Below are 57671 nucleotides of genomic sequence, written 5' to 3' on the forward strand. Positions count from 1 at the left end.
CATGCCGTGCATCATCGATACCAATTACAAGCACAAGACCAACTGGATGTTCCTTGAGAACGGGGAGCGGTTTTCCGTTCCTGTTAAAGGCCCGATGCATGTGAACAGTGCAAAGACAGCCGTTGCTGCTGCTCTGGCCGGTCTGGGCGTCGTTCGGTTGCCGATCTTTTATGTGCTGGAAGAATTGATGTCAGGTCAGCTGATTCCGGCGTTGGAAGACTGTGAAGTGCCGGGACCTGCGATGTATGCGGTTTACCCGCATCGCCGCCATCTTTCCGCGAAAGTGCGTGCGTTTGTTGACTACATGGTCAACTGGCACAAGCAACTGGAGCAGCATGGTGACTGCCCCAAAATGCTTGATGGGCCTGTTCCCAAAGAGAGCTGAGTTAAGCCGGATTATGATGGTGCTGGAAGCGCTCTTCTGCCAATTCATCTGCGATGATGTTGGTTGGGCGTTTCTCTGCGTCTGCTCTGTCGAAGATCTGAGAGAGTGTGCCGCCGATGGCGAGGGTCTTCTGACGTACGATTGTGTCTGATGCGCCAGGTTCTCCCAATGCAACAGAGATCACGCCGCCTGCGTTGATGGCATAGTCTGGTGCATAGAGGATGCCGCGCTTCATGAGAGCCGCGCCGTCTTCCGGAGTTTCCAGCTGGTTGTTTGCAGCGCCTGCGACGACGGCCACTTTCAGCTGAGGAATGGTGTCAGCGTTCAAACCGCCCCCCAGAGCGCATGGAGCGAAGATGTCCGCTTCTACGAGGTGTGCGTCATCCGGAGACACACTGGAGGCGCCGAGTTCTTCAATTGCGCGCTGGACTGCCGGGTCGTAGATGTCGGAGACAATGAGGCGCGCGCCTGCTTCGTGGAGCTGGCGGGCAACATCATAACCCACATGCCCCAGACCCTTAAGGGAAACGGTGAGGCCGGTGAGATCTTCAGAACCGAACTTGTGCTTGGCGGCGGCTTTGATGCCGACGAAGGTGCCGAGCGCGGTGTAAGGAGACGGGTCACCGAAGCCGGTTGCTTCTGTGCCGCGTGCGAACTGGGTCTGGCTGCCGATGATTTCCATATCGTCGGAGCTGATGCCCACGTCTTCTGCGGTGATGTAGCTGCCGGAAAGGCGGTTAATGTGTCTGCCGAACGCTCTGAGTAGCTCGGGGGTTTTGTCAGTGCGCGGGTTCGCGATGATGACTGACTTTCCTCCTCCCAAAGCAAGGTCAGCCAACGCGTTTTTGTAGGTCATGCCTTTGGAAAGGCGGAGAACATCAGTCAGTGCTTCATTTGCGCTTGCATAGTTCCACATGCGGCAGCCGCCCAGACCAGGACCGCGATTGGTGTTGTGAACCGCGATAATTGCTTTCAGCCCTGTTTCGTTGTCTGTTGCAAATACGATTTGCTCGTGGCCAGCGAACTCTGGATGATCCAATGGGGTCATGTAGGTATCGATCGTTATTTTATTATGCAATGGCACGTTCATTCAGCCCTCCCAAACGAAATTGAACAAGAAGCGTTGCGGGGATATTGGTTTATTCTTAAAGCAATATCCGGTTTATTTCGTAGGTGATGAGCATCAAATTCGGAAGAATTATCCGAATGGTTCTAAATTGCGGGAAAATCGTATCTCAGGATCTTCAATAATTGGGTCTTGAATTTGCCGTTATTTTATTACACTTGTCGTGTCGGGTTCTCATATATTGTTAAGGCGCCATGTCTGATAAGCTTCTACGGTTTTTGACCGCATTTTGCATGCTGTTGGTATTTCTGTTGCCTTCTCAACAGGTTGCCGCTCATCCGCACATGTTTGTGCAAGCGCGTGCCGAACTGGTTTTCGATGATGATGGGTATTTGACTCACATTCGGCACAAGTGGCTGTTCGATGATCTGTACACGGCTTATGCGGTGCAGGGGCTGGATGAGAACCAGAATGGATTTTTCGAAAAAGACGAATTAGCGGAACTGGCCAAGATCAATATTCAGGGGCTGGGCGAATACGGCTACTTCACCTTTGGCGATGACAGTCAAACGGAGATCGATTTTACCGAGCCGTTTGAACCCTCCATGAAAATGATCAAGGTGGCTTTTGATGACTACTGGCTGATCAGTGATGAAGATAAGGCGGCGATCGCTGAGGATATTGCCAGCGGACGCAGTCAGCCGGATACAAGCCCTGTTTCGCTGGTCGAGCTGAGCTTTACGCTTCCTTTGAAGAAAAAGGTCAAAGCGGATAAACCGATTACGCTCGATGTGTATGACCCAACCTACTACATCGATTTCAAATGGCCGAAGTCCGGTCTGGCTGTGACGCTGAGCAATTCTCCAGGCAAATGTTCTGTTGAGCTGGTGCATCCGCCGGAACTGGATGGGCAGATTGCTGCACAGCTGGCGACGATTGGTGCCGACCAGCGGAATGTGCCTGAGGAGCTGCAGAGTTATACGCAGGCGCTGGTCAATCAGGTGATTGTGTCCTGTGATGGCGCGGCTGTGGCTGCTGCCTCTAATGGTGGCAACACCAAGTTTATCTCCGAGATCACCCCTGAACCAGCTGAAAGCGCGCCAGAGACGGCTGCGGACGCTGTTGCCGCGTTGGCGCAGGGCGGTGAGCCAATGGCTCTGTCGACTGCTTCTGAGCGTCTGAGCGCTGATGAGGCGGCTGCGGACGTGCGTGGTCCTGATATGAACATCTTCCAGCAGGGTATGGCGACCATCACACGGCTTCAGAATGAGTTCTATCTGAAGCTGACAAGTGCGCTCAGAAACTTCCGCAGCAATCCGTTTGCTGGCTGGCTGCTGATGTTGATCAGCTTTGCTTATGGTGTGTTCCATGCAGCAGGACCGGGTCACGGTAAGGCGGTTATCTCCTCCTATGTGATTGCGGATGAGCAGACCCTGAAGAAAGGGATCGCTCTGTCCTTTGCTTCTGCCTTTGCGCAGGCTGTTACTGCGATTGCTCTGGTTGGCGGGGCAGGGGTGCTGCTGCATCTGACGAGTACGGCGATCAACTCAACAGCGCGCTGGTTTGAGCTGGGGTCTTATGTGCTGGTCTTCCTGCTTGGTCTCTACCTTGTCTGGCAGCGTGTTCTGAAGCCTTGGTTTGGCAAGAAGCCGGCTTCCAGTTGCGGGCACTCGCATGATCACGACCACCACCATGATCACGACCACCACCATGATCACGGCCACCACCATGATCACGATCATCATCACGACCATGCGCACGAAGGTCATGGAGAAGTTTGCTCCAGTTGTGGGCACGCGCATGCGCCGGATCCGAAACTGGTCCAAAACTCAACAATGACGCTCACCAGTATCTGGTCCATTATTCTGGCTGTTGGCCTGCGTCCATGTACCGGAGCGCTGATCGTGCTGGCCTTTGCCTTCTCGCAGGGCATGATCTGGGCTGGTGTGGCTTCTACGCTCGTGATGGCTCTGGGAACGGGGATTACCGTTTCCATCTTGGCCAGCCTTGCGGTGCTTTCCCGTGATGTTGCTCTGCGCATCTGGGGGGCTGATAGTCAGGCTGGTACGGTCATCCTGCGTGGCTTTGAAGTGGTTGGTGCACTGACCATTCTGCTGATGGGAACGCTGATGCTGATTGCTGGTCTCAATGGTGGCGCAACGGCAGGTCTGTTCTAGAATAAGGCGATTTTTGGAAGAATCGCTCTCGAAATGTCCTTGAAAACTGGTTCGAGGCAATTTCGTAGCGAAGATTTCGAAGAAATTCGCGCTATCGTTAATGCGCGAAGGTGTGAATTTTTACACCTTCGCGGTCTACCCAAATCTCACTCTCCGATCCGCTGGTGTTTCTTAGCTGTCTTTGTTCCACAAAAAGAGGCTGAGTTGAGCCTGATTCCGTGGTTTTGACGTGTGGTGAAGAGTTTGGGTGGTTCAGTGTAGATTTTACGCATTCTAAAGATTAGTTTCATCTAAATTATTGTATTTTAAAGCATCTGCTGGCTGGCTTGCAAAAATGCCCAGAAAAACTGCAGGAAATTCATTGTTGAGAATTAGGTCAAGTCCACTGACTTATTAACATTGAAATAAAAGGCTATGAATTTTGAATTACGAGGTCGATTATTAGTCCTTTAGGGCGGGATTTCCTAAAAATGTTTCGATAGTTACGTTGCGGTTGGTTTCGGTTGAAAACGTATTGATGAGGTACGCTCAGTTGATCCAAGAATAATTAATTTGTCCAATACGATGCAGATTTCCTTGTATTTTCACGTAGTTTTAGGGTTATAAGAAGTTGGTCATGTTGTCGCAGAGATCTCAGAGGACGAGTTTCGTTTCTGCGGAGGCATAAAGAGATTTGATTTAAGAAGCTCTTGGGAGGAGTTTTTATGGACCGCCGTAGTTTTCTGAAAAATGCTGGTTTGGCAGGCGCAACCGCTGGCGCAGCTACTCTTGCAGCTCCTGCGCTCGCATCTGGCAAGCGCGAACTGAAAATGGTCACCACCTGGCCAAAGAACTTCCCGGGTCTTGGTACCGGCGCACAGCGCATCGCTGACCGCATCACTGCTGCAAGTGAAGGTCAGCTGACTGTTAAGCTGTTCGCTGCTGGTGAACTCGTTCCTGCATTTGAGAGCTTCGATGCTGTTTCCAACGGTACAGCTGACATGTACCACGCTGCTGACTACTACTGGCTCGGCAAGCACAAAGCATTCGGCTTCTTCACCGCAGTTCCAATGGGTATGACTGCTGCTGAGCTGGAAGCATGGATGCACTTCGGTGGCGGTCAGGAGCTCTGGGATGAGCTGGCTGGTCAGTTCAACGTTAAGTCCTTCCTGGCAGGTAACACCGGTCTTCAGGCAGGTGGCTGGTTCAACAAAGAGATCAACTCTCTTGAAGACCTCAAAGGCCTGAAAATGCGCATGCCTGGTCTGGGTGGTGAAGTTCTTCGCCGTCTTGGTGCATCTGCTGTTGCACTGCCTGGTTCCGAAATCTTCCCAGCACTGCAGTCTGGCGCGATCGACGCGACCGAGTGGGTTGGTGCATGGAACGACATGGCATTCGGCTTCTACAAAGTTGCTAAGTACTACTACACCAAAGGCTTCCATGAGCCAGGTGCTGGTCTGTCCTTCGGCATGAACAAAGGTGTTTGGGAAAGCTTCACACCTGGTCAGCAGGAGCTGATCCGTTCTGCATGTATGGCAGAGAACAACTACATGTTCGCTGAGTACAACCACAACAACGGTGCTGCTCTGGAAACTCTCCTGACCAAGCACAACGTTCAGGTTCGTGACTTCTCTGACGACGTGTTCGATGCAATCGGCCGTAAAGCTGAAGAAGTTGTTGCGGAAGTGGCTGAGACAGATGACATCTCCAAGCGCATCTACGAAAGCTACGTTAAGTCTCGTAAGGAAACCTCTGCATGGTCCAGCCTTGCTGAGCGTAACTACCTGACTGCTCGCGATCGTATCCTGGGCTAATTTTTCTTAATGCTGCACGAGCTCTCCGCAATCCTTGCGGGGAGCTTTTCTTTCAAAAATTCTATCCTGGCCTTTGGGGCCCAATAATAATCCTAGAGGCTTGGTTTAGACCAAGACGAAGAGGCGGGCATGCGCGCCCTAATGAACCTGATTACCTCAGTCAATGGCGGCATCGGCAAGACCTGCGCCTGGCTGTCTCTGGGCATTGTGCTTGTCCAGTTTACAGTGGTGGTGATGAGATACGTTTTTGGTATCGGCTCCATCTGGATGCAAGAATCCATCACCTACATGCACGGTTTCCTATTCATGTTGGCTGCTGCATATACGCTTAGCGTTGATGGGCATGTGCGCGTTGATATCTTCTATCGAGATGCTCGCCCACGCATCAAAGCAGTGATTGATCTGATCGGTTCGGTCTTCTTCCTGCTGCCGATGTGTGCAGTGATTGCCTACTGGTCATGGGGTTATGTGGCCAGCTCGTGGGCAATCTGGGAAGGCTCTCAGGAAGCCTCCGGTATTCAGGGGCGTTATCTTCTGAAGAGTGCGATCATCGCCTTTGCCGTTCTCGTCTCGCTACAGGGTGTTGCCATTATTATTCGAAGTGTTCTTGCCCTTGGCGGTGACAAGAAGGCACTCGACTCATTCCGTCAGATTCAGGAGTAAACGGAGATGGATGGATTTCTTCATACTCTTGATATTTTGATGTTTGCGGTTGCCTGTATTTGTTTGCTTGCGGGCTTCCCTGTTGCATTTACGCTTGCTGGTGTTGCACTTATCTTCGCTCTGATCGCGTCGTTCTTTGGCGGTAGCGTGACACTTGGTGCGATCCCAAGCCGAATTTTCGGCACCATGTCCAACGAAACCCTGATTGCGGTTCCGCTCTTCATCTTCATGGGTGTGATGCTGGAACGCTCCAAGGTGGCTGAAGAGCTGCTGGAGACTATGGGGCGTCTGTTTGGTCGTATGCCGGGTGGTCTGGGTATCTCCGTGACCATTGTGGGCGCATTGCTTGCAGCTTCCACCGGTATCGTGGGCGCGACTGTTGTGACCATGGGTCTGCTTTCTCTGCCAACAATGCTGCGTAACGGCTATAGCCCGCGCATCGCGTGTGGCTCTATTGCGGCTTCCGGTACTCTGGGACAGATCATTCCACCATCTATCGTGCTTGTGTTCCTGGCTGACCAGCTGTCCAACGGCTATCAGATTGCACAGCGTGAGATGGGCAACTTTGCTCCGGAACCATTCTCTGTTGGTGACCTGTTCGCGGGTGCGCTTATTCCTGGCATGGTGTTGGTTGGTCTGTATCTCTGCTACCAGCTGTTTGTTGCGTTTACACAGCCGCATAAGTCACCACCAATGCGGGATGATGGAACTGACGGACCAACTCTCAGTCAGGTTCTTCATGCGCTTGTTCCGCCAATTGCGCTTATTATTGCGGTGCTTGGTTCTATTCTGGCTGGTATTGCGACCCCAACTGAAGCAGCTGCTGTGGGTGCTGTTGGTGCGTTGTTGCTGGCTGGTTATCGCATGAACGAAGAGAAGCCTTGGCCGGTTTATCTGGCGGTTCTTTCTCTGATCGTGATGCTGGGTCTGACAAGCTTCATGGATCTGCGTGTTGCGCGTAACGAGATCCCAACTGGCGATATGGTTGGTATTTGGGTTGCGAGTGCATCCTGCGCGATTCTTGCTTACGGCCTGTTGGTTTCGCTGTACCGCGTGATGGCCAAGAAGGTTCTGGTTCCGGTGATGCAGTCCACCACACAGATTACCTGTATGGTGTTCGTGATCCTGATCGGTGCGACCTTCTTCTCCCTGATCTTCCGTGATCTGGGTGGTGAAGAGCTGGTGAAGGAAGCGCTGACTGGTCTGCCGGGTGGTGCTCTGGGCGCGATCATCGCTGTTATGCTGGTGATGTTCGTGCTCGGCTTCTTCCTGGACTTCCTGGAAATCGTGTTCGTTGTGGTTCCGCTTGTTGCGCCAATTCTGCTGCAGCTTGAGATGCCTAACGGTGAACCGATGCACCCTGCATGGCTGGGTGTGATGATGGCTGTGAACCTGCAGACATCGTTCCTGACGCCTCCGTTCGGCTTTGCGCTGTTCTACCTGCGCGGTGTGGCTCCGCCGTCCGTGAAGACCACGGATATTTACTTCGGTATCATCCCGTTTGTGCTCATCCAGATCCTGATGCTGGTGATCCTGTGGTACCTGCCAGAACTTGCAACCTGGCTGCCTAAAGTTATCTACGGCTGATAGTAGTAATAGATTAGTATATGTAAGGGGCGCGAGTATTCGCGCCCCTTTTTTGTTGCAGTGCGGATAACCAAAAGTAGTGATTCTTTTTTGACTTAGCCCAATGTTCTACAAAAAGGAATTGAAACTTAATCGAAAGTATTGGCTATTGATTTACCTAGCGTATTTCGCTTATGCGTGACCAATATATTGCATGTATACCTTAGTATAGATATTTTCTAATGTAACTCGTTGAAATATCACAGTTTTGCATTGCACAAGTGCCCCAGGTTGCAATGCGCAACGAATAAAACCAATTAAAAAAGTTTTCGTATCTTGCTAAGACTTAGCTCAGGGAGGAACTCGCAGGTGGAGGACTTGCGAGGCGGGGCTATTAGTCTTTCGTATTTCCTCAGAGTAAACAGGCAGACCAAAGGCACAAGTGTGTGGCCTTTGGCGAGAGGTGATTCAAAGATGCAGGTGCCTCCGTCAGCGGGTATGGATACATTTCCGCAGTTGCTTATTCGGAATGCGCGGGATTGGGGGGATCGCCCCGCGTATCGCGAGAAGGACCTCGGGATCTGGCAGAGCTGGACCTGGCTTGAAGTCCTTGAGGAAGTTCGCAAGCTCTCACTGGGGTTGAAAAGCCTTGGATGTAAAGAGGGCGACAAAGTTGCGGTGATTGGTGCAAACCGTCCGCATCTTTATTGGGTTTTTGCAGCAGTGCAGGCGTTGGGTGGTATTCCGATCCCAGTTTATGCCGACTCTGTGGCTGAAGAGATTGCTTATGTTCTCGGCCACGCTGAAGTGCGTTTTGCAGTTGCTGAAGATCAGGAGCAGGTTGATAAGCTGATCGATATGTCCGAGAAGCTGCCGCTGCTCGAGCACATCATTTACGAAGATCCGAAGGGTCTTCGCGATTACGATCACACTCGCTTGCACCGTTACAAGACAGTTCAGGATGCTGGTCAGGCTCTGCTCGACAATGACGAGAAGCTGGCTGATGAGTGGTTCGAAGCGGTCAAAGGTGGCAAGCGTGAAGACGTTGCTGTGATCCTTTACACCTCTGGTACGACTGGTCGTCCTAAAGGTGTGATGCTGACCTTCAATAACCTGATGGTTTCCGTTCAGAACGCGAACAAGTTCGACAATCTGGACGAGAATGCAGACACCGTTGCTTACCTGCCTATGGCATGGGTTGGTGACCACGTGTTCTCGTATGCCCAGTGTATTACGGCTGGTTATTGCGTGAACTGTCCTGAAGGTCCTGAAACAGTTTCCATCGACCGTAAGGAAATTGCTCCGACTTATATGTTCGCACCACCGCGCGTGTTTGAGGGGATGCTGACGCACATCATGGTTCGCATGGAAGATGCGGGCACCATGAAGAAGAAGCTGTTCGACTACTTCCTCGACTACGCGAACAAGGTTGGCGAGCGCATTCTGAATGGCGAGAGTGTCTCTCTGTTTGAGCGTATGAAGTATGCAGTTGGCGAGTTCTGCGTTTATGGGCCGCTGAAGAACGAGATGGGTTTCTCCCGCGTTCGTGTTGCTTACACCGCTGGTGAAGCGATTGGTCCTGAGATCTTCAAGTTCTACCGTTCCATCGGTCTAAACCTGAAGCAGCTTTATGGTCAGACGGAATCTTCCGTGTTCATCACCTCGCAGCCTGACGGTCAGATTTATGCTGATACCGTTGGTGTGCCTATGCAGGATGTTGAGGTGCGGATCGCTGATAGTGGTGAGGTCATGTACCGTTCACCAGGCGCGTTCCTTGGCTATTACAAGAACGATGACGCGACTAAAGACACCAAGACCGAAGATGGCTGGGTGCACACTGGTGATGCGGGCATGTTCCTTGAGAATGGCCACCTGAAGATCATCGACCGTGCAAAGGACGTGGGCAAGCTGAATGACGGTTCCATGTTCGCGCCGAAGTACATCGAGAACAAGCTGAAGTTCTTCCCGAACATCAAGGAAGCTGTGACCTTTGGCAATGAGCGTGATTACGTTTGTGCCTTCGTGAACATCGATCTTGTTGCGGTTGGTAACTGGGCAGAGCGTAACAACATCGCTTACGCGTCCTATCAGGAACTGGCAGCGCATCCTGAGGTTTACAAGACCATTCAGAGCCATGTGGATCAGGTGAACAAGGATCTTGCCGAAGAGCCAATGATGGCCGGTGCTCAGATCAAGCGCTTCCTGGTTCTGCATAAAGAACTGGATCCGGATGACGGCGAACTGACACGTACCCAGAAGGTCCGTCGTAACTTCGTTGCTGACCGTTATGCGCCGCTGATTGAAGCGTTCTATGCTGGTGAGACCTCCAAACATGTGGTGACCGAAGTGACCTTCGAAGACGGTCGTCAGGGTACGATCGAAGCCACCGTCGAGATCCGTGACATGGAAACTTATAATAGTAAGGCAATGTCCGCGATTGGGGAGGCGGCAGAATGACTGTAATGGATCCAACGCTCGAAGAGGTCAAAAGAAAGGCCGAGGAGCGCGAGGTTCTGCTGGATCTTGAGAACGTTTCTCTCTCCTTTGGCGGTGTTAAAGCAATCACGAATATCTCCTTCAACATCAAGAAGGGGGAAATTCGTGCAATCATTGGTCCTAACGGCGCGGGCAAGACGTCCATGCTCAACGTGATCAATGGTTTCTATCAGCCACAGGAAGGTGTGATCACCTTCAATGGCGAAAAGCGTAAGTCCATGAAGCCGCACCTTGCGGTTAGTCAGGGCATCGCTCGAACCTTCCAGAACGTTGCTTTGTTTAAGGGCATGTCCACGCTGGATAACATCATGGCTGGACGTGCAACGCGGATGAAGCAGAACATGTTCTGGCAGATGCTCTACTGGGGCCCTGCGCAGCGGGAAGAAATTGAGCACCGTAAGAAGGTCGAGGAAATTATCGACTTTCTCGAAATCCAGCATATCCGTCGCACACCTGTGGGGACGCTTCCATACGGCTTGCAAAAGCGTGTTGAGCTTGCCCGTGCGTTGGCGATGGAACCTGAACTGCTGCTGCTCGATGAGCCGATGGCAGGGATGAATCTGGAAGAGAAAGAGGACATGAGCCGCTTCATTCTGGATGTGAATGATCAGCTCGGCACCACGATTGCTCTGATTGAGCATGACATGGGTGTTGTGATGGACCTTTCCGACCGTGTCGTTGTTCTGGACTATGGCCGCAAGATTGCTGATGGCGTGCCGGATGAAGTGCAGAGCAACCAGGAAGTTATTGATGCCTATCTTGGCGTGTCACACTAGGGGGCTCTCGTGGAAACGCTTTACACTGTTTTAATCGACCCGTTTGTTCAGATGGTCGAAGTCCCGGACTTCTTTCTGCAGGTGCTGTGGGAAGGCCTTGTTTCAGGTGTCCTTTATTCTCTGATCGCGCTTGGCTTCGTGCTTATCTTTAAGTCCTCGCGTATCTTCAACTTTGCGCAGGGCATCATGGTGGTGTTTGCGGCGCTGTCACTTGTCGGCCTGCATTCCTTCCTCGTGCCTTACGTTGGCAATGAGTTTGTTGCTGCGGCGATCGCTATGCCGCTCACTCTGGGCATCATGTATGCGCTAGCGATGGGCGTTGAGCGTATGGTGCTGCGTCCGCTTGTTGGTCAGCCAGACATCATCCTGTTCATGGCGACGATCGGTATCACCATGTTCCTCATCGGCTTTGGTGAGTTCGTGTTTGGTGGTGAGAACAAGGTGATGATCACCGAAGCTCTCGGCATTCCAACCGGTGCTATTGAGTTTGAACCGTTCGGCGGCTTCCTGCTTATGGAAGAGAAAGATGTGTTCGCGGTTGTCATGGCGATCATTCTGGTGATCAGCCTGCTGGTGTTCCTGAACAAGTCTGCGATGGGTCGTGCGATCCGTGCGCTGGGTGATGATCACACTGCTGCTCTGTCCGTGGGTATTTCCCTCAGCACGATTTGGGTTCTGGTGTGGTTCATTGCCGGTGTCATTGCTCTTGCGACAGGTATTGTCTGGGGTGCTCGTGCTGGTGTGTCCTTCGCGCTTGAAGTGATTGCCTACAAAGCGCTGCCGGTGCTGATGCTTGGTGGTCTGGAGTCCGTCTCCGGTGCGATCATCGGCGGTATCGCTATCGGTCTTCTTGAAAAAGTCTTTGAAATCTATTGGGGCCAGCCTCTGTTCGGTGGCAACACTGAAACCTGGTTCGCCTTCATCTTTGCTTTGATTGTTCTGCTGTTCCGTCCGCAAGGGCTGTTCGGTGAGAAAATCATCGAGCGCGTGTAAGGGAGGCCTGGCGTGTTTTACAGAACTTCTGGTCAGTTCAAAACAAGTTACGAAAGCGATCAGGCGCTCTTCCCAATCAAACAGGATATGGTCCTGCTGGTTGTGATCCTTGCCACCATGTATGTGATCTTTCCGATGTTCGCATCGGAGTTCACCTACAAGGCTCTGCTGGTGCCGGTGCTGATTTACTCCCTTGCTTCGCTCGGATTGAATATTCTGACGGGGTATGCAGGGCAGCTGTCGCTGGGTACTGCAGGCTTCATGGGTGTTGGCGCTTATGCCTGCTACAAGATCACTACGATCTTCCCTGAAATGAACATTGTGATTGCTCTGTTCCTTTCCGGCTTCTTCTCTGCAGCGGTTGGTGTGGCGTTTGGTTTGCCATCGCTGCGTATTAAAGGCTTCTACCTTGCGATTGCGACGCTTGCTTCGCAGTTCTTCCTGGTGTGGCTCTTTGAGAAGTGGGCTTGGCTTTACAACTACAACGCATCCGGTGCCATTGAAGTGCGCACCATGGACATCTTTGGTCTTGTTGTGACCGGTCCGAATGCGTCGCCGATGGTTCAGTACTACTTCGTTCTTGGCATCGTTTCTGTGGTGACCTTTGCCATGATCAACCTGACACGTGGCCGTTACGGTCGTACGTGGAAGGCTGTTCGTGACATGGACATTGCTGCGGAACTGGTGGGCATCAACCTGATGCGTGCGAAGCTTTCTGCCTTTGCTGTGAGCTCCTACATCGTTGGTATTGCCGGCGCGCTGATGGTGTTCTTCTGGAAAGGTGCTGCTGAGCCGAACCTCTTTGATATTCCAATGAGTTTCCAGATCGTCTTTATCGCGATCATCGGTGGTCTTGGCAGTGTGATGGGCAACTTCCTGGGTGCGATCCTGATTGTGGCGCTGCCAGTTGTGCTGAACCTGTTGCCTGAAATTCTCGGAATTAGCATCGGGTCTGCCACCATGGAACACGTCAACGTTATGGTGGTTGGTTCCCTCATCATCATGTTCTTGATTGTCGAGCCTCACGGTCTTGCGCGGTTCTGGGCGCTTATTCGTGAAAAGCTCATCATTTGGCCATTCCCTCACTAATAAAGAACTGCGTTTTAGCAGCTGGGGAATAGAGGAAGTGGCCCGCGGCATTAGCCGCAAACGCGGAGGAAAATATGAAACACTTTACGAATTTCAGTAAGGCTGTTGCAGCAGGTGCTCTTGCAGTCGCTATGAGCACAGCTGCGATGGCAGCGGATGGTCTTAACTTTCCTAACCTGACATATCGTACGGGCCCATTTGCGGGCACTGGTACTCCGATCATGAACGGTCAGCGTGACTACATGCTTATGCTGAACGAGCGTGATGGCGGTATCGGCGGTGTGCCAATCGACTACATCGAGTGTGAAACCGGCTACAACACCAACAAAGGCGTTGAGTGCTACGAGAAGACAAAGGGAGATGCTCTCGTAACTCAGCCATGGTCCACCGGTATCACTCTGCAGGTTATGCCACGCACCAACGTTGACCGTATTCCAATTCTGGCGCCTGGCTACGGCTTCTCGCCAATGTCAGACGGTAATACATTCGCTTGGGCGTTTAACCCACCAGTGTCCTACTGGGACGGCGCATACATGATCCTCGACTACATTGCTGGTGGTGACATGTCTTCGCTGAAGGGTAAAAAGATTGTTCTTCTTCACCTTGACCACCCATTTGGAAAAGAGCCAATTCCGCTTCTGGAAAAGCTTGCAGAAATGCATGACTTCAAACTGGTTCCGATCCCTGTTGGTCTGAAAGAAATGCAGAACCAGTCTGCTCAGTGGCTTCAGATCCGTCGTGAGCGTCCAGACAACGTCGTCATGTGGGGTTGGGGTGCTATGAACGCCGGTGCGATCACCGAAGCGGTTAAGACCCGTTACCCAATGGAAAACTTCATCGGCATCTGGTGGTCCGGCTCTGATGCTGACCTGCAGAACGTTGGCGCAAAAGCGAAGGGCTACAAGTCTGTCAGCTTCAACGCTCCGGGCAACTTCCCAGTGCTTGATGACATCCGTACGCACGTTGTTTCCAAAGGCAACTCAGAAATCAAATCTGAAGCTGACATGGACACCATCTTCTATCAGCGCGGTATCATCATCTCCATGATCCTGGCAGAAGCAGCGAAAACTGCTCAGGACCACTTTGGTGAGAAGAACATCAATGCTGAACAGCTGCGTTGGGGTCTTGAGAACCTGGACATCACCGAAGCTCGTCTTGAAGAGCTGGGTATGAAGGGCATGACACCACCGCTGAAGATGGCTTGTGACAACCACACTGGTCACTCTGGTGCATGGATGCTTGAGTGGAACGGCGAAGAGTTCGTACAGGCAAGTGACCTGCTGACTCCAAACCGTGAGCTGATCAAGCCGCTTGAACTGGAAAAAGCTGCTGACTACGCGAAGAACAACGCTCCATGGCCAGGTCGTGGCGACCTCGCTTGTAACTAAGCATTGTTTGTTTTGGTCGGGCGCATTGGTGCCCGGCCAACTCTACCCAAGTCAAATAATCGGAATGTTCGCAGGCTAAGGCTGATCTCATGAACGCAATTGCAGAACAGACATCAAATTCCAAGGCACCAGCCGCTAACCTGCAGGTTGCCGAAGACATTTTGTCTATTAACAACATCGAAGTCATCTACGACCACGTGGTGCTGGTTCTCAAAGGGGTGTCTTTGACAGTGCCTAGAGGTGGTATTGTTGCTCTGCTGGGTGCGAACGGTGCCGGTAAGACAACAACCCTGAAAGCTATTTCCAACCTGCTGCAGGCAGAGCGTGGAGAAGTGACAAAGGGCAATATCGAATTTCAAGGAAAGCAGGTTCAGGCGCTTTCTCCGAACGAACTGGTGCGCCGCGGATGTATTCAGGTGATGGAAGGCCGTCGTTGTTTTGGCCACCTTTCCATTGAAGATAACCTGATGACCGGTGCTTACACCCGTACAGATGGCAATGCTGAGATCAAGCGCGATCTGGAGATGGTGTACGATTACTTCCCGCGTCTTCGTGAGCGTCGTGGCTCTCAGGCGGGTTATACCTCAGGTGGCGAGCAGCAGATGTGTGCGGTGGGCCGTGCTCTTATGAGCCGCCCTGACATGATTCTGCTGGACGAGCCAAGCATGGGTCTTGCGCCGCAGCTGCAGGAAGAGATCTTCGAGATCGTGAAGAAGCTGAACAAGAACGAAGGCGTTTCGTTCCTGCTGGCTGAGCAGAACACCAACGTTGCGCTGAAATATGCGACCTACGGGTACATCATGGAAGCAGGCCGTATCGTGCTGGATGGTGATGCTGAATCTCTGCGTGAAAACGAAGACGTGAAAGAGTTCTATCTTGGTGTTGGCGGTGAGGGACGTAAGTCGTTCCGTGATGGCAAGCACTATAAGCGTCGTAAGCGCTGGTTGGCATAATCTGCGCCAATTGAGAGGATAACCCCAAAAAGATGGGGGTGAACTGTCACAGGAAGTCAATGTATCTGGTTTTGAATAATCTGCATGCTGCTTATTGCTGCAAAAGGTATTTTGGAGGACCACATGCATTTTCTTTCTAAGGTTATTGTCGGGGCTGCGCTTTTGGGCGTGGCCTCAGTTGTACCGGCTTCCTCTCAAGTCAAATTAGACGGTTATTTCCTCGCTGAAGAAGCCTGTCCGGCGTTCAAGTCTTTCCGAAAGCAGACCAATCCGGGCAGTGTTCATGTGGAGCGGATGCGTGCCTATGAGTTGCTTGGAAAGAACAAAGCACAGGCCTCGCATTACTTTATCCGAATGAATGGCGTGAACCCGGCAGAGCGCTGGGTGGATGTTTCCTGCGGTCTTCATCTGGTTGAGGCTGAGGGCAGTGGGCAGACGGCTGGCAATGGTTCCGGTGGGTCGGCTGGATCAAAGGTGGTTCGCCCTGCGGTGAAGGGGCCATCGGCTGATGCGGAGTTTTTGCTGGCAGCAAGCTGGCAACCGGCGTTTTGCCAAACTCACCAAGAGATCCCCGAGTGTTCTTCTCAAGTGGAAGGACGGTTTGATGCGAGCCACTTTGCTTTGCATGGTTTGTGGCCCCAGCCGCGTGGGAACTTCTGGTGCGGCGTGACACGTGCAGAAAAACGTCTTGCTGAAGAACGCTCCACACGCGGGCAGCTGCCTCCTGTTGAGTTGGAAGATGCAACACGGGAAGAGCTGGATAAGGTGATGCCGGGCGCTCAATCCCATCTGGACCGTTATGAATGGGTGAAGCATGGTACTTGTTACAGTGACAGCGCTGAAGAGTATTACGCGGAATCTCTTGATCTTATGGAGCAATTGAACGGCTCTGCTGTCCGTGATCTGTTTGCTTCCAATATTGGTGAAGTTTTGACGACTGCGCAGGTTCGTGCGGCGTTTGATGAGTCTTTTGGCGCTGGTGCGGGGAAGCGCGTTGAGGTGCGTTGTAAGGGTGGTTTGATCACTGAGCTCTTTATCAATCTGAAGGGCCAGATTGAGCAGGATACCCCGATGAGTGAGTTACTGCTGGCGGCCAAGCCAGTGCAATCTGATTGTCAGGGCCGGGTTGATCCTGTCGGGTTCAACTGAGGTGCCTGTTCTTATGAGTTGGTAGGAGATTTTTATCTCCTGCCTTTGAGCAGTTTGAGGCCGTGGGAGGGCTTCTATGGAAAACCAATATTTTGATGAGTTGGAGATCCGGTCCCAAGAGGAGCGTGAAGCTGATCTGATGGCGCGTCTGCCGGGCCAGATTGCCATGGCGAAGGCTGAGGCTTCTGGTTGGGCAAAGCATCTGGCTGATATTGATCCTGCTGAGATCACAAGCCGGGAAGCTCTGGCCAAGTTGCCTGTGCTGCGTAAATCAGACTTGCTTGCAGCACAAGCAGAAGAGCCGCCGCTGGGCGGCTTTGCTGCAGGTGACTTCTCTACCTACAAACGCATCTTCATGTCTCCGGGCCCAATCTGGGAACCGCAGGGGCCTGAAGCTGATCCTTGGAAGTCCGCGCGTGCGTTCCATGCGACTGGTATTCGTCCGGGTGATATCGTGCACAATGCACTGTCCTATCACATGACGCCGGGTGGGTTCATTCTGGATCAGGGCGCGCGCGCTTATGGCTGCGTTGTCTTCCCAGCTGGTATCGGTAACACGGACATGCAGGTTTCTGCGATCTCCAGCCTGCGTCCGACGGCTTATGCCGGTACACCTGATTATCTGAAGGTTATTCTGGATCGCGCTGCTGAGATGGGTGCAGATGTTAGCTCCATCACCCGCGGCCTTGTTTCCGGTGGTGCACTTTATCCGAGCTTACGCGAGGAGTATGCAAATCGCGGTGTGAAGGTTCTGCAGGCCTACGCGACGGCTGATCTGGGTATTGTGGCTTACGAGAGTGAAGCCATGGAAGGTATGATTGCCAACGAAGATTTCATCATCGAAATCGTTCGTCCAGGGACTGGTGAGCCTGTTGCTCCGGGCGAGGTTGGCGAGTTGGTGGTGACCACATTCTCACCGACCTATCCGCTCATTCGCTTTGCTACAGGTGACCTTTCTGCTGTGATGCCGGGTATATCACCTTGTGGCCGTACCAACATGCGCCTGAAGGGCTGGATGGGCCGTGCTGACCAGCGCACCAAGGTGAAGGGCATGTTTGTTGACCCTGCCCAGATCGAACGTCTGCGCAAACAGGCGGGTGATGATATTGGTCGTGCTCGCCTTTCCGTTGTTCGTCAGGGTGAGCAGGATCACATGATCCTGAAGGTGGAGACAGAAGCGGCAAGCGATGACTTTATCGCTGCGCTGAAGAAGTCCCTGAAAGAACACACTGGCCTGAATGGTGATGTGGAACTGGTGGCGCCAGACACACTGCCGAACGATGGTAAGGTGATCTCTGATGAGCGTGAAGTGACCGCATAAACGCCGTTGGACCTAATCGATTTTTGAGGTGCCAGCCTGCACATGTAGGCTGGCATTTTTCTATTCTGGGTAGTTTCACCGTATTATTCAGAAAATCGGAGGGTTTGACCTTGGCGCGGGCAGCGGGAAACTCTATTTAGCAAAGGGATTGGATCTGATGCGCATAGGGGTCTCATGAACCAGAGCACAAGCGGCAACGCCACAACGCCGGGAAATCACCCTCCGGTCTCATTCGGGAAAGTGGGTGTTCTTCTCGTAAATCTCGGGACACCTGACGGGACCGATTATTGGTCCATGCGCCGCTATCTGGCGGAGTTTCTCTCAGACCGACGGGTTATCGAATGGTCACGCTTCCTGTGGCTGCCAATTCTCCACGGTATCGTGTTGAGTAAGCGCCCGCAGAAGTCCGGTGCAGCTTACAAAGAGATCTGGAACAACGAGCTTGATGAGAGCCCACTGCGCACCATCACACGAAGCCAGTCAGATAAGCTGACTGAGGTTCTTGCTGATCTTGGTGAGAACGTGGTTGTTGACTGGGCAATGCGTTATGGCAATCCATCCATCGCGAGCCGTCTTGATGCACTGAAGGCTAAAGGGTGTAATCGCATTCTCGTCTTCCCGCTGTATCCGCAGTATTCGGCGTCTACGACTGCTACTGTGAATGATGAAGTGTTCCGCGCCTTGTTGAAGATGCGCTGGCAGCCGACCATTCGCATTGTGCCGCCGTATCATGATGATGAGACCTACATCGACTCACTGGCGACTTCGATCAAGAACAAGCTGAGTGAGCTGGATGAAGAGCCGGAAGTGGTCCTGGCGTCCTTCCACGGTATTCCGCAGAGCTATTTCGATAAGGGCGATCCTTATCACTGCCATTGTCAGAAAACGACTCGCCTGATGCGTGAGAAGTTGGGTTGGGATGACAAGAAGTTACAGATCACGTTCCAGTCCCGTTTCGGTCCGGAAGAGTGGCTGCAGCCTTATACCGACAAGACTGTCGAGAAGCTGGCAAAAGAAGGTGTAAAGCGGATTGCCGTTTTGAATCCGGGCTTTGTGGCGGACTGTCTTGAAACGCTGGAAGAGATCGCCGGTGAAGCCGCGGAGATCTTTGAGGAGCATGGCGGGGAGCAGTTTACGCATATCCCGTGCCTCAACGATGCACCGGAAGGTATGGCTGTGCTGGAGAATGTGGTGCGCCACGAGCTTCAGGGCTGGATCTAGAAATTTAAGTTTTAGTTTACTATGTGAAGAAGAGCACTCGTTTCTTTTGGGAAGCGGTGCTCTTTGGCATTTATTTGAGCAGTTTTCTCTGGTCTTAATGGGACAAAGCTAGGATAGTTTAGGCAAATTACTCCAAAGGACTAATAGATATGGATATTTTGACAGGTAGTTCGATTACCGTCCTCATACTGGTCGCTGTGATCATTTTTGTTGTATTTGCTGGCGCGAAAATGGTCCCTCAGGGTTACAACTATACGGTTGAGCGCTTTGGTAAGTACCGGAAAACATTGCATCCGGGTCTTAACATCATCATCCCGTTTATTGATCAGGTTGGTCATAGGGTGAACATGATGGAGCAGGTGCTTGAAGTTCCGGCTCAGGAAGTTATCACCAAAGACAACGCCACGGTTACCGGCAACGGTGTGGCCTTCTATCAGGTCCTGAACGCGTCTCAGGCTTCCTACGAAGTGCAGGGCCTTCAGAATGCTATCCTGAATCTGACCATGACCAACATCCGTAGTGTTATGGGTTCCATGGTTCTCGATGAGCTGCTTTCCAACCGTGATGAGATCAACTCTCGTTTGCTTCGTGTGGTTGATGCGGCCTGTGAGCCTTGGGGCGTGAAAATCACTCGTATTGAAATCAAAGACATCAATCCACCGGATGATCTGGTTGATGCGATGGCACGTCAGATGAAAGCGGAACGTGAGAAGCGTGCGGCAATTCTGGAAGCTGAGGGTGACCGTCAGTCTGAAATTGCGAAGGCCGAAGGTGTCAAGCAGTCCCTGATCCTGGAAGCGGAAGGTCGTAAAGAAGCTGCCTTCAGAGATGCGGAAGCACGTGAGCGTATGGCAGCGGCTGAAGCTAAGGCGACTGAGGTTGTTTCCAAGGCGATTGCTGAGGGTGACATGGGTGCGATCAACTACTTTGTTGCCAACAAGTATGTTGAAGCGTTTGGTGAGCTTGCTAAATCTCCAAACCAGAAAACACTCATTCTGCCAATGGAAGCGACTGGCATGATCGGCAGCCTTGCTGGCATTGCTGAGATTGGCAAGGAAGCGCTGAAAGAGTCGCAGCAGCGTAGCTCCAGCCGTATCCCAAATACAGGTAGTTCAGAGGGCTAATCACCATGCTTATTGAGCTGTTCCAAAACAGTATTGAACCCTGGGTCTGGTTTGCGTCCGGGCTGGTTCTTATAGGGCTGGAGTTGGCTGTGCCGGGCTCTTTCTTGATCTGGTTTGGGGCAGCGGCTCTCGTTGTTGGAGCTGTTGTCGCGTACTTTGATATCGATTGGCGCTGGCAGCTGGTGCTGTGGGGTGTTCTTTCCCTCGGCTTCCTTCTCGTTGGACGACGTCTGACCTCGAGAAACAACGATGGTGAGGGAGACCCTTATCTCAACAAGAGAGGCAGCCGGTATCAGGGGCGTGTGTTCGTGTTGAAGAAGGCACTGGCCCACGGCAAAGGGACGCTTGAAATTGGTGATTCCGTCTGGCGTGTGAATGGGCCGGATCTACCAGCAGGTGCTCATGTGAAGGTCGTTGGCCAGGAAGGCACAACGCTGATTGTGGAAGCAGCACCTGAAAGTGATGCAGCCTGATCCTCACTGATATGGATTGAAGTCTGGTGGCAGCGGAGGTTCTTCTGCCATCAGCAAAATAGAGATGCGGCGGTTCGCTGCAAGATACGGATCATTCGGGAAGAGGGGCTCCGTATCAGCTTTTCCCACCACAGAATGAATATTGTTGGACGGCAGGCCGTATTCGGAAAGAATCTGGCGCGCTGTGTTGGCACGATCTGCTGAAAGCTCCCAACCGGTTTCACTCGGGGAGGTGATCAACTGACCCGTGGTGGTATGACCGGTGATGCGGACGCGGTTTGGCAGTTTGGCCAGAACCGGTGCCATCTTCGCCAGCAAGCGGCGGGTGATCTCATAGGGATATTTGGACCCCTCCGGATACATTGAGCGGCCTTCCTGATCGACAATCAGGATGTTGAGGCCTTCGTCAGTTTCTTCAAGGATGATATTGTTTGAGATCTCGGTGATCTCTGGCATTTCCTGAAACGCCTGGCGCAGGGAAACTGCAGCCGTTGCAAACTGGCGTGGCTTTTCGATATCAGCTTTCTTGGTGGTGTGAGTGTTCGCTTCCGGGCCTTGCTTGCGTTTTTCTGGGTGACTTTCTGTAGCGAAATCGGCGTCGGTGATCTGCTTTTCGTAGGTGATGTCTTTCATGAAATCACGCAGAGGCACGCCTTCAATTTCCAGAACGCCAGCGCGTTTCGTCACCTGCTTGATGCCGAAGGCGTCTTTGATGGAACCGGCAACAACCTGAAGCTTCTGTTTGTCCTGCACTGAGAACGAGATGATCAGAACGAAGAAACACACGAGCAGGGACATTAAGTCCGCAAAGGTCACCATCCATCCCGGAGCGCCTGCGGGTGCTTGTTTTTTTCTGCCTGCCATGGTGTTTCCCCCTTACCGGAGTGCTTAAGCCGCTGCTTCGATCATGTCGCTGCGACCCTTTTCAGGGATGTAAGCCAGCAGCATTTCGCGGATGAGGGATGGGCTCTTGCTCTCACGGATCTGCAACACGCCATCAATCACGAGGGTCTGGTTGAGTTCTTCCTGCTCAAACTTGGAATCAAGTTTGTCTGCAACCGGAATACACACCACGTTTGCGATGAGAGAGCCGTAAAGTGTCGTCAGAAGCGCGATCGCCATGGACGGGCCGATGGTCGATGGATCATCCATAGTCGCAAGCATCTGCACCAGACCGACGAGCGTTCCGATCATGCCGAAGGCCGGGGCAGAATCACCGAGTGCGCGATATACGCGCGCGCCTTCGTTCAGGCGGGTCAGGTAGAGGTCGCGTTCTTTTTCCATGGAGTCGCGAATGAGGTTGTAGTCGTAGCCATCAGCTACATACTGCATGCCTTTTGCGAGGGTTGGCTCTTCAATCTCAACATTTTCGAGACCGAGCGGGCCTTCCTTACGAGCGGTTTCAGCGAGGTGAGCGATGTTTTCAACCAGCTCGCGTGGCTCGATCTTCTTGTGAGTGAAGGCGAGTTTTGCACCCATACCAAAGGCGCTCAGCAATCCATTTAAGGGAAACCTGACAAGCGTGGCTGCAAGTCCACCGCCGACAACGATCAGAATGGAAGGAAGGTCAACGAACTGGCTGAAGCTTCCGCCCAGAAAAATAGCTATCAGCACGGTTACGCAAGCAGCAATAACGCCGATGATCGTGGCTAGATCCATTTAGCTTACCCGAATGCACGCCTTTGATGAGGCAATTTAACTAGTATTAATTTGGGGTATTATGGCTAACCAAATCCTAATAAATGGGAAAAATCCGTTTGGGCAGAATAACGGATGTATTTCGGTGAGGGATGGCAGGAATCAAAAATGCCCGCAGATGAGGTCATCCCGGGCATTTGTCTGCTTTATTGTTGCGAGCGTTTAGGCTGCGCCGATCTTCAGAAGATCCAGTGTACGGATGATTCCAACCGGCTTGCCATCTTCGACGATGAACAGCGAGCTGATTTTCAGAGAGTTCATCATCTCAAGAGCGGAAGGTGCCAGCAGAGTTTCTTCGATGGTCTTCGGATTATGGGTCATCACCTCTTCGACGGTCTTTTCAAGGAAATCCGGGCTGATGTGGCGGCGCAAATCACCATCAGTGATGATGCCGATCAGCTTGCCAGCAGTATCTGTAACCCCGAGAACACCAAAGCCCTTTTGCGTCATCAGGACGAGAGCTTCTTTCATAAGCATACCCGACTGGGCCACAGGCAAATGATCGCCAGTGTGCATGATGTCTTTTACATGCATCAAGCTAGCACCAAGTTTGCCGCCCGGGTGATAGACCTTAAAGTCCTGAGCCGTGAAGCCTTTTGCTTCCAGAAGAGCAATTGCCAAAGCATCACCCAGTGCCAGCTGAATCAAGGTGCTGGATGTTGGTGCAAGTCCGTGTGGGCAGGCTTCCGGAACTTGTGGCAGGGTCAGGCAGATGTCAGAGGAAGATCCAAGCGCGCTGGATGCGTTGCGTGTTAGTGCAATCAGGGGCACCTTAAAGCGGCGCGTAAAGCCCAAAAGGCTTGCAAGCTCTTGAGTCTCGCCAGACCAGGACAATGCAATCACAACATCATCTTCCGTGATCATGCCCAGATCGCCGTGGCTTGCTTCGCTTGCGTGTACGAAGAAGGCTGGCGTGCCGGTGGATGCGAGTGTTGCTGCCAGCTTTGTGCCAATGATGCCGCTCTTGCCGATGCCGGACACAATAACGCGACCTTTGGAATGAGCGATGGTTTCTACCGCTTTGGTGAAAGGTTCTGCCAAACCGTTCGCCAAGCTCGCCTGAAGCGCGTCAAGCGCTGCAACTTCAGTTTCGATTGTCCGTGTAGCAGACTGGATCCACTCTTCTGCCGGGCGCAGCGGACGGTCTTCATGCGTTAGAAAAGATGGCATATGCATTGGGCATTACTTCTTAGCTTGGCTCTGATGAGCACTATGACGCTTTTGCAGCAAGATTCCTGCACTAGATAAGAGTGCATTGTGAACACTCTGGGGCAAGACTTGGTTTACCCTCTAGCAAATTTAAATTGAGAAAACAATCAAGGGTAGAGCGTCCTGTAGCAAGGAAACGTTAACCATGTTCGGCGAGTGTGGGGCTGGTTGAATTTCCTTCATTTGAAGGTGGATTGCTGGAATATTTTATGCGGTTGCGCCCTGAGGTTTTGAGAGCTCTTCGAGCCAGGTCATGTCTGACCTGTGTTTTGATGCTGGGCGCTTTTTCTCTCCAAGATGCAGTTGCACAAACCAGCAATTTTGAGTTCCGCGAAAGCCTGTCCTTTGAAGATGATCCGAGTTCTAGTTTTGAGCTTCCCTCTGAAACTGATGCTCAGCCATTTGAGCAGGAAGTCGAAGAAGGGCTCCAGCGGCCAAGCGCACGCCCTCCTGTTTCGACTGTTGGGCAGCAGCTGACCGGAACAAGCCGGAGCAGTCGGGCGCCCAAGTTTTCTGAAAGAGTGGAAGCCGTTTCGCGTTTGTCACGTCCTGTTGGTGGGGGCGGGATTGATGATGAAGGGGTCTTTGATGGAGAGACCGTTCAGGATCGGCCTGTTGGCATCCAACTGGGTTCTCTGCGTTTAACACCTTCATTTGATGCTGGTTTGGGCTGGACTGACAATGTCGAGCAAGCAAATGGCGGTACGCCTGATGGGTTCTATGAGGTTGATGCTGCTGTTGGTGTGGTTTCTGACTGGGAGCGCCATGAGCTTGGTTTGGAACTGCGCGGCAGCCTGCGGGCTTTCTTTAATGAACCTGACAACAACCAGCCTGTCATCACCGGACGCGGTAATGTTCGGCTTGATCTGAGTGATCTGACAGTTGCTGATGTTGAGGGTGTTTACTCCTTCTCTCGCGAAGAGCGGTCTTCTGCTGAAAACGAAGCGACAACCGGACGGACCAACTCTGTTCAGGAGATTGGCGGGCGGTTCTCGTTGAGCAGGCAGGTTTCTGTTGTGCAGTTGCGTGGTGGCATTGGGGTCGACCGAACGGTTTATGGCGGGCAGATGAGCAGCTCACAGCCGCGCGATAACACGGTGTTTGATGCAACCCTGCGCACTTCGTTTGATAATGGCGCGACGTTTGAACCGTATCTGGAAGGTGGCTTTCTGGTTCGGAAATACGATGAAGATTGCAGCGGTGATCCATCCTGTTTTGACAGAACTTCGCGCGGATACTTTGCCAAGGTTGGTATGAGCATTGACCGCGGGCCGAAGCTGCGTGGTGAGTTTGGTGTTGGCTATCGGGCCGAGTATCTGGATGATGATCGGTTGGATGCACTGCAGGGCTTCATTTTTGATGGTGCCTTTGTTTGGTCCCCGACACGCCGTGATACTGTGACTGTCAGTGGCGCGACCAGCTTTGCTGGCACAAACATCAGCGGAGCATCAGGTTCCATCCTTTATGCGGGGGATGTGCGGTATGCGCATCAGTTCACGCAGGATCTGGTTGGAGATGTTCAGCTTGGCTACACCTACAGAACGTATCAAGGGGTGGATATTGTTGAGCAGGAAGGAACCGGGTCATTCGGTTTGGTGTGGGCGTTCTCCAAGGATGCAGCGTTGCTTTCCCGCTATACATTCCGTGCGTTTGAGAGTTCCACTGCTGGTAGCAATTACACCAGCAGCCTCATAGAAGCGGGCCTTCGGATAAGACGCTGATTTTATGCGTTATTTAGAGTGCGTTAATTTTCAACGGACGCATCTAGTAAGAATTGACAAGCTTAAAAAGGGGTTTTGATTAAAAACGGCCTTTTTTTTACCATGGTTGACAGTCATGGCAGTAATGCCTCCGAGGGCTAAGCAAAAAGACTGCGCGGCATGCGCTCAATAAACTCCCAATCGGGTGACTGGAGAAAGCTTCATGCGATTTTCTTCTTTGCCAGCTGTCCTGTGCGCTGGGTTTCTACTTTTCAGTAGCTCCTACGGCTTTGCTCAAGGGAGTGATTTTCAAAAATGGATTGCAGGCTTCAAGCGGACTGCGGTTGCGCAGGGCGTGAGCCCTCAGCTCTATGATCGTGTGTTTAAGGGCATGACTCCTGATCCGCGGATCAAGAAGAGTGCTGAGAACCAGCCTGAGTTTACCCGTGCAATCTGGCAGTATCTGGATAGCGCGGTCTCGCAGGATCGGGTGCTGCATGGCCGCCGGATGGTCGATGAGTGGGCTGGCTGGCTCGACAAGATCGAGAGCAAGTATGGTGTGAACCGCCATGTTGTGCTGGCGATCTGGGGCATGGAGAGCTCCTACGGGCGTATCCTAGACAATAAAGCGATTGTACGGTCTACACCACGGGCATTGGCGACACTGGCCTACAATGGTGGGCGTCGTGGGAAATATGCGCGCAAGCAGTTGGTTGCAGCGCTGAAGATTTTGCAGAACGGCGATGTTTCTCCGCAGCAGATGCAGGGTTCCTGGGCTGGTGCGATGGGGCATACGCAGTTTATTCCAACCACCTATCAGGCCTATGCGGTTGATATTACAGGTGATGGAAAGCGCGATATCTGGAATAGCATTCCTGATGCGTTGGCGTCGACAGCGGCTTATCTCAACAAGATGGGCTGGCAGTCCGGTCAGACCTGGGGCTACGAAGTCACCTTGCCGAAGAACTTCAATTATCGCCTGAGCAACCAGCGCAAGCAGCAGTCGCTTGCCAGCTGGAGCAAGCTGGGTGTTAAGCGGGCGAGTGGTTCGGACTTCCCTCGTGGCGGAGACATGGCACGGCTTTATACGCCTGCTGGGGCAAACGGCCCTGCGTTTCTGCTGCTCAAGAATTTTTACGTGATCAAGCGCTACAACAACTCCAATGCTTATGCGCTTGGTGTGGGGCATCTTTCTGATCGCTTGCTTGGGCTATCCGGTTTTGTCGCGGAATGGCCGCGTGGGGATCGCCCCCTGACATTCAGTGAGAAGAAAGCACTACAGAAGCGTTTGAGTGAAATGGGTTATAAGCCGGGTGCCGTTGATGGCAAGATTGGCCAGAGGACCCGTCAGGCAATTCAGGCTTATCAAAAAGCGTCAGGACTTGTTCCAGATGGTCACGATTCAATAAAGCTTCTTAATAGGTTGCAAGGTAGAACATAATCGGGTTTCCTAATTGCAGGAAGCCAATGGTGGTGGTTGGTTCCTGCTGGAGACTCGCGGATATGCAACGATCCTTTTTGTCACTTGTGTTTGTAGCGCTGGTAAGCCTTTGCTTTGTCAGCGTTTCTGTTGTGCCTGTAGAAGTTGCAGCTCAGGTGCGCAGCAACAGTGCAAATGCGCCTAAGAAGGGTAACAAGTCGTTTTTCGGCTGGTTGTTTGGTGGCAGCAACAAGCGGATTGAGCAGGCGAATCCCTCCAAAAAGAAGCGCCGCAGAAGCAGTACCCGCAAAAATCGTAGTGGTGGCGTTGCCGTCGTGAACGCTCCGAAGATCGTCGAGAAAGAGAAAAGCAAGGACGCAAAGGTCCTGCTGGTTGTTGGCGATGATCTGGCGATGGGGCTGGCGGACGGTTTGAAGGCGGTTTACGCCGAAACTCCCTCCATCAAAGTGAAGAAGCTGGTTTATCCTCAAACCGGGCTTGTGGCGGTTAAAAAGCCGGATTGGCCGGAAGATGTGGCTGCTTCTTTGAAGAATGAGGATGTTGGCCTCGTTGTTGTTGCTCTTGGTGCACGTGATAATCGGAATATCAGCGTTGTCGAGCAAGGGGTGATTGATGGTCAGCCCGCGACTTATGCCGAGGAACTGCAGTTTCAGGGGGAGGAATGGAAGAAGGAATATCGCTTCCGGACCGCGTCTCTGGTGGCTGCTATTCGCAATGAGCAGTTGCCGCTGATCTGGGTTGGCCTTGCGCCTGCTGAGGAATACCTGACGAGTGCGAACTTCAGCTATCTGAATGACTTGTTCAAAGAGCAAGTGGAACCGGCTGGTGGTATCTTCGTTGATATCTGGGCAGCTTTTCAGGATGACAATGGCGAGTACACCACGCATGGTCCGGATGTGACCGGTAAGAGCAGGCGTTTGCGCTCGAAAGACGGTGTGTACTTCACATGGGCCGGATACCGGAAAGTGGCCTACTTTGTTGAGCGAGAGATTGCCCGCATTTTTGGTAGTGCGACGGCCTTCATTTTCGAAGGGGTCAAAGATGATCCCAACTTCATAGTTCTGACAGGCCGTTTGACCTCTCCTGAAACCAAGCTGATCGGGCCGGATGACAAGGGTGGTAAAGCAGCGGCAGGGAGTGATCTGTTTAAGCTGACTGTATCTGGTGAAGCTCTGCCAGAAGTTTCCGGGCGGGCTGATGATACGCGCTGGACCGGATTTTAATATCTGAAGTATTTTTTAGCGTGTAAGCGGTGAATATTAGCAGTCACTCAAGAAGAACTGCAAAAAATTAAATTTTATCGCTGTTTTTTTGAAAATACATGCAATTCACACGCTGCTGGTAGTGTTCTGTTTACATACATGGGTAACATTACTCACATTCAACTTATGGGTGAAGTGGGGCTTTTGATGGTTACCCAACCGCATGTTTTTAAGTTGTCGATGGTGGCGAAGTTTGTGCTGGTCGTGTTTATGGCCATGACAATCATGTCGCTCGGCACGCTATTTTCCTTCGTTACGATTTATAACGCGCTGACGTCTGCGTTGGGGGACGAGACGTTGAGATCTCAGCTTATGTCTGATCATGGGCAGAGTGCGCTGGAAACGCTGCTTGTCGACAATCTGATGTTCATCGTGATGGTCTGTGCGCCTGTTGGTGTGCTGTTCTTCGTTGTTGCGGTTGTGATTGCGCGGGGGATGCGAACGAATATGGCCGCGCTGCAAGGCGGGCTGGATGCGTTGGCAGATGGCGCTCTGGATACAGAGATCAAAGGCACTGAACGGGTGATGAAATCGGCGCGATTGCCCGCTCCATTGCTCAGTTCCGGGTTGCGCTGAAAAAGAAGGCTGAAGCGGATGCTGCTGCGAAGATGCAGCAGGAGCTGGAACTTGCGGATGCGCGCAAGGAAGCTTTGGCCAGCGTTGCGCGTGAATTTGAAGCTTCTGTCGGCCATGTGGTGCATGATCTGCTGGAGATCAGCCAGGCTGTTGAGACGCGCTCCAGAGAGTTGGATGCGAGCGTTCAGGGTGCGCACAGTGCCATGGCGTCGTCCAGCGATGTGGCGCAGACCACGCAGACCTCGGTTGAAGAACTGGTTGAAGCTGCAGAAGGCGTTTCGCACTCCTCCGGTATGATTGGTGACAACACCACTCAGGCTGCTCAGTTTGCGCAGGATGCTGCGGAGCATGCGCACAAGACCAATGAGATTGTGGGGCGCCTTGCGGAGAGCGGTAAAGCAATTGGTGAAGTGATTGAGTTGATCGATCAGATTGCTAATCAGACCAACCTTCTGGCTCTCAACGCGACGATTGAAGCGGCACGGGCAGGGGAGGCAGGCCGTGGTTTTGCCGTTGTGGCAAGTGAGGTGAAGAACCTTGCCGGCCAGACTTCGAAAGCAACCGAAGAGATCTCAACTCAGGTCGAGTCGGTGCAGAAGGTGGCAGAGCAGGCGGTGACGGCTATTCGCTCCATTGGAGAGACCATTGAGCGGATCAACTCCCTCTCGACAGGCATCAATGAAGCGGTGAGTGAGCAGAGGCAGGCAACGGATGATATCTCCCGCAACCTGAACAGCGCGCATCAGAATGTTTCTCAGGTCGCCTCAAACATGCAGGATCTGGACAGCGAGTTCCAGGGCACCAAAGATGCCTCAAACGACCTGCATCAGGCCGCCGGCAAGCTCGGCCTTCTCTCCGAAAACCTACGCTCCGAAGTCGCTAGCTTCCTGGAGAACGTGAAGGCTGCTTAAACCTCTTTGAGCAGCCTTTGGCGGGGTGGGGAGTGAGAGAGTGTTGTGTTGAAAAGGGCTTAATGGAGGAAGCCGCAGTGCGGTTTCTAAGACAAGCGAGCACTCAATGGGCCAACACTAGACATACGGCTCATTCCCCCAAGAGTTGATGCGAACTGAATGGCAGTGATTGATCTTTCAAAAAGAAAAGGAAGCAAACTTTGAGGGGGCTACTTGGGGTTACTGCAATCAATCTTTATCGTACTTGTTCTGTTCATGAAATTTCCTCCTTATTGCATTACACAGGAGGACTTCCCAAGAGATTGAGGCTTTGTTCGTAGATCATCATTGTTTGATTTTGTATTCTAGTTCTAGTTATAAGCATTTTAGATATTGCAATTAATAGTTGATTGACTGCCTAGAGAGGATCTCAAGGGGACATTATGCTGACAGGAAGAATACTCACTACGATACTGTTTTTACTCGTGAGTTTCTGGCAAACGCAGGCCGCAGCTCAAACATTAGAAGAATGTAAATCTGATCTGATCGGTGACGAGCCCAGCTATTTTCAGACATGTAAAGACATAGCAAGACAAACTGAAGATAAATACCTTCTGGGTTACATTGGTCGTGTTTATTTTGATGATGAGAGAATAGAGCAGAATTATCAGGAAGCGGCCAAATGGTTCTTACTAGCTGCAGAGCGAGGAAACTCTGGGGCACAACACGCAATGGGTACTTTTTTTGAGTTCGGTATGGGTGTTCCTCGTGATTACCGTGAAGCTCTTAAATGGTACCTTCAAGCTGCTGAGGATAAAGACGCCTCTGCCTTTATTTTTGAAACTTTGGGTAGATTTTATGAAGATGGTCGGGGTACCCCACCAAACTATGAAATTGCTATGAAATGGTATCACCTCGCGGCCAAACACGGAACCGAGTTCGACGTAGTCAGATTAGGTGATATATACGCCAGCGGTGAAATTGTGCCACAGGATCTCGATGAAGCTGAGAAATGGTATAGTCTTGCCGCAGAACAAGGCAACGCTTCTGCTCAAGCTTCCCTTGCTGAGATGTATTTGCAAAATCGTAGTAAGTTCTACAATCCTGTTCAGGGATATAAATGGCTCCTTCTTGCTGAGCTCCATGATAATGAAAAGGCTAAAAGAGCGCGGAGAAAGGTTGAAGGAGTTCTCGAGTACCAACAGATTGTTGAAGGGCAACGACTGGCTCGCGAATGGTGGGATGCCCGAGAAAACTAGATCACAGACTCATAATTTCTGATCTATAACCTTGTTGCAGTCAGTTTGATTGCGGCAAGGAAATTTGCAGGGGCTTTGTCGTATTGAGTGGCTATGCTTCTGTACTGCTTTATCTTTCCGAAGAAGCGTTCAACCAGTTTGCGTTGGCGGTACACCCACTTTGAAAATGAAAAAACTTTCTTCCAGCTCACCTTTGGCGGGATGTTGGTCCATGCTTTCTTGTCATTCGCCATATTGCGCAGAGCCTTGCTGTCATAGGCTTTGTCAGCAAGGATGGTGCACCCTTCTTGTACGTTCTTCAGCACTTGCAGGGCTGGTTTGCTGTCATGAACTTGGCCTGCCGCTCAGCTCGAGCGTTGGTTAGTAGTAGCGGCCCAATAACAGACTATTCATCATCAGTAAATTCAAAGCATCGCTGGGACATTCAAGCTCTCCTCTTTGGAACAAAGCTTGAATCATAAGTTAGAGGCTAAGCGCAACTCGAAAATGGGTTTGCGTCCTAGATCCAATAAAGGTTGGTGGAAGGTGCTACCGTTGTAGTAGGTGAACCTTTGAAGGCCATGGCAAAAGTATTAGAATATCCTGACAGATATTGCTCTCTCATTTCTATCATATTAAAAGTAATTTCAGTTATGACATTGATTTCGAGTACGTTAATGCAAGCAATCAAATCAGCCGCCGCGTTATTTATTGTTTTCTACTGTGTTTCAGGAATACCTGCGTCAGCGCAAGGACTTCAATTTTGCAAAACCGACGACAATGGGTGGATTCCCTCCAAACTTGTGCACGACTGCGAAGATCTAGCCGTCCTGCGGAATGATGTAGAGCTGCAATTTACTTTCGGCCAAATGTATTATCACGGCGTTGGAGTGACGAAGGATGACACTGCTGCACTTGAGTGGTTCCGTCTTGCCGCCAACCAAGGGCACCCTCAAGCTCAAGGTCGGCTCGGCAGAATGTATGCTGATGGCGATGGCGTAGCGCATAATTACACTACTGCAGCCAAGTGGTATCGTCTTGCTGCCGACCAAGGGGATGCAGACGCTCAGTGGTGGCTCGGTGGGTTGTATAGAAGTGGTGAAGGTGTGCCTCAGGACTACACTGCTGCACTCAAGTGGTATCGTCTTGCCGCGGACCAGGGAATGGTAGCTGCGCAAATTTCACTTGGCGGAATGTACTCGGATGGCATTTATGTGCCTCAGGATTACGCAGTTGCAGTCATGTGGTATCGCCGTGCTGCCGAGCAAGGTGATAGTCACGCACAATTTGTCCTTGGCCAGATGTACGAAAATGGCTACGGCGTAGCGAAGGATTATACTGCTGCAGCCAAGTGGTATCGCCTTGCTGCCGACCAAGGGTCGAAAGCAGCGCAGCTTGGCCTTGACTGGATGTATGTGCATGGCCAGGCCGTGCCTTAGGATTATATAGTGGCCTATATGTGGTAAAGTATTACTTTTATTGATGGTCAAAATGACATTGCTATAACCCGTCGTGAAAATATCCTTAGTGAGAGACACTGCTGAAGCTCGGAGAATGCCCAAAAATCTTATCCCCCTTGCTGGAGAGTGCCCTCATACTCATTGCATGCCCACGTGACGGGCAGCTGGCGGGCCGTCCGTCGGTGTGTCGTGGGCTGGGTGGGGCTTTTGTGAGGGGTAACGCATCTTGCAGAGGTCCGGTGGCACCGATTTTCAGGCGTGACTGCATGGCCTGAGAGGAAGGGCCCAACCTGAAGGGCATCACGCAGTGGCATATGCTGGTCAGAGCAGCATATGTCAGGGGTAGCGGACCTGTTCGGATACGGAAACTTATCTGAGCAAAGCCACTATCCTTCCGGGAAACCGGCTATCGTGTCTTTCAGGATAAGAGGCGATGTTGGCCATACCAAAATGCCCGGGCAAGGCGCGTAGCCAATGCCGAAGACTCATATCTAACAAGTAGCGCAGGTGTTGCCTGCCGCCTTGCTCCTCCCGACTTTCGGGAATTCTGGTTCAACACTGCATGGATTGCCATGTGGTGCTGTTGCCATTGTTTCTTGCGTATCTTTATCCGAAAACCGGTTTCCACTTTTCGGCGATACGCTGTAGCAAAGGCAAGTCAGAGAGCACGCACATGCTGCCATCAAAAAGCCCCGGGAAGCGGGGCTTTCCGGGGCTTTGTTGTTTATTTCTTCGCCAAGATCAGCGTGGCAGGTTGGAGGAACCTGTCAGGAACTCATCGATGGACTTCGCTGCCTGACGGCCTTCGCGAATGGCCCAGACCACGAGGGACTGACCTTTGCGAACGTCACCCGCTGCGAAGACCTTTTTGATGGAGGTCTTGTAGTCTTCGGTGTTCGCTTTCACGTTGGTGCGTGGGTCCAGCTCCAGCTCGTCGCCAGCTTCCTTGATGTAGGTCTCCATGTTTGGACCGGAGAAGCCGATGGCTGCCAGCACCAGGTCTGCTTTCAGGATGAACTCGGTGCCTTCAATCGGAACACGCTTTTCATCCACGCGAGCACACTTAACGCCGGTTACAACGCCGTCTTCATCGCCAACCACAGCCAGAGTTGCCGCGGAGAACTCACGCTCTGCACCTTCTGCCTGAGAGGTCGATGTGCGGAACTTGGTTGGCCAGTAAGGCCAGAACTGGTTCTTGTCTTCCTTCAGCGGAGGCATTGGACGGATGTCCATCTGGGTTACAGAGAGCGCGCCCTGACGGAAGGAGGTGCCCACACAGTCAGATGCGGTGTCACCACCGCCAACAACAACAACGTGTTTGCCGCCAGCCCAGTATGGATCTTCCTCGGAAATGTCTTCCCCGCCTACACGGCGGTTCTGCTGCACGAGGAACGGCATTGCGTACATGGCGCCTTTGAGATCCATGCCCGGGATGCCCGGATCACGCGGACGCTCAGCGCCAGTGCACAGCAGTGTTGCATCGTGACGGGTGTAGATTTCCTCGAACTCTACATCCTTGCCGATTTCGCAGCCGTAGTGGAAGGTTACGCCTTCGGCTTCCAGCTGCTCAACGCGGCGGTCGATGTAGTGCTTTTCCATCTTGAAGTCAGGAATACCGTAGCGCAGCAGACCGCCAGCCCGTGGTTCACGCTCATAGATGTGTACGGTGTGACCAGCGCGTGCCAGCTGCTGGGCAGCAGCCAGCCCAGCAGGGCCGGAGCCGATGACGGCAACGGTTTTACCGGTCTTGGTTGTTGCTGGTTCGGGCTTGATCCAGCCTTCTTTGAAGGCGCGGTCTACAATTGCCTGCTCAACAGTTTTGATCGCAACCGGAATGTCTTCCAGATTGAGCGTACACGCTTCCTCACATGGCGCAGGACAGATGCGTCCTGTGAAATCCGGGAAGTTGTTGGTTGAATGCAGGTTGCGAGATGCTTCTTCCCAGTCGCCGGCGAACACCAGATCATTCCAATCCGGAATCTGGTTGTTGACCGGACAGCCGGTTGGACCGTGACAGAAAGGAACGCCACAATCCATACAGCGCGCTGCCTGACGCTCTACGTCTGTTTGTGAGAGCGGAACCGTGAATTCACGGAAGTGGCGAATGCGATCTGATGCCGGCTGGTACTTCTGTTCCTGCCGGTCGATCTCCAAAAAGCCAGTTACCTTACCCATGTCTTCCCCTCTTATTCCGCAGCCGCGAGGCCCATACGCGCAGCTTTCATTTCCTGAAGCGCGCGACGGTATTCAACCGGCATAACTTTCACAAATTTCGGACGCCATTCTTCCCAGTTGGCAAGAATGTCTGCTGCCTTCGTGGACCCAGTATACTTCACATGGTTTTCAAGAATGAGACGCAGACGTTCGTCGTCGTGGCGTGTCATGTCAGCTGACAGGTCCACACGTCCTTTGTGCTCGATGTCGCCGCCATGGTGGTGCAGCTTTTCAAGCAGATCGTCTTCTTCTTCCACTGGCTGGATTTCAACCATCGCCAGGTTACAGCGAGAGTTGAAGGATCCGTCTTCATCCAGAACGTAGGCAACACCACCGGACATGCCTGCTGCGAAGTTACGGCCCGTCTGACCGATGACAACAACAACACCGCCGGTCATGTACTCACAGCCGTGATCGCCAACACCTTCGACAACCGCGGTTGCACCGGAGTTACGAACTGCAAAGCGCTCGCCTGCCACACCGCGGAAGTACACTTCACCGCTGGTTGCACCGTAAAGAACGGTGTTGCCGACGATGATGGAGTTTTCCGGCACGATGCGGGTGTTTGCCGGTGGGCGTACGATGATGCGACCGCCTGCGAGGCCTTTACCGACGTAGTCGTTCGCGTCGCCTTCCAGATCGATGGTCACACCTTTGGCAACGAATGCGCCAAATGCCTGACCTGCAGTACCGGTCATGGCGATGTGAACGGTGTCATCCTTGAGGCCTTTTGCACCGTAGCGTTTTGCAATCTCACCAGAGAGCATTGCGCCAACGGAGCGGTCAACAGACTTGATCTGGGCAGGGAAGGAGACCTTCTCTTTGCTTTCAAGTGCTGGTGCAGCATTTCTGATGAGCTCGCGGTCAAGAATGTCGTTGATCGGATGCTCTTGCAGCATGGACCAACGGCTCTCTTCCGGAGTTGCATCTGGACGGTAAAAGATCTTGGAGAAATCAAGACCCTGAGACTTCCAGTGGTTGATCGCGGACTCTTTGTCGAGCATGTCGGAGCGACCAATGATGTCGTCTAGCTTCTTGACGCCGAGCTCAGCCAGCAGGCCACGCAGCTCTTCTGCAACGTAGAAGAAGTAGTTGATGACGTGCTCAGGTGTGCCTTTGAAACGCTTACGCAGGACAGGATCCTGAGTTGCGATACCAACCGGGCAGGTGTTCAGGTGACACTTACGCATCATCAAGCAACCTGCTGCAATCAGCGGTGCAGTTGAGAAGCCGTATTCGTCAGCACCCAGCAGAGCACCGATGAGAACGTCACGGCCTGTACGCAGACCACCGTCTACCTGCAGGGCAACGCGGGAGCGCAGACCGTTGAGAACGAGGGTTTGCTGGGTTTCAGCAAGGCCCATTTCCCAAGGAGAACCAGCGTGCTTCAGAGAGGTGAGCGGAGATGCACCGGTACCACCATCAAAGCCGGAGACAGTGATGTGGTCTGCACGTGCTTTAGCAACACCTGCTGCAACTGTTCCAACGCCCACTTCTGACACCAGTTTAACGGAGATGTCTGCAACCGGGTTCACGTTCTTCAAATCGTAGATCAGCTGTGCCAGTCTTCGATTGAGTAGATGTCGTGGTGTGGTGGCGGTGAAATCAGACCAACACCCGGGGTGGAGTGACGGGTTTTCGCGATCACTGCATCCACTTTGTGGCCTGGCAGCTGTCCGCCTTCACCCGGCTTTGCACCCTGTGCCACTTTAATCTGGATCATGTCGGAGTTGACCAGATATTCGGTGGTCACACCAAAGCGACCGGAGGCAACCTGCTTGATTGCGGAACGCATCGGGTTTGGAGATCCATCCGGCAGTGGGTTGAAGCGCTCTGCTTCTTCACCACCTTCACCGGTGTTGGACTTGCCGCCGATTTTGTTCATGGCAATCGCAAGCGACGTGTGTGCTTCGCGAGAGATGGAACCGAAGGACATGGCGCCGGTTGAGAAGCGCTTGACGATGTCTTCTGCGGATTCCACTTCGTCGATGTTGATCGGACGACGGCCCAGCTCTTCTGCGGATTTCACGCGGAACATGCCACGGATGGTGAAGCGACCGGAGGTCTCGTTCACTTCCTTTGCAAACTCCAGATACTTTTCTGGCAGGTTGTTGCGAACAGCATGCTGCAGCGTTGCGATGCTGTCTGGTGTCCACATGTGGCTTTCACCACGGGAGCGGTAAGCGTATTCACCGCCAACATCCAGAGAGCGGCGCAGGATTGGGATATCCTCAAAGGCGTCGTGATGGCGAACAACAGTTTCTGCAGCAACTTCACCCAGGCCGATGCCCTCGATGGTGGTTGCTGTGCCGAAGAAGTACTTTTCGACGAACTGGGAGTTCAGGCCAACTGCATCAAAGATCTGCGCACCACAGTAGGACTGGTAGGTGGAGATACCCATCTTGGACATGACTTTGAGCATGCCTTTGTTGATGGCTTTGATGTAGCGGGAAACAACTTCATGCTCATCCACTTCCTCAGGGAAGTAGCCCTCAGAGTGCATGGAGCGGATTGTTTCGAACGCAAGGTATGGGTTGATTGCCTCAGCACCATAACCAGCCAGAACGCAGAAGTGATGAACTTCGCGTGCTTCACCGGTTTCAACTACGAGACCAACGGAGGTGCGAAGACCTTTGCGGATCAGGTAGTTGTGGACTGCAGCGGTTGCCAGCAGTGCCGGAATTGCGATGCGGGCACGTGAGATTACGCGGTCAGACAGGATGATGATGTTGTAACCACCATGCACTGCTTTTTCAGCGCGTTCACACAGACGCTCCAGAGCCTCTTCCATACCTTCCGGGCCTTTTTCGGCGGAGTAGGTGATGTCGAGGGTCTTGGTCTGGAACTGGTTGTCAGCGATATCACCGATCGCGCGGATCTTTTCCAGATCAGCGTTGGTGAGGATTGGCTGACGTACTTCCAGACGCTTGGAGGTTGAAAGGCCTTTCAGGTCAAACAGGTTCGGGCGCGGGCCGATGAAGGACACGAGGCTCATGACTAGCTCTTCACGGATCGGGTCGATCGGTGGGTTGGTCACCTGTGCGAAGTTCTGTTTGAAGTAGGTGTACAGCAGCTTGGACTTGTCAGAGAGAACAGACACAGGGGTGTCGGTGCCCATGGAGCCCAGTGCTTCCTGACCAACTGTCGCCATTGGCTGCATGAGAAGCTTGATGTCTTCCTGTGTATAGCCAAATGCCTGCTGACGGTCGAGGAGAGTTTCACCAGCAACCGGTGCGCGTTCACGCACTGGTGGCAGCTCTTCCAGAACCATCTGGGTGCGGTGCAGCCAGTCTTTGTATGGGTGTGCGGTCGAAAGTTGACGCTTGATTTCCTCGTCGGAAATGATGCGGCCTTCTTCCAGGTCGATCAGCAGCATCTTGCCTGGCTGCAGACGCCATTTCTGAACGATCTTCTCTTCTGGAATGTCCAGAACGCCAACTTCGGAAGACATGATGACAAAGTCATCGTCGGTCACGATGTAGCGGGCAGGGCGCAGGCCGTTACGGTCAAGCGTTGCACCGATTTGACGACCATCAGTGAACGCAACCGCTGCCGGACCATCCCACGGCTCCATGAGAGCTGCATGGTACTGGTAGAAGGAGCGACGGTTTTCGTCCATCAGTGGGTTGCCGGCCCATGCTTCTGGAATCAGCATCATTGCTGCATGTGCGAGGGAATAACCGCCGGTGACGAGGAATTCCAATGCGTTGTCGAAACATGCAGTGTCAGACTGGCCTTCGTAGGAAATTGGCCAGAGCTTGTTGATGTCATCGCCAAATGCTGGAGAAGACACAGATGCCTGACGGGCTGCCATCCAGTTTACGTTGCCGCGCAGGGTGTTGATTTCACCGTTGTGCGCAACCATGCGGTATGGGTGAGCCAGATCCCAGGATGGGAAAGTGTTGGTTGAGAAGCGCTGGTGGACCAATGCCAGAGCAGAGACATAGCGCTCATCACGCAGGTCATCGTAGTAGGCGCCAAGCTGGTAGGCGAGGAACATGCCTTTGTAAACGATGGTGCGGCTGGAGAAGGAGACGATGTAGAAGCCTTTATCTACTGCATCGCATTTCTCGCGCACAACGTTGGAGATGACTTTGCGCAGGATAAAGAGACGACGCTCCAGAACATCACCATCAGTATTGTCTGGTAGTGTTACAAACAACTGACGGGAGACTGGCTCAGTCGCAGCAATATCCGGTGCTTTGGACAAAGAAGAATTGTCGACTGGAACATCACGCCAGCCAAGAATCTTAAGTCCTTCTTCAGATACACATTCCGCAACGATGCTTTCGCACTGCTCGCGGAGCTTTTTATCTTGTGGAAGAAAGAGGAATGCTACACCGTATTCGCCTGCTTCTGGCAGTTCGAAGCCGATCTTCGCGCATTCTTCTTTAAATAACTCGTGTGGGACCTGGGTCAGCATACCTGCACCGTCACCCATTAGAGGGTCAGCGCCCACGGCGCCGCGGTGTGTCAGGTTTTCAACGATCTGAAGGCCGCTTTGTACCACATGGTGAGATTTTGCGCCTTTGAGGTTAGCTATAAAGCCGACACCACAGGCGTCGTGCTCCTTGGCTGGATTGTAAAGCCCCTCAGTGGCAGCAGTGCGGAGTTTTTCCGTAACGGTGCCAGTGGTGGTAGCACGGGTTTTCATAGTTTCCCCCCCACTCATATGCATCGTGTTTCCTCCTTTTTCTGCCATTTTTGGCCTCACTTTCGCTCATCTCAATGTGACCGGTTAAGGTCACTTCCTCGTTCGGGTCGCGGGGATGTCTTCCTCGCGGCTCGTTCGAAGCCCCGGCACGGCTTGCCCCGGATCTGTCGAATGAAGCACGGCCTCTTTATATGTAGGGCCGCCCATTCGGAGTTTCCTCCGATCTATCTTACCCCTTTGGCGAGTGCATTGCGATATGTCCGCAGGGCACACATTTGGGGGAGAATGTCGCGGCGTTGGGAACGCGCCTACATTCTTCTCTTTAGCGTTGTGTGGATCTCTTAGGCGGATCGCTTGGAAGGTGTCTTCCAGATTGTCATCAACGCATGCGGGATAATAAGGACAGCACTCCTGTCCTTTTCCGCGTCGCGAACATGCCAGATTTCAGAGGGTAGAGCAAGAGTGTTTCAGAAAGACTTTATTTCTATTCTTTTAATTTTATTAGGCCGATTGTCGCATTGGCACCTAAAACTCAAGTTAGATGCAATAATATTTCAACTATTCACGAACCCGTGAGGAGGATGATCTCATTTTATTGGTTTAATCGCGCGAAAATAACATGTGTTTGATTTCCCATTGATCGAGTTTTTTGCAAGAACTGTCTTCAGAGGCGAACCAAACCTGTTGAACACATCGCCGAATTTCAATTGAGGAGTTTTGAAATGTCCAAAAAAACGTTGTCCGCTGCTGTACTCGCAACCGCTGTTACTGCTGCTGTAGCTGGTGCGAACATTACTGTTGCTGAAGCTGCTTCTAAAGAAAAATGTTACGGCGTTTCTCTTGCTGGTGAGAACGACTGTAAAGCTGGCGCAGGCACCACTTGTGCGGGTACTTCCACTGTAGACTATCAGGGCAATGCTTGGACACTCGTACCAGCTGGCACCTGTGAATCCATCGAAGTTCCAGGTGACCGCAAAGGTTCTCTGACCGAACTTTCCCGCGACCTGCCAAAATAATCGCTTTAAATTACAATATACTGCATGGCGCCGGGGCGGGTTCTACCCCTCCGGTGTTTCTTTAAGAAGAAGTCATAATAGAGAACGAGGTGCGATATGAGTGCGCAAAGGGTCAATGCAAAACTGCCTGCACGAGGTGGCGTCGGCTTAAAGGCTGATCACTACCGCACCATTCTCAATGAAAAACCAGATATGGGCTTCTTCGAAATCCACGCGGAAAACTATATGGGCGCTGGTGGTCCTCCACATGGTTACCTTGAAGCGATCCGCCGGGATTACCCTCTTTCCGTTCACGGTGTTGGTCTCTCCATTGGTGGTGCTGACCCTTTGAACAAAGATCACCTTGCTCGTGTGAAAGACGTTGTTGACCGTTACGATCCAGGCCTCTTCAGTGAGCATTTGGCGTGGTCAACGCATGACACTGAGTACTTCAATGACCTTCTGCCGCTGCCATACACAGAAGTAACTTTGCAGCAGGTGGTTGATCATATTGATGAGGTGCAGACTTTCCTTGGTCGTCAGATGCTGCTTGAAAATCCAAGTGCATATGTGATCTTCAAAGAAAGCACCTACGAAGAAACTGATTTTCTTCGTGAAATTGTGAAGCGGACTGGCTGCGGATTGCTGCTGGACGTGAACAATGTGTTTGTTTCTGCGACCAACTCCGGTGGTTCACCTGAGGACTATGTGGACCGGTTCCCGGTTGAACATGTTCAGGAAATTCATCTTGGTGGGCATGCGCCAGAAACAGATGAGCTGGGTTATCCTCTTCTTATCGATGCACACGACCGCAAGGTCGCTGATCCGGTCTGGGCTCTATATGCCCGCACAATTGATCGGACTGGTCCTCAGCCAACGCTGATCGAGTGGGATGCGAACATTCCGACCTGGGAAATTCTGGCTTACGAAGCCGAGCAGGCTGATGTGGTGATCCAATCCCACATTGAAGCACACGCAAAAGCTTCTGAAGAGCGGAGTGACCATGTCTCAGGCGCCTGATAACACGAAGGAAAAGATTGCCTTGAAAGGATTTGGCGTTCCTTTGCAAGACTTGCAGACGAACATGCAAGGCTTTGACATGTTTTCTGACGGGTTGATGAATCCAGCCGTTCCAGTTCCCGATGGGGTTGTTGGACGTGATGGTAATCCATCTGAGAAGCGTTATGGCGTTTACCGCAACAACGTGATGGCGAGCCTAATCGATGCAATGGCTGCCAACTTTCCCGCAGTGCATGAACTGGTAGGGCGTGATTACTTTCGGGCACTCGCTGCAGAATTTATTCGCAAAAGCCCGCCTGAGCAGCCTGTGCTCAGCGAGTTTGGTGGCAAGTTCTCCGAGTTCATTGGCGCGTTTCCTCCCTTGGCGGATTATCCATATCTGAAGGATGTGGCGGAGATGGAATGGGCTTGGCTGCGTGTGTACCACGGTGCAGATGCGACCCCTCTGGCGCCGGATGCATTGACCAAGATTGATCCAGCAAAACTAGGGGATGCGGTGTTTACGCCGATCCCTGCACACAAACTGATTTACTCCCGTTTTCCGCTGAGCGAGATCTGGAAGCAGAACCGTTCAGAGAACGTGGAGGGTGTTACTCCAGAAGCTGATCAAGCGATTTTGATTTGCCGTCCAGACATGGACGTGACACTGACCGGATTGGCTCAGGACGTAGCGGCATTCGCTGATTTGCTGTTCTTTGGCAAGACATTGGGAGAGGCCGCTGACGTGGTTTCGTCCTCTTTTAAACTCTTTGATCTATCGCAGGCATTGGGCTGCCTGTTGAGCGCGCGCGTGTTCGCGAGCGTCCATATCAAAGCTTAGTAATGATTACGCGGGGCCGGGCGGTATGGCCCCCGAGTGGTGGGAAGCACCTGAGGAGGAATCCGATGAGAATGCTTGTAAATTTATATCAGGGCGTATTTGGCTGGCTGGAACGCGTTACTGAAGGTTGGTTCCTTGGTTTGACTGCGCGGTTTCTGTTCGCTGGTGTCCTGTTCATGTACTTCTGGAACTCAGCGTTGACCAAGTTGGGTGATGGTTTCTTCGGATTCCTGTCGCCATCAACGGGCGCTTATGCGCAGATTCTGCCGCATATTACTGAAGCGGCTGGCTATGACATCTCCCAGATTGCGTTCTTTCCGTATGGCTTGATCGTTTTGCTGGGAACATGGGGTGAAATCATCATTCCTGTGCTGATCGTCGTGGGTTTGTTCACCCGCGCTGCGAGCATCGGCTTTATTGGTTTCGTGGTTGTTATGTCCATCGTAGATGTGGTTGGTCACGGTGTGGACCTGCCGACTATTGGTGCGCTGTTCGACCGTCATCCATCCGCACTGATCTTTGATCAGCGTGCTCTCTGGATCTTCCTGGCAACCGTGCTGGTGATCCGTGGTCCGGGCGTCTTCTCTCTGGACTGGGTGCTGGGCAAGTGGTTTGGCATTCACCATGAGACCGGTCTGTCTGATACCAAGAGCCACGCATAAGGTTCTGATTTGTAGCCTCCCTGACGTGTAGGCTTGAAAACAGATTATGGGCGCATCACTGTTGAGTTGATGCGCCCTTTTTGTTTGCGTATAAGACTAGAGCCCACGTGACAAACATGAGGGAGGTGGCGTTGCAAATAATGTCTTTGAATGGTTGGGGTGGAACGCTTTACTCCGACTTGCTGCCTTATCTCTCGCAAGCCCTGCCTGATGTACTGTGTTTGCAGGAAGTGGTGCATACGCCTGAAAGTGATAAGGACTGGCTGACTTACCGCGACGGGGATCATGTTTTGCCTCAACGCGCCAACCTCTTTAGGGATGTCTGCGAAGCTCTTCCTGAACATGTTGCTGTTTTTTGCCCCGCTGCTCAGGGCGTTCTTTGGGATGATGATAAGTCAGTTCCTTCTCAATGGGGACTGGCAACTTTCGTGCACCGTTCGCTTCCCATCATTGGGCAGGTCCAAGGGTTTGTGCATAAGGGCTATTCAGCGGATGGATATGGGGAACATCCGCGGTCTCGCAGTGCGCATGGGGTTCGCGTGTACGACTATGCCAGCGATCGGGCGGTGAGCATCACTCAGATGCATAGGCTGCGTGACTTAAAGGGTAAGATGGATACGCCAGATCGTCTTGCGCAAGCTGAGAGACTTCTCAAAATCTCACAGGCTGTATCTGAACCAGATGATTTACAGGTGATCTGCGGTGACTTTAATGTGGAACCTGACAGCGAAACAATAAGACTGCTTGAAGCAGATGGTTTGGTTGAGTTGGTCAAGCACTATGATGTCGAGACGACCCGGAACTCCTATTACAAGAAGCCGGGAAAGTTTGCTGATTATATGCTGATTGATCAAGTCGAGCAGATTTCAAACTTTCAGGTGCTGCAAAAGCCTGAAGTCTCTGATCATTGCCCTCTTGTTTTGACGTTGAAGTCCGGTGTGACTGGGGCTGAACAGCAATGCGCTCATTCTGAGATTGAAGCGACTTAAGCTGCTTCTGGTGGAGAGCTTTGCCGTTTAGGTCAATAAATGGCTTGAGTTCCCTCGGTTTGTTGTTATTCAAATCCTATGATTTTTGCGAGTGACAACTGGGCAGGTGCGACGAGTGCAGTAATGACGGCACTCTCGAACCACACAAGCGGCTTTGCCACCGCTTATGGGGTTGATCCATTGAGCCGCTCTATTGAGCAGCAGTTCAATGATCTCTTTGAAAAAGAAGTGGCTGTGTTTCTGGTTTCAACAGGAACGGCAGCCAATTCCCTGGCGCTTGCGACTTATGCGAAGCCGGGTGGCGCAGTGTTCTGCCATGAAGATGCACACATCAACGTGGATGAGTGTCATGCGCCGGAGTTCTTTACCGCTGGCAACAAGTTGATTGGTATTGGCGGTGAACACGGCAAACTGACGCCAGATGCGCTGCGGACTGCGATGGACAAAGTGCCGGATAACAATCCGATGCACGGACGCCCTGCAGCGGTGTCCATCTCACAAGTGACAGAGTTTGGAACTCTCTATCAGCTGGATGAAATTCAGGCACTGGCTGATGTTGCTCATTCCCGCAATGTGCCTTTGCATATGGATGGTGCGCGGTTTGCGAATGCGTTGGTTTCTCTCGATGTTTCTCCAGCGGAGATGACATGGAAAGCCGGTGTGGATGTGCTGTCCTTCGGTGGAACCAAGAATGGCTGCTGGTGTGCGGAAGCCGTGGTCTTCTTCAATCCGGGAGATGCTGAAGGCTTTGAATATCTGCGTAAACGTGCAGCTCAGGTCTTTTCCAAAGCACGTTTCATCTCTGCGCAGTTTGAAGGCTACCTGAAAGACGATAGCTGCTAGCGACCGCTCGTCATGCCAATGCAATGTGTACCCGTCTTGCTGATGGTATGCGTGACATTGAAGGTGTGCGTCTGCCAATCAAGCCTGAGGCAAATGAGCTGTTCCCAGTGTTCACCAAAGAACAAGCTGCCCGTTTGGAAGCTGCTGGCGCGAAGTTCTACGACATTCCAGCAGACTTCACGTCCGAAGATGAAGTGTTCCTCCGCCTGGTCACCTGCTTCGCTACAACGCCAGAAATGGTCGATGAGTTCCTAACTCATCTGCGCGGCTAACAGCGGCAATATGCTTGCATCGTGGTTGCATCTTGTGGTTGCGGTGCGGGTGGTTGAGACGTAGAATGCTGGCCTGCGGAGGGATATAAATCCGCAGACCAGCGGGGCACCTGCAAGGGTATAGCAAGGGTGTTAGAGGCTAACCCTCGCGGTGTCGGTCCAGTGGGTTCAAGGCACTGCCTTAAGCTTTGCACTCTACATATGTTTTTTTGCGTGTAACTTACCACTCGAGTTTTCTTAAGTAGCTGAGTGAGCATAGGAAACGCCATAATTGTAGAAATGGCGCTGAAAGCAGTAGCTGATCTGACTTTAAATCAAAAAAGAAAAAAGCACGGTAAGGTCGAGCTAGATTCCAGTCAATAAAATTGGAACTCAGTGTCGCTTACTTGCTGCTCTAACAGTGTAACTATCGAGATGGTATGATGGATATTTTAGAATGCGTTCAAGAAGTTATGACTACGAGCGGTGCTGGGATGCACGTTAAAGAGATTGCGAGTGAAATCCTTAAGAAGTATCCGAATATGCCCTTTGGTCATGATGAGCTTGCTACTAGATTGTCTACTCGGCTTTCGAGTCACATTCAGAAAAAAAAGGGAAGTGATTGCCGTTTCAGTAAAGTGTCGAATGGCAAAGGTGGTGAAAGGCGTGGTGTTTATCGCTTAAAGAAAACTCGCAAAGCACCAGTACTTAGCACACAGATATCAACAGATGTAGGGCGTAATTTTGTTGGTAAGGGTGGTGAGCATGCGGTGTTAAGTGAGCTTCTATTTAGGGGGTATAATGCAGCTATCATGACAGTTGATCAGGGGATCGACGTTGTTGCGAGCAAAGATGGCCATTATTTTCATATTCAGGTCAAAACTGCTAGGCAAAGCAATGGCGGGTTTCAGTTCAGTGTGAACTTAAATTCATTTAACTCAAACGATAAGAGCCACACCTTTTACATTTTTTTATGTCGGCAAGTTGTGAAGGGTGTACTAACTAATGTTTTTATAGTTTTTCCAAGCTCTATGATTATTAATTACTTAGAGAGCGGCGTTGTGACCGGACGAGAAACATTATCATTTAATATCAGATGTGGCGATAATAGTTATGTTTTAAATGGAAAAGAAAAAATTGATCACTTTATCAATAAGTTCGAGCTCATAAAGTAAGAAACTGGCTTCACATAAAAGAACGCCCCGCTGGGGCAAGCGGGGCGTTAATTGTGTCTGGCCCTTTGGGGGGGAGAGGCAGCCAGACAGATCCGCATGGGAAATGTGCGGAGGAGGAACTTGTTGATTTGAATGAGATTGGCTGACTGGAGGCGGGCCAGCCAATCTTAGAGAGACTGCGTGTTTCTAAATTCGGTTTCTGCTTCAGAAACACGCCTTGGGTTATTCAGAATGTTACCAGGGTGGCCACTCGCGAGGGTGGGAGTTTGGGAGGAAGGTTCCTCGCGAGGGCTTTGCGGTTTGGGCTGCTTTAGTGAGCTACTGTTTCGCCTTCAATCTGTTTGTGTTCTTTCTTGTCTCCAGATGTGATGTTGATTTTGCGCGGTTTCATTGCCTCAGGGATTTCTCTGATGAGGTCAATGTGGAGCAATCCGTGCTCCAGACTAGCGCCAATCACTTTCACATACTCAGCGATCTGGAAGCGGCGTTCAAAAGCGCGGGAGGCGATTCCGCGGTAGAGAACTTCTTTTTCATCGCTTTCAGGCTTTTTCTCGCCGGAAACAGTCAAGACATGTTCTTTAGCTTCAATGGTCAGTTCATCTTCCTTAAAACCGGCGACTGCCATGGAGATGCGGTAGGCGCTCTCTCCTGTGCGCTCAATGTTGTAAGGAGGATATGCTGATCCCTGCTGCTCCGTTCCTGAATCCAACATGGAGAAAAGACGGTCGAAACCAACTGTGGAACGGTAGAGGGGAGTAAGATCGAAATGACGCATTTTTAGTGTCCTCTTTTATGTGGCCAGTCAGCCATCTGAGCAACGTTCACCATTCGCCGCAAAGCGCGCGGACGATGAATTTTTCCTTTTGCTTACAGTGCCTTCCCATCATTGGCGAAGGTTCTAAGCGGTGTCAGACCCACTCTGTGGCGCCTGTGATTTTGAGATGGGAACGGGCTGAATAAGTTTCAAGAGCTTTTTTTTCAAAATAGGTGTTTTTGCTCGTTTGGAGCCCGAATTTTGCAGATTAACAGAACCTGAACGAGGGCTTCTGATCCCGTACATCTGGTGCTTGCTAGTGTCTTCTTGTGTTGAGGCAATCCCTACTGCCAACAAGGAGAAAACAGATGAATGCTTTGAAGAAAAAAGTTACCGGACTGGCCGCTGCAGCTGTTGTGGCTTTAGGAGTTTCTGGCGCGGCGGCTCCGGCGAGTGCAGCGACTAAGTTTAGTTTTGATGGGCCAAATGTAAGCATTCAGGTGACGCAGGCTCACTATAAGAAGCACCGTCACTGGGGGCATGGACAGCATCATGCATTGAACAAGAAGCAGATCAAACGTCGGCTGCGTTCCTGGGGCTACCGCAACTTTAAGAAAGTGAAGCGTAAGGGCGATGTTTACATCGTGAAAGCCAACTGGCAGGGCCATTATCCGGCACGCTTGGTTGTTGACGCTTACAGCGGCTGGATCCTGAAGTACCGCTACCTGGGCTACTAAGCGCGACTGCTGACCTTCTTAATCTGTTTATCCGTCTGACCTGCCTTTTTGCGATCAAGGCAGGTCTTTCGGTGTCTGGGTTTAGTAAGCTGTTTCTTTCAGACGAGCTGGGTAAGCTTTGTCGTAGGCTGCGCCATCAAACTCAACCTTTGAAAGAGACTGTGCCATTTGCCCAGCAGATGGGATCGTCTTGCGATCAACTTTTGCTTCTTCTGTCCAGAGGCCGGAGCGGTAGATGGCTTTCTGACATTGGAAGTAGATGGTGTCGACGGTCACTGTAATGATGGATTTAGGCAGTTTGCCTTCCATCATATGTGCTTCCAGGCGAGCTGGATCCGTGGAGATGCTGGCCTTACCGTTAATTCGCACAGTTTCACCAATACCCGGGATCATGAAGAGCAAAGAGACGCGTGGATCTCTTACGATGTTGCGCAGGCTGTCGATGCGGTTGTTGCCGCGGCGGTCTGCAAATTCGATGGTTTTTTCGTCGATGACCTTTACAAAACCAGCTGGGTCACCACGTGGAGAACAGTCTGTACCTTCTTCTGCAACAGTCGACAGTGCGAAGAAGGGAGATGCTTCGATAAATGTTTTATAATGCTCTGAAATGTAGCCAACCTCTTTATCGATCGAGATTTGCTTGGGGCTGCCATAGAGCTCTTCGAGTTGCTCCAGACTGGTAATTTCGTGGGAAACAGATTTCAGGTCTGCGTCTTGCATGAAAAATATCCTTAAGTCCGCGTACTGGAACTGAGAAAACTTCCAGAAATTGCGGTTGCGGCGGGTTACCCGGAGAGGCTATCAAATTGAGTGTGAGAGAACTAGAGGTTACGTGCTGATGCTGCTGGTCGATACGGATTTCAATCGTGTTCCTGAAGGGACTGAGTCTGGCTTTGTGCAGACGGAAGACAATGTGAAAATCCGTTGGGCACGCTGGGCTCCGACAGGGGCTCCGCTGAAGGGAACGGTGACCATTGTTCAGGGGCGGACCGAGTTTATTGAGAAATACTTCGAGGTCGTTGAGGAGCTGCGGGCACGTGGCTTTTATGTAGTGGCCTTTGATTTGCGCGGGCAGGGTGGCTCAGAGCGGTTGCTGAAGAACGAGCGACGTGGCCACGTTGAAAGCTTTGATGAGTTTGCGCTCGACCTGCACGCTGTTCTCGACAATGTGTCTCTCTCTGATTGTCCCGGTCCACACTTCCTGCTTGGGCACTCAACAGGTGGGGCTGTGGTTATGCATGCGAACCGACGCCTCAAGACCAAGATTGATCGTGCGGTGCTGACGGCACCTTTGGTAGGTCTTGCGATGAGTGGGCGGATTCGCAAGTTTGCAGGAGCTTTGGCGAAAAGCCTCGTTTGGGTTGGAATGGGGAACGCGTTTGTTCCGGGCGGCAACGACAAGATCCTCGTTGACTATGATGGCAACACGCTTACTTCTGATCCTGAACGGTTCAAGCGCATGAATGATATTCTTGAAGCGGCACCGCAGTTAGGGCTTGGTTCGCCGACTGTGAGCTGGTTTCGTGCGATGGGCATGGCGACAGAGCGCTTCAAAGAGCCGGAATTTCAGATCGAGTTTGGCGTTCCGTCCTTGGTGATTGGTGCTGGACGGGATGAAATTGTTTCGACAGATGATGCCGAAGAGCTGTGCCGCTCTTGTCCTGGCATGAGCTTTCTGGAAATTCGAGGATCTCGCCACGAGATTTTAATGGAGCGAGATCCTTATCGTGAGCAGTTCTGGGCTGCGTTTGACGCGTTTATTCCCGGAAGTGCTGATTAAGCAGCAACGCTTGCCAGTTTGGTGAGGAGTTCGTCGTGCAGGCGCTTGTCGCCTGTTGCGAGCACTTGGCCACCATCTGCAGCATTGCCGCCAGTCCAGTTGGTGACGAAACCACCTGCGCCTTCGATGATCGGGATCAGAGCCAGAATGTCGTAGGTGTTCATGCCTGTTTCGATGACTGCATCAAAGCCAGCAGCTGCCACCATGGCGTAGCGTAGCAATCCGTGCTGTAGCGTGTGAGGCGGGCTTCTGCGCAGATTGCATCCCACACAGGGCGTTCGGTCTCTGTGAAGAGTGACGGCTCTGTTGTTGTGATGATTGCTTCTGACAGAGAGGCACAGCTGCGTGTTTTCAGCGTGCGCTCACCCAAAGGGCCGGTCATGAAGGCTTCTTCGCAATTGCCCCAGAAACGTTCGCTGTTGTACGGCTGGCTCATGATGCCTTGAGAGGCTTTGCCGTTGGTTCTGAGGCCAATCAGCGTGCCCCAAAGCGGTGTACCACAGATGAAAGAGCGGGTGCCGTCGACAGGGTCAAGAACCCAGACGTTTTCTGCGTCGTCTCGGGTTCTGCCGTATTCCTCACCGATGATGCATGATCTGGTCGTTCTGCTTCCAGAACAGCGCGGATTGCTTCTTCTGCTGAGCGGTCCGCGATGGTGACCGGATCAAAACCTGCATCCAGCTTGTTGTCGACCTCATAGCCGCTGCGGAAATGCTGCATGGTTTTTGCGTCTGCAGCGTCAGCAAGTTTGTGAAGAAAAGCGTAATCAGGATTGGAAGAGGTCATATCAATTCATCCGGTAGGAGCAGTCAATCGCCTGCGCACCATAGTCAGGATTTTCAAAAGTGCAAATGCGTAGGGTCAATAGACGCATTTTTAACGTGCCGGGAGCGTCTACGACTTAGTGCTAGTGCACTGCATGAAACTCATACCAACGTCCATGATCCCTGAAAAATCAGGGTGTTGTCGCAAGGATACAAACTGGCCAATTCGTCTAGGAAAGGCGCGATTCCGGTGTTGAGTGCTTGACGTTTTTGCGATGCGATGTAAGCCTTGTTGCAGCGCGACATTTGGAGTCTGCGCCGCCCTTCGCGAAAGGGTGTTTCCTCCCTAGACTAGAGGCCGCCTCCCGGATGAGCGCGGCCTTTTTTTTGTTAAGTTGTTAATGCTCCCCATCGTAGGAAGGTTGCAAGGCAGGGGAGGAAAAGGTGTCGAATTACTTCGAGAGTCCGTTTAAGGGCATTCCGCTTCGGGAGCAGGTGACCAATCCCAACATCATCGTTGGAAAGCATTCTTATTATTCCGGTTTTTATCACGGCCACAGTTTTGATGAGTGCGCACGCTATCTGAGTGCTGATGAGGATGAGCAAGACAAGCTCATCATCGGCTCGTATTGCTCGATTGGGTCTGGTGCCGTGTTCATGATGGCTGGGAACCAAGGCCATCGGGCAGAGTGGGCTTCGACATTCCCGTTCCATTACTTTGATGAACCTGCGTTTGAGGGGGCATCGGATGGCTATAAACCTTCCGGCTCAACGCGCATCGGCAATGATGTCTGGATTGGATCTGAGGCCATGATCATGCCGGGGGTGCAGATCGGAGATGGAGCGTTGATTGGCAGTCGTGCAGTGGTGACAAAGGATGTCCCTGCTTATGCGGTTGTTGCAGGCAATCCGGCCAAGGTTATCCGTTCCCGCTTTTCAGAGGAACAGGTGCAGATGCTTCAGGAGATGAAGTGGTGGGACTGGAACGATGACACTTTGAAAGGGGCCATGCCGTTGTTGTGCTCGTCAGACATCGAGCGGCTTTACGATTATTGGCTTGGCTTTTAAGGGATGGGCTGCAGTTTATTCTGCAGCCAATGTTTCTCTGGTGAAGGTTTCTGTCACCATTTCCACCAGTGCAGTCAGAAACTCCATCAAGTCCTTACGCAGGTCATGGAAACCTGAGTGAGGTTGGTGGGCGTGCTCGTCCATATAGAGTGCGCGGTTGATTTCGACCTGAAGGGCGTGAATGCCACGCTCAGGTCGGCCGTAGTTCTCAGTGATGTAGCCGCCAGCGTACGGGCGGTTGAGCGCTACGTTATAGCCCATGTTCTGCAACAGGCCGACTGCGCAGGAGGAGAGCCACGCGGAGCAACTGGTGCCAAAGCGGTCTCCAATGACGAAATCGGCTTTGGGATCATGGTTCTTGTTGGAGTTGGCCGACGGCATGGAATGGCAATCCACCAGGACTGCAAGGCCAAACTTGTCCTGCACGTTGTTCAGGAGGCCCCGCAAGGTGTTGTGATAGGGCTTATAGACCCTCTCAATACGATCCAGACCTTCTTCTGCAGGAATGCGGGTGCGGTAGATCTCGCGGCGTTCGCCTACGATACGTGCAATGGTGCCGAGGCCGCCTGCAACGCGCAGGGAGCGCGAGTTGATGTGCTTTGGGAGTTTGCCTTCGAACATCTTTGGATCGAGCTCATAGGCTTCTCTGTTCACGTCAATATAAGCACGCGGGAAGTTTGCTTTGAGCACCGGAGCTCCGAGGTGCTCTACATCTTTGATCAGAAGATCGACGAAGGCGTCTTCGCTCTGGCGGATCTGTGTGGTGTCCAAACGAGAAGATTGCAGGAATGACGAAAGGTACGCCCGCCCGGAGTGGGGGCTGTTAAAGACAAAGGGGACAGAATGTTCATCTGGGGAGAGGACCTCAAAAGCGGGGACCTGATCTCCGGTGCCAAGCGTACTGCTATAGTTCGCAATGGCTTTAATCTGATGATCTTCCAAAACTGTCACAGAGCTTACATTCCTTAATCGCCGCAATCCCGCCCAGTATAGAGGGAGATCGCCCCATGGGCCAGACATTACAAAGTCTGCTTATGAAATAGGCAAGAGATCTCAGAGATTTTACGCAGTTTGCGGGGGCGGTGTGGCTCTGGACCCTCAGTTGACGCAGAAGTCTCTTCAGAAGTGAACCTGTTTCATTTGTCCCTATTGTTTTGACAGGTATTCCCGAGTAGTTTCCTGAACCTAACAGCGTACGTTATTCGGAATCTGTCGGATTGCGAGGGGTGAGTGCGTCTGACATATTCTAATAATTTACGGGGCGGCTCTGAGAGGGGAACCTCGTCGCTGCACCTGGAGTTTTAAGGTTGTCGAACATGTCTCGAATTCTGCTCGCGGAAGACGATAATGACATGCGCCAGTTCTTGTCCAAGGCACTTGAGAAGGCTGGGCACACTGTTGTTTCCTTTGATAACGGAAAGAGCGCATACGAACGCATCTGTGAAGAGCCTTTTGCGCTTTTGCTGACAGACATTGTGATGCCCGAAATGGACGGGATTGAACTGGCTCGCAAAGCTACTCAGCTTGATCCGGATCTGAAGGTCATGTTCATCACTGGATTTGCTGCTGTTGCGCTTAATCCTGATTCCAAAGCACCGCAGGATGCAAAGGTTCTTTCCAAGCCTTTTCACCTAAAGGATCTGGTGCGCGAAGTGGAAAAAATGCTCGTTTAGTCAGTTTTTAGGGGCGAATGTGGAAAGAGACAGCAAATTTCCAATTTTGGACTTGCACGTTCTCCAGATTCCTCTTATACGCCTCTCCACCGCAGCGTTGAAGCGCTGACGGACGAGCTTCTTTGAAAGTTTCGGGCGTGTAGCTCAGCGGGAGAGCACTACGTTGACATCGTAGGGGTCACAAGTTCGATCCTTGTCACGCCCACCATTTTTCGTCGGTTAACATCTTGGATGTATATCCGGCGGAGCGGGTCCTGATCTCAGGTCCAGCGCCGCTTCTTTAAGAACGCAGCGCGGCGAGATCAGAGGCTGTACACTGGAGGCGCTTAGCGCCTCTTTTCACTGGCGGATCGTGGTACTTCAGGATCCCTAAGTATTGTCCCTAACCGGGGGTAGGATAATGAAGATTAAGAACTCTCTTAAGGCACTCATGGGCCGCCATCGTGATAACCGCATGGTACGCCGCAAGGGTCGCGTTTACATCATCAACAAAAAGAACCCACGCTTTAAAGCACGTCAGGGTTAAGTTTGTTGCGCTGATTTGAAATAAAACAGCGCGAAAAACCCTTGGTTCTAAGAGTTGCAAGCCGCGTAGCAAAAGTGAGATGCTTTTGCTATGCGGTTTTTTTCGTTTGAACGCCCAAACAGCTCCGCTTCAGGAGCACTCAGGTTTCTGTTCAATAGACTTTCCGGATTTTCTGGAAGGGCCCCTTTCTCTCGACATTCTGACTGGTTAAGGCGCTCTGCCGTGGCAGGTAGAGCGGCAGCACTGGCATGTCTGATGGTCGCCGGTGGTTCTGTAGCCTCTGAGCGTGGTGGCTCTACAGGGCTCTCAGATCTGCAAGTGGTGCGCGGATTGCCAGATGGGCATCCAAAGCTGAACATGGGGCCAGATGCGGTTCTTGATGGACCTGCTGGTGGGCCTGCTCAGATTGGGCGATCTGCGCCTGGCCACGGGCACTCTGCGCATTATACGCGTCAGCAGTTGTTGGATGCGCTCTTTCTGGAGCTCAGGGATGCTGACACGCTGGGAGACGCTCAGGCGATCTCACGCCGTATCCATAGCCTTTTCATGCAGTCTGGTAGTCACACGCTGGATCTGCTCATGATGCGCTCTGCGAGGGCGATTGAGGGCAAGGAATACGGTTTGGCGTTGGATCTGTTGGATGCGGTGGTTCGTCTTGATCCCGGATATGTAGAGGGATGGAACAGACGGGCGACGGTGCATTTCCTGAAGGAAGATCTGGGACGTTCTCTTGCGGATATTGAACAGGTGCTGCGGATTGAACCGCGGCATTATCCGGCGCTCTCTGGCTTTGCCATGATCCTTAGAAAGACAGGTGAGGACGAGAAGGCGTTGGAGGTGTTCCAGCATGTGCTGAGCATCTATCCGTTGTTGGAGAATGCTCAGGACGCCGTTAAAAGCCTGCGTGAGGAACTGTGGGGGCAGTATCACTAGCAGGTGGGGTTTTAGCCCAGAATGCGATCAGCAGCTCTTGTGATGCCGTCTTTATATTCCGCGTAGCTTGAGACTGTGAGGGAGAGCCCTTTGGCGAGGGTGAAGAGGATGAAAGCATCATCTTCGGCTTGTTCTTTGGTGCGGTCATCATAGCTCTCAGTAATGACATAAGCGATTTTGAGCATGACCTGGGGCATTAGGCCTTTGCCGACGGATGACATGACTTGTTCGCCCATCCGAACCAACTCAGCGCCATGCACAGAGTTCCGCATCAGGTCTACGTGCTGGCCAATAATTGTGTCTAGTGCGCTCAGGATGCGGGACTTGGTGTCATCTGACTTTTCTTCAAGGATTTCCAGTGCTTGAAGGCCGATCTCTTCAGAGTATTCCTCGATTATGGTCTGGAATAGCTCTTCCTTACTTCCAAACTTTTTATAGAGCGATTGGCGTGAGAGGCCGACCGCGTTTGCAACGTCACCGACTGAAGTCTTCCGAAAGCCGTATTGAGCGAAAACACCCAGCGCCTTCTTTTTGTCAAAGTTTGTTTTCATGTTTACCTAGTTGACAATTGTAGTTCATGTTGTCAACTTTGTTATGCAGCAGAGTGAGTGCTGCGTGTTGGAGAATGAAATGAGCACAGCGAACAAGAGCAGCGCAGTTTCCGATTGGACTGCGGACCAACTGCCTTCTCTTGAGGGTAAGACTTATATCATAACAGGCGGTAACTCCGGAATTGGGTTCGAGGCAGCAAGAATGCTCGCTGGAGCGGGCGGTGATGTGGTCATTGCCTGCCGGAATGCTGAAAAAGGTTCAGCTGCCCAGCATGCGTTGCAAGCTCAAGCGAAAGGAAAAGTTGATCTGGTTCAGTTGGATCTGAGTGATCTGGCGTCCGTTCGCTCAGCAGCAGAAATTGTTGCTACAAGATACACCAAGATCGATGGGCTCATCAATAACGCTGGTATTATGCAAACGCCTGAGTTGAAGAGTGTTGATGGCTACGAGTTGCAGTTCGCGACCAATCATCTTGGTCACTTCCTCTGGTCCGGCTTGCTGAAGCCTAATGTTGAAGCTGCTCAGGGGCGGTTTGTTATCGTCGCGAGCCTTGTTCACAAGATGGGCAAGATCAACTTCAACGATCTGATGATGCGTGAAACCTATGCGCCTATGAAGGCCTACTCACAAAGCAAGCTGGCGAATGTGATGTTTGGTCTGGAGCTTCAGCGGCGTCTGTCAGATGCGGGGAGTGCGTCTTTTGTCACGATGGGCCATCCGGGGTGGTCTGCCACCAATCTGCAGAGCACGGGGCCGACTGGTCTGATGAGCAAGACCTATAAATGGATGAACAAGCTGTTTGCTCAATCTGCTGAGCGAGGTGCGCTGCCTACCGTATTGGCTGCTGCTGGTTTGGAGGCTGAGCCGAATGGTACTACGGCCCTACGAAGCGGATGGAGAGTGTTGGTCCTGTTGGCGTTGCGCGCATTGCAAGCCATGCGTTGAATCCGGAAGTTGCGCGGCGGCTGTGGGATGAAAGTGAATGGCTCACTGATTTCAAATGGGCGTTTTACTAATGGAAGTTGGCTAAGCCTCATTAGGATATCAGCGGTTTAATCGATTGAAAGAAAAAAGCCCGTGATACTGGATCACGGGCTTTTTCAGTAGTGTTGGATGTGTTGGTTGACGGCTTATGCGTCTTCGGAACCAACGAACGCGACGCGCAGCATGTTTGTGGAACCTGGGGTGCCGAATGGAACACCAGCAGAAACCAGAACGCGCTGACCTGGCTTTGCAAAACCTTCGTTGTTTGCAAGACAGCATGCGCGGTTGATGAGGTCTTCCTCAGTTGCTGCATCCTGGTTAGCCACACAGTGCAGGCCCCAACCGATGGTCAGGCGACGAACTGTAGACATTTCAGGAGAGAACGCGATGATTGGAGTTGCAGGACGCTCACGGGAAGCGCGCAGTGCAGTTCCACCAGATGCGGTGTAAGTCACGATCGCAGCCAGATCCAGAGTTTCAGCGACCTGGTGAGCTGCTGCAGTGATTGCGTCAGCGCCGGTTGCTTCTGGTTCTGTACGCTGAGCATGGATGATGGAACGGTAGTTCTCGTCCTGCTCAACTTCGGTCGCGATTTTGTCCATGGTCGCAACAGCTTCAAACGGGAAGTCACCAGCAGCAGATTCTGCGGAGAGCATCACTGCGTCTGCACCTTCAAACACTGCGTTTGCCACGTCAGAAACTTCTGCGCGGGTTGGCACTGGGGAGGTGATCATGCTTTCCAGCATCTGTGTTGCAACAACAACTGGCTTACCAGCTTTGCGGCATGCGCGGATCATGCGCTTCTGCAGGCCTGGAACTTTCTCGAGAGGCATTTCAACGCCAAGGTCACCACGAGCAACCATGATTGCGTCGGACAGCTCGATGATCTCGGAGAGACGGTCGATTGCTTGAGGCTTCTCGATTTTAGCCAGAACGCCAACGCGGCCCTGAGTGGTGTTGCGCACTTCGATGAGGTCTTCTGGGCGCTGTACGAAGGACAGTGCAATCCAGTCAACTTTGGCATCGAGAGCAGCCAGCAGGTCTGCGCGGTCTTTTTCGGTCAGAGCGCCAACTGGGATTTCTGTATCTGGAACAGAAACGCCTTTACGGTTGGAGATCTTGCCGCCCACTTCAACAGTGGTCACACAACGCTGCGGAGATGCTTCGGTCACGCGCAGGCAGATCTTGCCATCGTCTACGAGGAGACGGTGACCAACTTCGAGGCTGCCGAGAATTTCCGGGTGTGGGAGGTAAACGCGGGATGCGTCACCTGGGGTTTCGTTTGCGTCTACAACAAAGGTTGCGCCATTTTCGAGAACTGGCTTCGCATCATCTGCAAAAGTGCCAACACGCAGTTTAGGGCCCTGCAGGTCAGCGAGAATGCCGATTGGACGGCCTACTTCTGCTTCAACTTCGCGGATGCGACCAACCAGATTGTTGAGGACTTCGTGGGAGGAGTGGCTCATATTGATGCGGAAAACGTCCGCACCTGCCTGCCATAGCTTTTTGATTGCTTCTTTTTCGGAAGACGCCGGGCCGAGAGTTGCTAGAATTTTGACCCGTCTGTTACGCTTCATCGTCCACCTGTTCCTTGCTCTACCGGCTCCGTCAGCTGGACCGTCCAGCTGCTTTGCTCGCCTGTATCTATTTCAAAGAAACCTGTTCGCTCATAACCACGAGCGACACAGTCTTCTATACCGCGAATGGTGAACTTTTTTTGACGTACACACATATACGCCTTGCCATCCCATTCGCCATTTTGATCCGTTTGTACTGCGTACAAGTAATAGTAACGTGACGCCAAATCGCCGGACACCAACGTGTCACAGGCGTTTTTGTCGATGGTCCACCATCCTTCGGTGATCCAATCGGCGCCATCACGGTAGCCTATTGCGATGTTGACTGTGCTTTCGGTCTTATTACATGCGCGAAAGTCGGCTTTTGCAGAGGGGATCTGCTGAAAGCTCAGAACTCCAAAAGCAACACAGGCAAGAGCCAGTGAATTTTTCCGAAAACGGTTTGTTACAGCAGATGCGAAGTCGTTTCTGGATGTTCTCATAACAGTCATATGTACAGCTACAAACGGCAGTTTAATGCGTTCAGTTGATGCCCTTGTCAACGTGGTTCGGCCCATGGCCGATGCGTTTCAGAGCACGACTAAAGGGTAATA

Annotated in this window: 47 protein-coding genes, 1 tRNA gene and 4 pseudogenes (1 of these 52 only partly in view); 38 read left to right on the forward strand and 14 right to left on the reverse strand. The window is 52.1% G+C overall.

All coding sequences use genetic code 11. The features are described from left to right. On the forward strand, window positions 1-385 hold the final stretch of the coding sequence (locus JCM12308_RS09190; RefSeq protein ID WP_054783520.1) for a LysR family transcriptional regulator. The gene continues 557 nt to the left of window position 1, outside the view; the window shows 385 of its 942 coding nt (coding positions 558-942); its start codon lies beyond the left edge, outside the window; the stop codon is at window positions 383-385. Window position 386: 1 nt separating this feature from the next. Here the strand turns inward: JCM12308_RS09190 and JCM12308_RS09195 are convergent, their stop codons facing one another. Beyond that, window positions 387-1475 (reverse strand): Glu/Leu/Phe/Val family dehydrogenase, encoded by a 1089-nt coding sequence (locus tag JCM12308_RS09195; RefSeq protein ID WP_054783521.1) that lies wholly within the window; start codon window positions 1473-1475, stop codon window positions 387-389. A 269-nt stretch (window positions 1476-1744) separates the two neighbouring features. Here JCM12308_RS09195 and JCM12308_RS09200 point away from each other — a divergent pair, with 269 nt between their 5' ends. The 15 genes from JCM12308_RS09200 (at window position 1745) to JCM12308_RS09270 (ending at window position 20633) form a co-directional block, all read left to right on the forward strand. Then, window positions 1745-3628 (forward strand): HoxN/HupN/NixA family nickel/cobalt transporter, encoded by a 1884-nt coding sequence (locus tag JCM12308_RS09200; protein ID WP_208978413.1) that lies wholly within the window; start codon window positions 1745-1747, stop codon window positions 3626-3628. A 704-nt stretch (window positions 3629-4332) separates the two neighbouring features. Next, complete coding sequence (locus JCM12308_RS09205) at window positions 4333-5421, forward strand: TRAP transporter substrate-binding protein (protein WP_008551339.1); 1089 nt, start codon at window positions 4333-4335, stop codon at window positions 5419-5421. Window positions 5422-5550: 129 nt separating this feature from the next. Further along, the gene (locus JCM12308_RS09210; RefSeq protein WP_054783523.1) at window positions 5551-6084 is read left to right on the forward strand and encodes a TRAP transporter small permease subunit; all 534 of its coding nucleotides are present in this window, start codon (window positions 5551-5553) and stop codon (window positions 6082-6084) included. A gap of 6 nt (window positions 6085-6090) precedes the next feature. Next, a complete protein-coding gene (locus tag JCM12308_RS09215; protein ID WP_054783524.1) occupies window positions 6091-7671 on the forward strand; it encodes a TRAP transporter large permease in 1581 nt (526 codons plus the stop codon). A 477-nt stretch (window positions 7672-8148) separates the two neighbouring features. Continuing rightward, window positions 8149-10107, forward strand: coding sequence for an AMP-dependent synthetase/ligase (locus JCM12308_RS09220; protein ID WP_128647369.1), 1959 nt, complete (start codon window positions 8149-8151; stop codon window positions 10105-10107). 5 nt (window positions 10108-10112) lie between these two features. Next, on the forward strand, window positions 10113-10922 hold the full coding sequence (locus JCM12308_RS09225; RefSeq protein WP_037037744.1) for an ABC transporter ATP-binding protein: 810 nt from the start codon (window positions 10113-10115) through the stop codon (window positions 10920-10922). Window positions 10923-10931: 9 nt separating this feature from the next. Continuing rightward, on the forward strand, window positions 10932-11915 hold the full coding sequence (locus JCM12308_RS09230; protein WP_008551597.1) for a branched-chain amino acid ABC transporter permease: 984 nt from the start codon (window positions 10932-10934) through the stop codon (window positions 11913-11915). Between the two features lie 12 nt (window positions 11916-11927). Next, a complete protein-coding gene (locus JCM12308_RS09235) occupies window positions 11928-13004 on the forward strand; it encodes a branched-chain amino acid ABC transporter permease (protein WP_008551299.1) in 1077 nt (358 codons plus the stop codon). 74 nt (window positions 13005-13078) lie between these two features. Then, entirely contained in the window at window positions 13079-14392 is a 1314-nt protein-coding gene (locus JCM12308_RS09240; RefSeq protein ID WP_054783526.1) for an ABC transporter substrate-binding protein, read from the forward strand. A gap of 89 nt (window positions 14393-14481) precedes the next feature. After that, the gene (locus JCM12308_RS09245; RefSeq protein WP_008551673.1) at window positions 14482-15345 is read left to right on the forward strand and encodes an ABC transporter ATP-binding protein; all 864 of its coding nucleotides are present in this window, start codon (window positions 14482-14484) and stop codon (window positions 15343-15345) included. Window positions 15346-15468: 123 nt separating this feature from the next. Beyond that, entirely contained in the window at window positions 15469-16494 is a 1026-nt protein-coding gene (locus JCM12308_RS09250) for a ribonuclease T2 family protein (protein ID WP_208609243.1), read from the forward strand. Window positions 16495-16570: 76 nt separating this feature from the next. Beyond that, on the forward strand, window positions 16571-17815 hold the full coding sequence (locus JCM12308_RS09255; protein WP_054783528.1) for a phenylacetate--CoA ligase family protein: 1245 nt from the start codon (window positions 16571-16573) through the stop codon (window positions 17813-17815). A 174-nt stretch (window positions 17816-17989) separates the two neighbouring features. Then, window positions 17990-19036 carry a ferrochelatase gene (gene hemH / locus JCM12308_RS09260; protein ID WP_054783529.1) on the forward strand — a complete coding sequence of 349 codons (1047 nt, stop codon included), beginning with the start codon at window positions 17990-17992 and terminating at the stop codon, window positions 19034-19036. A gap of 149 nt (window positions 19037-19185) precedes the next feature. Then, window positions 19186-20160, forward strand: coding sequence for an SPFH domain-containing protein (locus tag JCM12308_RS09265; protein ID WP_083417390.1), 975 nt, complete (start codon window positions 19186-19188; stop codon window positions 20158-20160). Between the two features lie 5 nt (window positions 20161-20165). Continuing rightward, window positions 20166-20633 (forward strand): NfeD family protein, encoded by a 468-nt coding sequence (locus tag JCM12308_RS09270; RefSeq protein WP_014287027.1) that lies wholly within the window; start codon window positions 20166-20168, stop codon window positions 20631-20633. A 3-nt stretch (window positions 20634-20636) separates the two neighbouring features. On the opposite strand, the gene JCM12308_RS09275 is transcribed toward JCM12308_RS09270, so the two are convergent. From JCM12308_RS09275 to JCM12308_RS09285, 3 genes are all read right to left on the reverse strand, one after another. Continuing rightward, window positions 20637-21497 carry an OmpA/MotB family protein gene (locus JCM12308_RS09275; RefSeq protein ID WP_008551683.1) on the reverse strand — a complete coding sequence of 287 codons (861 nt, stop codon included), beginning with the start codon at window positions 21495-21497 and terminating at the stop codon, window positions 20637-20639. A gap of 24 nt (window positions 21498-21521) precedes the next feature. After that, complete coding sequence (locus JCM12308_RS09280; protein ID WP_008551696.1) at window positions 21522-22292, reverse strand: motility protein A; 771 nt, start codon at window positions 22290-22292, stop codon at window positions 21522-21524. Between the two features lie 201 nt (window positions 22293-22493). Further along, window positions 22494-23507 carry a KpsF/GutQ family sugar-phosphate isomerase gene (locus tag JCM12308_RS09285; protein WP_054783530.1) on the reverse strand — a complete coding sequence of 338 codons (1014 nt, stop codon included), beginning with the start codon at window positions 23505-23507 and terminating at the stop codon, window positions 22494-22496. A 305-nt stretch (window positions 23508-23812) separates the two neighbouring features. Here JCM12308_RS09285 and JCM12308_RS09290 point away from each other — a divergent pair, with 305 nt between their 5' ends. The 6 genes from JCM12308_RS09290 to JCM12308_RS09310 all read left to right on the forward strand — a co-directional run bounded on the left by JCM12308_RS09290 (window position 23813) and on the right by JCM12308_RS09310 (window position 30668). Beyond that, complete coding sequence (locus tag JCM12308_RS09290; protein ID WP_208609242.1) at window positions 23813-25261, forward strand: outer membrane beta-barrel protein; 1449 nt, start codon at window positions 23813-23815, stop codon at window positions 25259-25261. 202 nt (window positions 25262-25463) lie between these two features. Further along, window positions 25464-26681, forward strand: coding sequence for a lytic murein transglycosylase (locus tag JCM12308_RS09295; protein ID WP_054783532.1), 1218 nt, complete (start codon window positions 25464-25466; stop codon window positions 26679-26681). A 62-nt stretch (window positions 26682-26743) separates the two neighbouring features. After that, window positions 26744-27904: an SGNH/GDSL hydrolase family protein gene (locus JCM12308_RS09300; protein ID WP_208609241.1), complete on the forward strand. Its 1161-nt coding sequence runs from the start codon at window positions 26744-26746 to the stop codon at window positions 27902-27904. Between the two features lie 138 nt (window positions 27905-28042). Beyond that, window positions 28043-28519 (forward strand): hypothetical protein, encoded by a 477-nt coding sequence (locus JCM12308_RS29515; RefSeq protein ID WP_208978414.1) that lies wholly within the window; start codon window positions 28043-28045, stop codon window positions 28517-28519. Between the two features lie 32 nt (window positions 28520-28551). Continuing rightward, complete coding sequence (locus JCM12308_RS09305) at window positions 28552-29430, forward strand: methyl-accepting chemotaxis protein (protein ID WP_208978415.1); 879 nt, start codon at window positions 28552-28554, stop codon at window positions 29428-29430. A gap of 422 nt (window positions 29431-29852) precedes the next feature. Next, window positions 29853-30668: a tetratricopeptide repeat protein gene (locus JCM12308_RS09310; RefSeq protein WP_054783534.1), complete on the forward strand. Its 816-nt coding sequence runs from the start codon at window positions 29853-29855 to the stop codon at window positions 30666-30668. 23 nt (window positions 30669-30691) lie between these two features. On the opposite strand, the pseudogene JCM12308_RS09315 reads toward JCM12308_RS09310, so the two are convergent. Continuing rightward, window positions 30692-31006, reverse strand: a pseudogene (locus JCM12308_RS09315) (transposase); the annotation flags it as partial. Window positions 31007-31186: 180 nt separating this feature from the next. Between JCM12308_RS09315 and JCM12308_RS09320 the strand changes: the two are divergent. Beyond that, window positions 31187-32086: a tetratricopeptide repeat protein gene (locus JCM12308_RS09320; protein WP_164845281.1), complete on the forward strand. Its 900-nt coding sequence runs from the start codon at window positions 31187-31189 to the stop codon at window positions 32084-32086. A 762-nt stretch (window positions 32087-32848) separates the two neighbouring features. Here JCM12308_RS09320 and JCM12308_RS09325 read toward each other — a convergent pair. Together JCM12308_RS09325 and gltB are read right to left on the reverse strand one after the other, a co-directional pair. After that, window positions 32849-34282, reverse strand: a complete 1434-nt coding sequence (locus tag JCM12308_RS09325; RefSeq protein WP_008551603.1) for a glutamate synthase subunit beta — start codon at window positions 34280-34282, stop codon at window positions 32849-32851. An 11-nt stretch (window positions 34283-34293) separates the two neighbouring features. Then, window positions 34294-38975: pseudogene (gltB, locus tag JCM12308_RS09330) on the reverse strand (glutamate synthase large subunit). Window positions 38976-39697: 722 nt separating this feature from the next. Between gltB and JCM12308_RS09335 the strand changes: the two are divergent. The 7 genes and pseudogenes from JCM12308_RS09335 (at window position 39698) to JCM12308_RS09365 (ending at window position 45730) form a co-directional block, all read left to right on the forward strand. Beyond that, on the forward strand, window positions 39698-39991 hold the full coding sequence (locus JCM12308_RS09335; RefSeq protein WP_008551278.1) for a BufA1 family periplasmic bufferin-type metallophore: 294 nt from the start codon (window positions 39698-39700) through the stop codon (window positions 39989-39991). Window positions 39992-40087: 96 nt separating this feature from the next. Next, complete coding sequence (gene bufB / locus JCM12308_RS09340; protein ID WP_054783537.1) at window positions 40088-40990, forward strand: MNIO family bufferin maturase; 903 nt, start codon at window positions 40088-40090, stop codon at window positions 40988-40990. Beyond that, complete coding sequence (locus JCM12308_RS09345) at window positions 40974-41810, forward strand: HvfC/BufC N-terminal domain-containing protein (protein WP_054783538.1); 837 nt, start codon at window positions 40974-40976, stop codon at window positions 41808-41810. The genes bufB and JCM12308_RS09345 overlap by 17 nt, the downstream gene beginning before the upstream one ends. A 71-nt stretch (window positions 41811-41881) precedes the next feature. Further along, window positions 41882-42472 (forward strand): DoxX family protein, encoded by a 591-nt coding sequence (locus JCM12308_RS09350; protein WP_054783539.1) that lies wholly within the window; start codon window positions 41882-41884, stop codon window positions 42470-42472. 140 nt (window positions 42473-42612) lie between these two features. Next, complete coding sequence (locus tag JCM12308_RS09355) at window positions 42613-43461, forward strand: endonuclease/exonuclease/phosphatase family protein (protein ID WP_083417387.1); 849 nt, start codon at window positions 42613-42615, stop codon at window positions 43459-43461. A gap of 78 nt (window positions 43462-43539) precedes the next feature. Further along, window positions 43540-44576: pseudogene (locus JCM12308_RS09360) on the forward strand (threonine aldolase family protein). 422 nt (window positions 44577-44998) lie between these two features. After that, window positions 44999-45730, forward strand: a complete 732-nt coding sequence (locus JCM12308_RS09365) for a hypothetical protein (protein ID WP_164845282.1) — start codon at window positions 44999-45001, stop codon at window positions 45728-45730. Window positions 45731-46040: 310 nt separating this feature from the next. Here the strand turns inward: JCM12308_RS09365 and JCM12308_RS09370 are convergent, their stop codons facing one another. Next, complete coding sequence (locus tag JCM12308_RS09370; protein WP_008551438.1) at window positions 46041-46505, reverse strand: Hsp20 family protein; 465 nt, start codon at window positions 46503-46505, stop codon at window positions 46041-46043. A 347-nt stretch (window positions 46506-46852) separates the two neighbouring features. Here JCM12308_RS09370 and JCM12308_RS09375 point away from each other — a divergent pair, with 347 nt between their 5' ends. Next, on the forward strand, window positions 46853-47221 hold the full coding sequence (locus JCM12308_RS09375; protein ID WP_054783542.1) for a hypothetical protein: 369 nt from the start codon (window positions 46853-46855) through the stop codon (window positions 47219-47221). Between the two features lie 81 nt (window positions 47222-47302). Here the strand turns inward: JCM12308_RS09375 and JCM12308_RS09380 are convergent, their stop codons facing one another. Then, window positions 47303-47941: a pyridoxamine 5'-phosphate oxidase family protein gene (locus JCM12308_RS09380; RefSeq protein WP_054783543.1), complete on the reverse strand. Its 639-nt coding sequence runs from the start codon at window positions 47939-47941 to the stop codon at window positions 47303-47305. Between the two features lie 118 nt (window positions 47942-48059). On the opposite strand from JCM12308_RS09380, the gene JCM12308_RS09385 reads away from it, so the two are divergent. Next, window positions 48060-49001 carry an alpha/beta fold hydrolase gene (locus JCM12308_RS09385; protein ID WP_054783544.1) on the forward strand — a complete coding sequence of 314 codons (942 nt, stop codon included), beginning with the start codon at window positions 48060-48062 and terminating at the stop codon, window positions 48999-49001. Here JCM12308_RS09385 and hisN read toward each other — a convergent pair. Further along, window positions 48998-49787 (reverse strand): annotated as a pseudogene (gene hisN / locus JCM12308_RS09390) (histidinol-phosphatase). The gene JCM12308_RS09385 and the pseudogene hisN overlap by 4 nt on opposite strands. A gap of 422 nt (window positions 49788-50209) precedes the next feature. On the opposite strand from hisN, the gene catB reads away from it, so the two are divergent. Next, window positions 50210-50833 (forward strand): type B chloramphenicol O-acetyltransferase, encoded by a 624-nt coding sequence (gene catB / locus JCM12308_RS09395; protein ID WP_054783545.1) that lies wholly within the window; start codon window positions 50210-50212, stop codon window positions 50831-50833. Window positions 50834-50848: 15 nt separating this feature from the next. Here the strand turns inward: catB and JCM12308_RS09400 are convergent, their stop codons facing one another. Next, complete coding sequence (locus tag JCM12308_RS09400) at window positions 50849-51751, reverse strand: N-formylglutamate amidohydrolase (protein WP_083417428.1); 903 nt, start codon at window positions 51749-51751, stop codon at window positions 50849-50851. Between the two features lie 398 nt (window positions 51752-52149). Here JCM12308_RS09400 and cpdR point away from each other — a divergent pair, with 398 nt between their 5' ends. From cpdR to JCM12308_RS09420, 4 genes are all read left to right on the forward strand, one after another. Further along, window positions 52150-52506, forward strand: coding sequence for a cell cycle two-component system response regulator CpdR (gene cpdR / locus JCM12308_RS09405; RefSeq protein ID WP_008551455.1), 357 nt, complete (start codon window positions 52150-52152; stop codon window positions 52504-52506). 133 nt (window positions 52507-52639) lie between these two features. Then, a tRNA-Val gene (locus JCM12308_RS09410) sits at window positions 52640-52714 on the forward strand. A gap of 192 nt (window positions 52715-52906) precedes the next feature. Next, complete coding sequence (ykgO, locus tag JCM12308_RS09415) at window positions 52907-53032, forward strand: type B 50S ribosomal protein L36 (RefSeq protein ID WP_008551489.1); 126 nt, start codon at window positions 52907-52909, stop codon at window positions 53030-53032. Window positions 53033-53254: 222 nt separating this feature from the next. After that, window positions 53255-53965 carry a tetratricopeptide repeat protein gene (locus JCM12308_RS09420; protein WP_208609236.1) on the forward strand — a complete coding sequence of 237 codons (711 nt, stop codon included), beginning with the start codon at window positions 53255-53257 and terminating at the stop codon, window positions 53963-53965. Between the two features lie 11 nt (window positions 53966-53976). Here JCM12308_RS09420 and JCM12308_RS09425 read toward each other — a convergent pair whose 3' ends face one another. Continuing rightward, window positions 53977-54516 (reverse strand): TetR/AcrR family transcriptional regulator, encoded by a 540-nt coding sequence (locus JCM12308_RS09425; RefSeq protein ID WP_054783547.1) that lies wholly within the window; start codon window positions 54514-54516, stop codon window positions 53977-53979. Window positions 54517-54595: 79 nt separating this feature from the next. On the opposite strand from JCM12308_RS09425, the gene JCM12308_RS09430 reads away from it, so the two are divergent. Next, complete coding sequence (locus JCM12308_RS09430) at window positions 54596-55462, forward strand: oxidoreductase (protein ID WP_208978416.1); 867 nt, start codon at window positions 54596-54598, stop codon at window positions 55460-55462. A 185-nt stretch (window positions 55463-55647) separates the two neighbouring features. On the opposite strand, the gene pyk is transcribed toward JCM12308_RS09430, so the two are convergent. Beyond that, window positions 55648-57078, reverse strand: a complete 1431-nt coding sequence (gene pyk / locus JCM12308_RS09435; RefSeq protein ID WP_008551633.1) for a pyruvate kinase — start codon at window positions 57076-57078, stop codon at window positions 55648-55650. After that, complete coding sequence (locus JCM12308_RS09440; protein WP_037037809.1) at window positions 57075-57569, reverse strand: DUF1036 domain-containing protein; 495 nt, start codon at window positions 57567-57569, stop codon at window positions 57075-57077. Before JCM12308_RS09440 ends, pyk begins: the two co-directional genes overlap by 4 nt. Window positions 57570-57671: the final 102 nt, after the last annotated feature.

The sequence above is a fragment of the Pseudovibrio denitrificans JCM 12308 genome (assembly GCF_001310815.1).
GTDB lineage: Bacteria > Pseudomonadota > Alphaproteobacteria > Rhizobiales > Stappiaceae > Pseudovibrio > Pseudovibrio denitrificans.

Excerpts from the sequence above, each read along its gene's own strand:
- pyk (WP_008551633.1), bottom strand. The coding sequence starts at position 57,078 with ATGAAGCGTAACAGACGGGTCAAAATTCTAGCAACTCTCGGCCCGGCG.
- ykgO (WP_008551489.1), top strand. The coding sequence starts at position 52,907 with ATGAAGATTAAGAACTCTCTTAAGGCACTCATGGGCCGCCATCGTGAT.
- JCM12308_RS09310 (WP_054783534.1), top strand. The coding sequence starts at position 29,853 with ATGCTGACAGGAAGAATACTCACTACGATACTGTTTTTACTCGTGAGT.
- JCM12308_RS09345 (WP_054783538.1), top strand. The coding sequence starts at position 40,974 with ATGTCTCAGGCGCCTGATAACACGAAGGAAAAGATTGCCTTGAAAGGA.
- JCM12308_RS09195 (WP_054783521.1), bottom strand. The coding sequence starts at position 1,475 with ATGAACGTGCCATTGCATAATAAAATAACGATCGATACCTACATGACC.
- JCM12308_RS09370 (WP_008551438.1), bottom strand. The coding sequence starts at position 46,505 with ATGCGTCATTTCGATCTTACTCCCCTCTACCGTTCCACAGTTGGTTTC.
- JCM12308_RS09280 (WP_008551696.1), bottom strand. The coding sequence starts at position 22,292 with ATGGATCTAGCCACGATCATCGGCGTTATTGCTGCTTGCGTAACCGTG.
- JCM12308_RS09375 (WP_054783542.1), top strand. The coding sequence starts at position 46,853 with ATGAATGCTTTGAAGAAAAAAGTTACCGGACTGGCCGCTGCAGCTGTT.
- JCM12308_RS09290 (WP_208609242.1), top strand. The coding sequence starts at position 23,813 with ATGCTGGGCGCTTTTTCTCTCCAAGATGCAGTTGCACAAACCAGCAAT.
- JCM12308_RS09215 (WP_054783524.1), top strand. The coding sequence starts at position 6,091 with ATGGATGGATTTCTTCATACTCTTGATATTTTGATGTTTGCGGTTGCC.
- JCM12308_RS09205 (WP_008551339.1), top strand. The coding sequence starts at position 4,333 with ATGGACCGCCGTAGTTTTCTGAAAAATGCTGGTTTGGCAGGCGCAACC.
- JCM12308_RS09200 (WP_208978413.1), top strand. The coding sequence starts at position 1,745 with ATGCTGTTGGTATTTCTGTTGCCTTCTCAACAGGTTGCCGCTCATCCG.
- JCM12308_RS09225 (WP_037037744.1), top strand. The coding sequence starts at position 10,113 with ATGGATCCAACGCTCGAAGAGGTCAAAAGAAAGGCCGAGGAGCGCGAG.
- cpdR (WP_008551455.1), top strand. The coding sequence starts at position 52,150 with ATGTCTCGAATTCTGCTCGCGGAAGACGATAATGACATGCGCCAGTTC.
- JCM12308_RS09285 (WP_054783530.1), bottom strand. The coding sequence starts at position 23,507 with ATGCATATGCCATCTTTTCTAACGCATGAAGACCGTCCGCTGCGCCCG.
- JCM12308_RS09300 (WP_208609241.1), top strand. The coding sequence starts at position 26,744 with ATGCAACGATCCTTTTTGTCACTTGTGTTTGTAGCGCTGGTAAGCCTT.
- JCM12308_RS09355 (WP_083417387.1), top strand. The coding sequence starts at position 42,613 with ATGTCTTTGAATGGTTGGGGTGGAACGCTTTACTCCGACTTGCTGCCT.
- JCM12308_RS09425 (WP_054783547.1), bottom strand. The coding sequence starts at position 54,516 with ATGAAAACAAACTTTGACAAAAAGAAGGCGCTGGGTGTTTTCGCTCAA.
- JCM12308_RS09295 (WP_054783532.1), top strand. The coding sequence starts at position 25,464 with ATGCGATTTTCTTCTTTGCCAGCTGTCCTGTGCGCTGGGTTTCTACTT.
- JCM12308_RS09430 (WP_208978416.1), top strand. The coding sequence starts at position 54,596 with ATGAGCACAGCGAACAAGAGCAGCGCAGTTTCCGATTGGACTGCGGAC.
- JCM12308_RS09220 (WP_128647369.1), top strand. The coding sequence starts at position 8,149 with ATGGATACATTTCCGCAGTTGCTTATTCGGAATGCGCGGGATTGGGGG.
- JCM12308_RS09245 (WP_008551673.1), top strand. The coding sequence starts at position 14,482 with ATGAACGCAATTGCAGAACAGACATCAAATTCCAAGGCACCAGCCGCT.
- JCM12308_RS09335 (WP_008551278.1), top strand. The coding sequence starts at position 39,698 with ATGTCCAAAAAAACGTTGTCCGCTGCTGTACTCGCAACCGCTGTTACT.
- JCM12308_RS09365 (WP_164845282.1), top strand. The coding sequence starts at position 44,999 with ATGGATATTTTAGAATGCGTTCAAGAAGTTATGACTACGAGCGGTGCT.
- JCM12308_RS29515 (WP_208978414.1), top strand. The coding sequence starts at position 28,043 with ATGGGTAACATTACTCACATTCAACTTATGGGTGAAGTGGGGCTTTTG.
- JCM12308_RS09270 (WP_014287027.1), top strand. The coding sequence starts at position 20,166 with ATGCTTATTGAGCTGTTCCAAAACAGTATTGAACCCTGGGTCTGGTTT.
- JCM12308_RS09265 (WP_083417390.1), top strand. The coding sequence starts at position 19,186 with ATGGATATTTTGACAGGTAGTTCGATTACCGTCCTCATACTGGTCGCT.
- JCM12308_RS09380 (WP_054783543.1), bottom strand. The coding sequence starts at position 47,941 with ATGCAAGACGCAGACCTGAAATCTGTTTCCCACGAAATTACCAGTCTG.
- JCM12308_RS09325 (WP_008551603.1), bottom strand. The coding sequence starts at position 34,282 with ATGGGTAAGGTAACTGGCTTTTTGGAGATCGACCGGCAGGAACAGAAG.
- JCM12308_RS09240 (WP_054783526.1), top strand. The coding sequence starts at position 13,079 with ATGAAACACTTTACGAATTTCAGTAAGGCTGTTGCAGCAGGTGCTCTT.
- JCM12308_RS09350 (WP_054783539.1), top strand. The coding sequence starts at position 41,882 with ATGCTTGTAAATTTATATCAGGGCGTATTTGGCTGGCTGGAACGCGTT.
- JCM12308_RS09255 (WP_054783528.1), top strand. The coding sequence starts at position 16,571 with ATGGAAAACCAATATTTTGATGAGTTGGAGATCCGGTCCCAAGAGGAG.
- bufB (WP_054783537.1), top strand. The coding sequence starts at position 40,088 with ATGAGTGCGCAAAGGGTCAATGCAAAACTGCCTGCACGAGGTGGCGTC.
- JCM12308_RS09250 (WP_208609243.1), top strand. The coding sequence starts at position 15,469 with ATGCATTTTCTTTCTAAGGTTATTGTCGGGGCTGCGCTTTTGGGCGTG.
- JCM12308_RS09385 (WP_054783544.1), top strand. The coding sequence starts at position 48,060 with ATGCTGCTGGTCGATACGGATTTCAATCGTGTTCCTGAAGGGACTGAG.
- JCM12308_RS09210 (WP_054783523.1), top strand. The coding sequence starts at position 5,551 with ATGCGCGCCCTAATGAACCTGATTACCTCAGTCAATGGCGGCATCGGC.
- JCM12308_RS09275 (WP_008551683.1), bottom strand. The coding sequence starts at position 21,497 with ATGGCAGGCAGAAAAAAACAAGCACCCGCAGGCGCTCCGGGATGGATG.
- JCM12308_RS09305 (WP_208978415.1), top strand. The coding sequence starts at position 28,552 with ATGCAGCAGGAGCTGGAACTTGCGGATGCGCGCAAGGAAGCTTTGGCC.
- hemH (WP_054783529.1), top strand. The coding sequence starts at position 17,990 with ATGAACCAGAGCACAAGCGGCAACGCCACAACGCCGGGAAATCACCCT.
- JCM12308_RS09440 (WP_037037809.1), bottom strand. The coding sequence starts at position 57,569 with ATGACTGTTATGAGAACATCCAGAAACGACTTCGCATCTGCTGTAACA.